At 54.5% G+C, this 55,917-nt stretch carries 56 protein-coding genes and 3 pseudogenes; 33 read left to right on the top strand and 26 right to left on the bottom strand.

The window, feature by feature from the left end; genetic code table 11:
* Nucleotides 1-207 precede the first annotated feature (207 nt).
* A complete protein-coding gene (locus CJD38_RS15125) occupies nucleotides 208-1,443 on the bottom strand; it encodes a lipase family protein (RefSeq protein WP_161554260.1) in 1,236 nt (411 codons plus the stop codon).
* A gap of 157 nt (nucleotides 1,444-1,600) precedes the next feature.
* On the bottom strand, nucleotides 1,601-2,428 hold the full coding sequence (locus CJD38_RS15120; RefSeq protein WP_107941214.1) for an extracellular medium-chain-length polyhydroxyalkanoate depolymerase: 828 nt from the start codon (nucleotides 2,426-2,428) through the stop codon (nucleotides 1,601-1,603).
* A gap of 153 nt (nucleotides 2,429-2,581) precedes the next feature.
* Between CJD38_RS15120 and CJD38_RS15115 the strand changes: the two genes are divergently transcribed.
* Entirely contained in the window at nucleotides 2,582-3,391 is an 810-nt protein-coding gene (locus CJD38_RS15115; RefSeq protein ID WP_107941213.1) for a helix-turn-helix domain-containing protein, read from the top strand.
* A 140-nt stretch (nucleotides 3,392-3,531) separates the two neighbouring features.
* Here CJD38_RS15115 and CJD38_RS15110 read toward each other — a convergent pair whose 3' ends face one another.
* From CJD38_RS15110 to CJD38_RS15100, 3 genes are all read right to left on the bottom strand, one after another.
* The gene (locus tag CJD38_RS15110) at nucleotides 3,532-4,731 is read right to left on the bottom strand and encodes a CehA/McbA family metallohydrolase (protein ID WP_107941212.1); all 1,200 of its coding nucleotides are present in this window, start codon (nucleotides 4,729-4,731) and stop codon (nucleotides 3,532-3,534) included.
* 93 nt (nucleotides 4,732-4,824) lie between these two features.
* On the bottom strand, nucleotides 4,825-6,051 hold the full coding sequence (locus CJD38_RS15105; RefSeq protein WP_107941211.1) for a pyridoxal phosphate-dependent aminotransferase: 1,227 nt from the start codon (nucleotides 6,049-6,051) through the stop codon (nucleotides 4,825-4,827).
* Between the two features lie 159 nt (nucleotides 6,052-6,210).
* Nucleotides 6,211-6,804: a TIGR00645 family protein gene (locus CJD38_RS15100; RefSeq protein ID WP_107941210.1), complete on the bottom strand. Its 594-nt coding sequence runs from the start codon at nucleotides 6,802-6,804 to the stop codon at nucleotides 6,211-6,213.
* A gap of 304 nt (nucleotides 6,805-7,108) precedes the next feature.
* Between CJD38_RS15100 and CJD38_RS15095 the strand changes: the two genes are divergently transcribed.
* Together CJD38_RS15095 and CJD38_RS15090 are read left to right on the top strand one after the other, a co-directional pair.
* Nucleotides 7,109-7,444, top strand: a complete 336-nt coding sequence (locus CJD38_RS15095) for a BON domain-containing protein (RefSeq protein WP_161554259.1) — start codon at nucleotides 7,109-7,111, stop codon at nucleotides 7,442-7,444.
* Between the two features lie 124 nt (nucleotides 7,445-7,568).
* Nucleotides 7,569-8,138 carry an NADPH-dependent FMN reductase gene (locus tag CJD38_RS15090; protein WP_107941345.1) on the top strand — a complete coding sequence of 190 codons (570 nt, stop codon included), beginning with the start codon at nucleotides 7,569-7,571 and terminating at the stop codon, nucleotides 8,136-8,138.
* Here the strand turns inward: CJD38_RS15090 and CJD38_RS15085 are convergent.
* Nucleotides 8,135-9,019: a pseudouridine synthase gene (locus CJD38_RS15085; protein ID WP_107941208.1), complete on the bottom strand. Its 885-nt coding sequence runs from the start codon at nucleotides 9,017-9,019 to the stop codon at nucleotides 8,135-8,137. The genes CJD38_RS15090 and CJD38_RS15085 overlap by 4 nt on opposite strands.
* The gene (locus CJD38_RS15080; protein WP_107941207.1) at nucleotides 9,016-9,780 is read right to left on the bottom strand and encodes a 2OG-Fe dioxygenase family protein; all 765 of its coding nucleotides are present in this window, start codon (nucleotides 9,778-9,780) and stop codon (nucleotides 9,016-9,018) included. Before CJD38_RS15080 ends, CJD38_RS15085 begins: the two co-directional genes overlap by 4 nt.
* Before the next feature lie 182 nt (nucleotides 9,781-9,962).
* On the opposite strand from CJD38_RS15080, the gene CJD38_RS15075 reads away from it, so the two are divergent.
* Entirely contained in the window at nucleotides 9,963-10,406 is a 444-nt protein-coding gene (locus CJD38_RS15075) for a PA2169 family four-helix-bundle protein (RefSeq protein ID WP_161554258.1), read from the top strand.
* Between the two features lie 19 nt (nucleotides 10,407-10,425).
* On the opposite strand, the gene CJD38_RS15070 is transcribed toward CJD38_RS15075, so the two are convergent.
* Nucleotides 10,426-11,499, bottom strand: coding sequence for an oxidoreductase (locus tag CJD38_RS15070; protein ID WP_206363027.1), 1,074 nt, complete (start codon nucleotides 11,497-11,499; stop codon nucleotides 10,426-10,428).
* Between the two features lie 43 nt (nucleotides 11,500-11,542).
* On the opposite strand from CJD38_RS15070, the pseudogene CJD38_RS15065 reads away from it, so the two are divergent.
* Nucleotides 11,543-11,872: pseudogene (locus tag CJD38_RS15065) on the top strand (aldo/keto reductase); the annotation flags it as partial.
* 10 nt (nucleotides 11,873-11,882) lie between these two features.
* Here the strand turns inward: CJD38_RS15065 and CJD38_RS18475 are convergent.
* Nucleotides 11,883-12,050, bottom strand: coding sequence for a hypothetical protein (locus CJD38_RS18475; RefSeq protein WP_161554257.1), 168 nt, complete (start codon nucleotides 12,048-12,050; stop codon nucleotides 11,883-11,885).
* 144 nt (nucleotides 12,051-12,194) lie between these two features.
* On the opposite strand from CJD38_RS18475, the gene CJD38_RS15060 reads away from it, so the two are divergent.
* Entirely contained in the window at nucleotides 12,195-13,652 is a 1,458-nt protein-coding gene (locus CJD38_RS15060; RefSeq protein WP_107941204.1) for an aminotransferase-like domain-containing protein, read from the top strand.
* Nucleotides 13,653-13,747: 95 nt separating this feature from the next.
* Here the strand turns inward: CJD38_RS15060 and CJD38_RS15055 are convergent, their stop codons facing one another.
* From CJD38_RS15055 to CJD38_RS15030, 6 genes are all read right to left on the bottom strand, one after another.
* Nucleotides 13,748-14,140 (bottom strand): MAPEG family protein, encoded by a 393-nt coding sequence (locus CJD38_RS15055; RefSeq protein WP_107941203.1) that lies wholly within the window; start codon nucleotides 14,138-14,140, stop codon nucleotides 13,748-13,750.
* A 71-nt stretch (nucleotides 14,141-14,211) separates the two neighbouring features.
* Complete coding sequence (locus CJD38_RS15050) at nucleotides 14,212-14,640, bottom strand: GFA family protein (protein ID WP_107941202.1); 429 nt, start codon at nucleotides 14,638-14,640, stop codon at nucleotides 14,212-14,214.
* Nucleotides 14,641-14,862: 222 nt separating this feature from the next.
* Nucleotides 14,863-15,909, bottom strand: coding sequence for a 4-hydroxy-2-oxovalerate aldolase (gene dmpG / locus CJD38_RS15045; protein ID WP_107941201.1), 1,047 nt, complete (start codon nucleotides 15,907-15,909; stop codon nucleotides 14,863-14,865).
* On the bottom strand, nucleotides 15,909-16,826 hold the full coding sequence (locus tag CJD38_RS15040; RefSeq protein WP_107941200.1) for an acetaldehyde dehydrogenase (acetylating): 918 nt from the start codon (nucleotides 16,824-16,826) through the stop codon (nucleotides 15,909-15,911). The genes dmpG and CJD38_RS15040 overlap by 1 nt, the downstream gene beginning before the upstream one ends.
* Before the next feature lie 20 nt (nucleotides 16,827-16,846).
* A complete protein-coding gene (locus CJD38_RS15035; RefSeq protein ID WP_107941199.1) occupies nucleotides 16,847-17,644 on the bottom strand; it encodes a fumarylacetoacetate hydrolase family protein in 798 nt (265 codons plus the stop codon).
* Nucleotides 17,645-17,647: 3 nt separating this feature from the next.
* Nucleotides 17,648-18,478 (bottom strand): alpha/beta fold hydrolase, encoded by an 831-nt coding sequence (locus tag CJD38_RS15030; protein ID WP_107941198.1) that lies wholly within the window; start codon nucleotides 18,476-18,478, stop codon nucleotides 17,648-17,650.
* 209 nt (nucleotides 18,479-18,687) lie between these two features.
* Between CJD38_RS15030 and CJD38_RS15025 the strand changes: the two genes are divergently transcribed.
* The 4 genes from CJD38_RS15025 to CJD38_RS15010 all read left to right on the top strand — a co-directional run bounded on the left by CJD38_RS15025 (nucleotide 18,688) and on the right by CJD38_RS15010 (nucleotide 23,439).
* On the top strand, nucleotides 18,688-19,452 hold the full coding sequence (locus tag CJD38_RS15025; RefSeq protein WP_107941197.1) for an SDR family oxidoreductase: 765 nt from the start codon (nucleotides 18,688-18,690) through the stop codon (nucleotides 19,450-19,452).
* A gap of 93 nt (nucleotides 19,453-19,545) precedes the next feature.
* Nucleotides 19,546-21,396, top strand: a complete 1,851-nt coding sequence (locus CJD38_RS15020) for an arylsulfatase (protein ID WP_107941196.1) — start codon at nucleotides 19,546-19,548, stop codon at nucleotides 21,394-21,396.
* On the top strand, nucleotides 21,393-22,406 hold the full coding sequence (locus CJD38_RS15015; protein WP_107941195.1) for a formylglycine-generating enzyme family protein: 1,014 nt from the start codon (nucleotides 21,393-21,395) through the stop codon (nucleotides 22,404-22,406). Before CJD38_RS15020 ends, CJD38_RS15015 begins: the two co-directional genes overlap by 4 nt.
* A gap of 73 nt (nucleotides 22,407-22,479) precedes the next feature.
* Nucleotides 22,480-23,439 (top strand): quinone oxidoreductase family protein, encoded by a 960-nt coding sequence (locus CJD38_RS15010; protein WP_107941194.1) that lies wholly within the window; start codon nucleotides 22,480-22,482, stop codon nucleotides 23,437-23,439.
* A gap of 3 nt (nucleotides 23,440-23,442) precedes the next feature.
* Here CJD38_RS15010 and CJD38_RS15005 read toward each other — a convergent pair whose 3' ends face one another.
* The 3 genes from CJD38_RS15005 to lipP1 all read right to left on the bottom strand — a co-directional run bounded on the left by CJD38_RS15005 (nucleotide 23,443) and on the right by lipP1 (nucleotide 26,513).
* Complete coding sequence (locus CJD38_RS15005) at nucleotides 23,443-24,204, bottom strand: SDR family NAD(P)-dependent oxidoreductase (RefSeq protein ID WP_107941193.1); 762 nt, start codon at nucleotides 24,202-24,204, stop codon at nucleotides 23,443-23,445.
* Between the two features lie 29 nt (nucleotides 24,205-24,233).
* A complete protein-coding gene (locus CJD38_RS15000; RefSeq protein ID WP_107941192.1) occupies nucleotides 24,234-25,448 on the bottom strand; it encodes a helix-turn-helix transcriptional regulator in 1,215 nt (404 codons plus the stop codon).
* Between the two features lie 75 nt (nucleotides 25,449-25,523).
* Nucleotides 25,524-26,513 carry a LipP1 family hormone-sensitive lipase gene (gene lipP1 / locus CJD38_RS14995; RefSeq protein ID WP_107941344.1) on the bottom strand — a complete coding sequence of 330 codons (990 nt, stop codon included), beginning with the start codon at nucleotides 26,511-26,513 and terminating at the stop codon, nucleotides 25,524-25,526.
* 185 nt (nucleotides 26,514-26,698) lie between these two features.
* Between lipP1 and CJD38_RS14990 the strand changes: the two genes are divergently transcribed.
* From CJD38_RS14990 to CJD38_RS14975, 4 genes are read left to right on the top strand one after another with little or no spacing between them, the layout of a single operon-like run.
* On the top strand, nucleotides 26,699-27,850 hold the full coding sequence (locus tag CJD38_RS14990) for an LLM class flavin-dependent oxidoreductase (RefSeq protein ID WP_107941191.1): 1,152 nt from the start codon (nucleotides 26,699-26,701) through the stop codon (nucleotides 27,848-27,850).
* Nucleotides 27,851-27,893: 43 nt separating this feature from the next.
* Nucleotides 27,894-28,928, top strand: coding sequence for a 5'/3'-nucleotidase SurE (locus CJD38_RS14985; RefSeq protein WP_206363026.1), 1,035 nt, complete (start codon nucleotides 27,894-27,896; stop codon nucleotides 28,926-28,928).
* Between the two features lie 10 nt (nucleotides 28,929-28,938).
* Nucleotides 28,939-29,562 (top strand): hypothetical protein, encoded by a 624-nt coding sequence (locus CJD38_RS14980; protein ID WP_107941189.1) that lies wholly within the window; start codon nucleotides 28,939-28,941, stop codon nucleotides 29,560-29,562.
* Complete coding sequence (locus tag CJD38_RS14975; protein WP_107941188.1) at nucleotides 29,546-30,364, top strand: SDR family NAD(P)-dependent oxidoreductase; 819 nt, start codon at nucleotides 29,546-29,548, stop codon at nucleotides 30,362-30,364. The genes CJD38_RS14980 and CJD38_RS14975 overlap by 17 nt, the downstream gene beginning before the upstream one ends.
* An 83-nt stretch (nucleotides 30,365-30,447) precedes the next feature.
* Here the strand turns inward: CJD38_RS14975 and CJD38_RS14970 are convergent.
* Nucleotides 30,448-30,945, bottom strand: a pseudogene (locus CJD38_RS14970) (flavin reductase family protein); the annotation flags it as partial.
* Nucleotides 30,946-30,955: 10 nt separating this feature from the next.
* A complete protein-coding gene (locus CJD38_RS14965; RefSeq protein WP_107941186.1) occupies nucleotides 30,956-31,291 on the bottom strand; it encodes a VOC family protein in 336 nt (111 codons plus the stop codon).
* A 148-nt stretch (nucleotides 31,292-31,439) separates the two neighbouring features.
* Here CJD38_RS14965 and CJD38_RS14960 point away from each other — a divergent pair, with 148 nt between their 5' ends.
* Both CJD38_RS14960 and CJD38_RS14955 read left to right on the top strand, forming a co-directional pair.
* A complete protein-coding gene (locus tag CJD38_RS14960) occupies nucleotides 31,440-33,044 on the top strand; it encodes a DUF1302 domain-containing protein (protein ID WP_161554256.1) in 1,605 nt (534 codons plus the stop codon).
* Between the two features lie 16 nt (nucleotides 33,045-33,060).
* Nucleotides 33,061-34,425: a DUF1329 domain-containing protein gene (locus tag CJD38_RS14955; RefSeq protein WP_107941184.1), complete on the top strand. Its 1,365-nt coding sequence runs from the start codon at nucleotides 33,061-33,063 to the stop codon at nucleotides 34,423-34,425.
* A 276-nt stretch (nucleotides 34,426-34,701) separates the two neighbouring features.
* On the opposite strand, the gene CJD38_RS14950 is transcribed toward CJD38_RS14955, so the two are convergent.
* The 4 genes from CJD38_RS14950 to CJD38_RS14935 form a co-directional block, all read right to left on the bottom strand.
* Nucleotides 34,702-34,950: a DUF1653 domain-containing protein gene (locus tag CJD38_RS14950; protein WP_107941183.1), complete on the bottom strand. Its 249-nt coding sequence runs from the start codon at nucleotides 34,948-34,950 to the stop codon at nucleotides 34,702-34,704.
* Nucleotides 34,947-35,195 carry an RNA-binding S4 domain-containing protein gene (locus tag CJD38_RS14945; protein WP_107941182.1) on the bottom strand — a complete coding sequence of 83 codons (249 nt, stop codon included), beginning with the start codon at nucleotides 35,193-35,195 and terminating at the stop codon, nucleotides 34,947-34,949. Before CJD38_RS14945 ends, CJD38_RS14950 begins: the two co-directional genes overlap by 4 nt.
* A gap of 48 nt (nucleotides 35,196-35,243) precedes the next feature.
* Complete coding sequence (locus tag CJD38_RS14940) at nucleotides 35,244-36,158, bottom strand: bestrophin family protein (RefSeq protein ID WP_107941181.1); 915 nt, start codon at nucleotides 36,156-36,158, stop codon at nucleotides 35,244-35,246.
* Between the two features lie 140 nt (nucleotides 36,159-36,298).
* The gene (locus CJD38_RS14935; protein ID WP_107941180.1) at nucleotides 36,299-37,777 is read right to left on the bottom strand and encodes an FAD-dependent oxidoreductase; all 1,479 of its coding nucleotides are present in this window, start codon (nucleotides 37,775-37,777) and stop codon (nucleotides 36,299-36,301) included.
* A 293-nt stretch (nucleotides 37,778-38,070) separates the two neighbouring features.
* Between CJD38_RS14935 and CJD38_RS14930 the strand changes: the two genes are divergently transcribed.
* Entirely contained in the window at nucleotides 38,071-38,838 is a 768-nt protein-coding gene (locus tag CJD38_RS14930) for an SDR family NAD(P)-dependent oxidoreductase (RefSeq protein WP_107941179.1), read from the top strand.
* Between the two features lie 33 nt (nucleotides 38,839-38,871).
* Complete coding sequence (locus CJD38_RS14925; RefSeq protein ID WP_107941178.1) at nucleotides 38,872-39,366, top strand: nuclear transport factor 2 family protein; 495 nt, start codon at nucleotides 38,872-38,874, stop codon at nucleotides 39,364-39,366.
* Between the two features lie 133 nt (nucleotides 39,367-39,499).
* Here CJD38_RS14925 and CJD38_RS14920 read toward each other — a convergent pair whose 3' ends face one another.
* Entirely contained in the window at nucleotides 39,500-40,579 is a 1,080-nt protein-coding gene (locus CJD38_RS14920; protein WP_107941177.1) for a 3-ketosteroid-9-alpha-monooxygenase, oxygenase component, read from the bottom strand.
* Nucleotides 40,580-40,792: 213 nt separating this feature from the next.
* Complete coding sequence (locus tag CJD38_RS14915; protein ID WP_107941176.1) at nucleotides 40,793-41,173, bottom strand: steroid Delta-isomerase; 381 nt, start codon at nucleotides 41,171-41,173, stop codon at nucleotides 40,793-40,795.
* A gap of 265 nt (nucleotides 41,174-41,438) precedes the next feature.
* Here CJD38_RS14915 and CJD38_RS14910 point away from each other — a divergent pair, with 265 nt between their 5' ends.
* The 15 genes and pseudogenes from CJD38_RS14910 to CJD38_RS14845 form a co-directional block, all read left to right on the top strand.
* Entirely contained in the window at nucleotides 41,439-42,659 is a 1,221-nt protein-coding gene (locus CJD38_RS14910) for a helix-turn-helix transcriptional regulator (protein ID WP_107941175.1), read from the top strand.
* 293 nt (nucleotides 42,660-42,952) lie between these two features.
* Entirely contained in the window at nucleotides 42,953-43,648 is a 696-nt protein-coding gene (locus CJD38_RS14905; protein ID WP_107941174.1) for an SDR family NAD(P)-dependent oxidoreductase, read from the top strand.
* Nucleotides 43,648-44,439 (top strand): 3'(2'),5'-bisphosphate nucleotidase CysQ, encoded by a 792-nt coding sequence (gene cysQ / locus CJD38_RS14900; protein ID WP_107941173.1) that lies wholly within the window; start codon nucleotides 43,648-43,650, stop codon nucleotides 44,437-44,439. Before CJD38_RS14905 ends, cysQ begins: the two co-directional genes overlap by 1 nt.
* Before the next feature lie 246 nt (nucleotides 44,440-44,685).
* Nucleotides 44,686-45,228, top strand: a complete 543-nt coding sequence (locus CJD38_RS14895) for a MarR family winged helix-turn-helix transcriptional regulator (RefSeq protein WP_107941172.1) — start codon at nucleotides 44,686-44,688, stop codon at nucleotides 45,226-45,228.
* Nucleotides 45,225-46,652, top strand: coding sequence for an efflux transporter outer membrane subunit (locus tag CJD38_RS14890; protein ID WP_107941171.1), 1,428 nt, complete (start codon nucleotides 45,225-45,227; stop codon nucleotides 46,650-46,652). The genes CJD38_RS14895 and CJD38_RS14890 overlap by 4 nt, the downstream gene beginning before the upstream one ends.
* Before the next feature lie 19 nt (nucleotides 46,653-46,671).
* Entirely contained in the window at nucleotides 46,672-47,868 is a 1,197-nt protein-coding gene (locus CJD38_RS14885) for an HlyD family secretion protein (protein WP_107941170.1), read from the top strand.
* Nucleotides 47,852-49,423, top strand: a complete 1,572-nt coding sequence (locus tag CJD38_RS14880) for a DHA2 family efflux MFS transporter permease subunit (protein ID WP_436296046.1) — start codon at nucleotides 47,852-47,854, stop codon at nucleotides 49,421-49,423. Before CJD38_RS14885 ends, CJD38_RS14880 begins: the two co-directional genes overlap by 17 nt.
* A 354-nt stretch (nucleotides 49,424-49,777) precedes the next feature.
* Nucleotides 49,778-49,936 (top strand): hypothetical protein, encoded by a 159-nt coding sequence (locus CJD38_RS18510; protein ID WP_170107377.1) that lies wholly within the window; start codon nucleotides 49,778-49,780, stop codon nucleotides 49,934-49,936.
* 63 nt (nucleotides 49,937-49,999) lie between these two features.
* Nucleotides 50,000-50,431, top strand: a complete 432-nt coding sequence (locus CJD38_RS14875) for an SWIB/MDM2 domain-containing protein (RefSeq protein WP_107941168.1) — start codon at nucleotides 50,000-50,002, stop codon at nucleotides 50,429-50,431.
* 1,605 nt (nucleotides 50,432-52,036) lie between these two features.
* Nucleotides 52,037-53,155 carry a beta-propeller fold lactonase family protein gene (locus CJD38_RS14870; RefSeq protein ID WP_107941343.1) on the top strand — a complete coding sequence of 373 codons (1,119 nt, stop codon included), beginning with the start codon at nucleotides 52,037-52,039 and terminating at the stop codon, nucleotides 53,153-53,155.
* Nucleotides 53,156-53,326: 171 nt separating this feature from the next.
* Nucleotides 53,327-53,974: a hypothetical protein gene (locus tag CJD38_RS14865; RefSeq protein WP_107941167.1), complete on the top strand. Its 648-nt coding sequence runs from the start codon at nucleotides 53,327-53,329 to the stop codon at nucleotides 53,972-53,974.
* Between the two features lie 175 nt (nucleotides 53,975-54,149).
* A complete protein-coding gene (locus tag CJD38_RS14860; protein WP_146165996.1) occupies nucleotides 54,150-54,575 on the top strand; it encodes a hypothetical protein in 426 nt (141 codons plus the stop codon).
* 290 nt (nucleotides 54,576-54,865) lie between these two features.
* On the top strand, nucleotides 54,866-55,156 hold the full coding sequence (locus CJD38_RS14855) for a hypothetical protein (RefSeq protein ID WP_107941165.1): 291 nt from the start codon (nucleotides 54,866-54,868) through the stop codon (nucleotides 55,154-55,156).
* A gap of 66 nt (nucleotides 55,157-55,222) precedes the next feature.
* On the top strand, nucleotides 55,223-55,525 hold the full coding sequence (locus CJD38_RS14850) for a hypothetical protein (protein ID WP_107941164.1): 303 nt from the start codon (nucleotides 55,223-55,225) through the stop codon (nucleotides 55,523-55,525).
* Nucleotides 55,526-55,598: 73 nt separating this feature from the next.
* Nucleotides 55,599-55,917 (top strand): annotated as a pseudogene (locus CJD38_RS14845) (transposase); the annotation flags it as partial.

The following is a 55,917-nucleotide window of genomic DNA, read 5'->3' as shown; positions in this document are numbered from 1 at the left end:
ATTCCCGCAAAAAAGCGGGGTTCGAAGCACTACGATTGATGGAATAAACATTGAGTCAGCCCAATGGGCAAGTGCACATCTAGCGAACCACTGGAATAGATCGAAGCAATAAGAAACGGATTGGTGAATGTAGCTTTTAAGGCGCGCTTACTGCCGTTTGCTACTCTAGTAGTCACAATTACTTTCACTCCCGCGCGGGTAATTTTCTTAATTACAGGTTGTCGTTGTCGGCGGTGTAACCGTTGGCGTGCCAGTGAATCTGCTCGTTAAATACGCGATTGCCAATGGTGCTGTCGTAACTTCGAACAGCAGGTGTTCGCCCGTAACGCCTTGGTAATAAGCCACATGACTGCCCGCAGCGCACCACGCTTTTACGAGTGCAACTGCTCCTGCGACAGGAATAAGTTCATCTATTGTTGAGTGATAAACGAATGTATCGGCGATAGGGCTGTTCCCAGCTAATGGCAAAGTAATTAACGGACTCGTGGCCAATACATTCGGCGCATTTAATGGATCAGGCGTGGTCGTGTAATCCGCTAAGTGACCTGATGGAGCACTTGATCCGTCAGATGTATCGCCTACGCATCCGTCCTTTAAAGACTCGAATGCAGCGCGTCCCTTATCGTTAAGAATGGGCGTGACCAGATTCGGGTAACTGCGGTTAATCCCTTCGATGGCGGAAAGAATCAGCGGGAAGAAAAGTGCATTGGTAGCAGGGCTCTCGTCGAGATTTTTTGCAATGCCAAGTACATCTGCTGGTGTGCCGCCACTTGCGACGGCAACGATATTAATTTCGGGCGCATAAGCTTTTTGAAGTGACGCTGCCCACGCAGTTGCGATAGCACCGCCAGAATATCCCCACATGCCAACCTGTGTATTTGAAGATAGCCCGAGTGGTTGAAAGCTCAATGCGGCTCTGATGCTATCTAGCGTAATTTGTCCTGCAAGACGGCCAGCGCCGTAGGCGGAATACGGGCCTTCGTGATCGGGATACACCACGGTCCAACCTGCAGCGAGGCCAAGCAAGGGTTGAGTACTTTCGAGCTGACTGACGGAGTTGGCAGTGCTGCCTGTTAGCGTATGCGAAGGCGCGCAATGACTGCCAAGGCTATCTTCTGCATATTGAAACGCGAGTAGAGGCGACGGACCAGTTCCAGCGACTGTGGGTTTAACTACGGTCGCAATTGCTGCGATCGATTTTCCGTTGACGTCGCGAGATATGAATTGTAGCTGCCATGCGGCATTGCTCATCGGAACGCTACCCACTGGAGCGAACGTGACAGCACGCGATTTTAGAATTGTGCCGAGAGCAAGTTTCGGCATCGGGTTTGGCTGCGCATAAAACTCGTCAGCATCTGGTTTTGGCGCAAACGGAACGGCATTCGTAGCTGTTACTTCTGACGATTCTTCGCCACATGCAGAAAGTACTGCAGTCGAAAGCACACAAGCGCAAATCAGTATTTGAGTAAATGCAGTTCTCTGCAATGCCCTGAAGTCCATAAATCTCTTCTCCCTAGAACGATCTAAATGTCGTTTGCCTGAAACAAAAATGAAGAACCCGCGCGCAGCTGAGTGCTGCGCGCGGGCGATACGCAATCACTTAGTGATGATTAAACCACTCAACAATTTCGGACGGTGCCTGTGGCAGGTACTCGTGCGACAGACCCGGTGCAATCACCTTCTTGGTGTCGATGCCTTGTGATTGAAGCTGGTTGTAGTAGGCCTCCATCGTATTGACCGGCACGGTGTTGTCGTCGCTGCCGTGCAGGAACAGTGTTGCTGGATGATTTGCGGGCAGCGTGGACGGTATCGTGCACATGAAACCGAGGCAGCTTGCGTACGAACCCGATTGAACGGCTAGTGCGCGGAAGCGACCCTGAAAACTCACTGCCATACGTGAGGTGTTGTAGCCGCCGCTAGACATGCCGGTGGCATACAAGCGACTGCCATTGATCGGCCCGTACTGACCCGACACTACGCCATTGAAGACTTTGTTCAAGAAGCCATAGTCATCAGTCGTCGTGTACGGCTGGGCCGTGTCCATGCCTGGCTGGTTGGTATCCCAGTACTGAAAGCCACGCAAATAGTTTGTCGGTGGCTCGACTACTGCGTAACCAGCGTCTAGCAGCGCAGCAATCGTTTCTACCTGATGATAGGCGCCAGCTGGGGTGTAATCCGGAATGCTCCAGAAAATCGGGAACACGCTGGGTTGGAACAACAGCACAGCAGGCCAGCCACCGATCGGCGGAGTGCCAGCCGGAACCTGATAGCGCACCGTGCGCGGGATGCCATAGGACGAAGTAACAACTTTAGATTTATAGGGGCAGCTCAGCGTGTGCGAGGTACCAGTGACGGTATCTGTGCAAACGCCGGCTTGAGCATTGGCGGTGGTTAAAGCCAGCGCAGCTACGAAAAGGAAACGACGCATATGAACTCCTCTTATTTTGTTTTACAAACTCAGCGTTGTTGCTGATGACTGGCGACTCTACGTAGCGCAATCTGTATGCACTTGGACGTAACGGCTATTCCATTTGGATGAAAAGGCTATTCTTCGCATTCCAAGGAGAGGAGAACTAAAGCAGTGAGCGAGGGGCAATCAGTATTTCCAGTAGGGCTCAAGGCCTACTACGGCCGCCGCCGTTTCTTGCTGCTGACCCAGACTTACCTGATGGATCGCGTCGCCAATCCTTATCGGAGGCTTTCGGCGACTCTGCTGATCGCTTGCAACAAGCCGCTCCGTCTCGAAGCCGGTGACGAAGCCCCGATTGAAACGCGCGCAGTTTTGATTGCGCCTAATGTTTTGCGTCGACGCACCATCGCTTTGAATAGCGACCTCGTCATTTTCGATATCCCAGTCGGCTCGCCGGAATACACCGCACTAGAGTCGACGCTTGAATCAAGAAAAATCCTGCCTTTGGATTTCGAGCGCTTCGCTCCGCTGGAATCGCTGATCAAGCGCGCGGCGCAAGACACACTCAATAGCGAAGAAGTGGATCAGCTATTCAAATCAGCCGTGCTCGCAGCCTGCGGACGTGAGCCCGTCGCGCGCGAGTTGGATCCGCGCATCGAGAAAGCGATGGCGCTGATTGAGGATCTGCCGTTCAACGAAGTCACGCTGGAATTATTGAGTGAGCGTTTGCATGTGTCGCCCTCGCGTCTGCGGCATCTTTTCAAAGAGCAGACGGGTTGTAACCTAAGCCACTACGCGCGCTGGGTCGCGGTATGGCGCGCCACTCATTTGTGGAAGCAAGGCAAGCCACTGACCGATATCGCGCATGAAGTGGGCTTTTACGATCTTGCCCATCTCGGGCGTGCCTTCAACGAAGTTTTTGGCTGGAATCCGTCAGCAGTGATCGATCCAGCCGTTATCACGCTTATTCGTTGTTCCTGAAATTTTTCTCAGGCTAATTCGGCGGTTGGGCGTCTCAGGCAGCGCGGTGTTGCGGGAGCGCTGCTCAAGCGCATCAAGCTGGCAAAAAAATGCCCCGACTTTGGTCGGGGCATTGCTTGCGGGGAGAGGGTCAGTTGAGATCAGAACGATGGATCGAAGTTGAAGTAGATCGGCGAACTGAGCCCCACCATGTTGCCACTCAGCAAGGCTGAAGCCGGTACCTGTGGATAGGGCGTGATCGTCCCCGTTACCTCCACGCGATAGTAGCTGCGACTGCCAGCTGCAGGCGTGTCGGTGAACGATGCGACTGGCGGGAAGCCGCTGGCGGTATAGGTGCCTAACTCTGCGCCGTCCTTGATGACTTTCACCTGGTAGGGCAGTGGCAGGTTGGCGTTGCCGAGTAACACGCGGAACCGGACAGGCAGACCGCGACCAGCAAGGTTGTCGCCCATCATGCCGTCCGGAGTGTCATCACCATCGAGATCGGCGGTGAACTCCACGCGCGGGCTGAAAGGGTTGGCGCTGACCGAGCTGCGACCGGCCTTGAGTGCGGCAAACACTGCTTCTGAGTTGTGCGAGCTGCCATATACCCAGGTCGTGGGGGTCCCAACGTTGTTGCCGCCTGCTTGCACGTTGTTGGGATCGAGTTCTGCGTCGGGAGAGTCAGGATAGCCATGGTGGGAATCGCTGCCCCCATTGGCCGCGATGCGGCGACCGGACTTCAGCATGTCGTCCCAGACCGTCAGTGCGGTGGTATTGCTGGACCAGATCGCCGAGCTCCACACTTCCATGGAGTCGACCAGATCATAGGAGAAGCCAAAGTGGTCAGCCGCCATTGGGTGGTTTGCGGCGACGAAGATTCCCAGCGCCTTCTTGGTGGCAATCACCTTGGCATCACGAGCATCGCGCACATCGTAGAAGCGCTTGTGATCGTAAGGCCGCGCCGACATTGCGGTGCCGTGGCCTCGTTGCGTGGTCCACTCGGCGCCATAGAGCAGCAGAACGGAGTCGGAGCGAAACTCAGGGTCGGCCCAAGTGTGTGAGGCAACATCGCCGTCGACATGGTTGTCGTGATCGGAAATCAACAGATAGTCCATTCCCACGGTTTCGGCTAGCGCCACGATTTTGGCCACCGGGTTGTTGGTGGAATCGTTGCTGTGCCGCGAGTGAACGTGCAAGTCGCCCTTCATCCAAATGCCTTTTGTGAGGCTCGCGGGCGGCTCTGACGGAACGGTCCCCGGCGACGGCGTGTGGGTCTCTTCTTGTCTGGACTGTTCGCTTCGGCCACAGGCACAAAGCGTGAGGAAGAACAGAAGCGCAGCGTGGCGAACATTGATCATGAGATGCCGGATGGTGATTATTGATGCGAATTAACAAGCCGAGGCAAGCTTGCGACTATAAAAAAGCCGGCCACGTGGCCGGCTTTTTATACGCTACTTGGCGTGACGATTCCGATAACCTTCCAAGAACTTTGCAATACGTCCGATCGCTTCGCGCAGATCATCTTCGTGTGGCAGAAACACGATTCGGAAATGATCCGGTGCGGTCCAATTGAAACCGGTGCCTTGCACCAGCATCACTTTTGTTTCTTTCAGCACTTCCAAGAAAAACTGGCGATCATCTTTGATCGGATAAATTTCTGGATCAAGCTTGGGGAACATATACAGCGCCGCTTGTGGCTTGACGCAGCTGATGCCGGGAATCGCGGTGATGAGTTCGTAAGCCAGATCACGTTGACGACGCAGGCGGCCGCCTTCGCCGACGAGATCGTTGATGCTTTGATATCCGCCGAGTGCGGTCTGCACAGCCCACTGGCCCGGTACGTTGGGGCAGAGGCGCATGTTCGAGAGCATGTTCAAGCCTTCGATGTAATCGCGTGCGGCGGATTTGTCGCCGGACACAATCATCCAGCCTGCGCGATAGCCGCATGAGCGATAGCTTTTCGACAGCGAGTTGAACGTCAGCGTGAGTACGTCTGTTGAGAGACTCGCAATCGCGGTGTGTTTAACGCCGTCGTACAGAACCTTGTCGTAGACCTCGTCGGCCAACAGCACTAGGCCGTGTTCGCGTGCAATCGCGATGAGGCCCAACAACAATTCATCCGAATACAGTGCGCCTGTCGGATTGTTGGGGTTGATCACCACGATGCCTTTGGTGTTCGGCGTGACCTTGGCGCGGATGTCTGCAAGATCAGGCATCCAGCCATTGTTCTCATCGCAGAGATAATGCACGGGCTTGCCGCCTGCGAGGCTGGCGGATGCGGTCCACAGTGGATAGTCAGGCATCGGCACGAGCAGTTCGTCGCCGTCGTTGAGCAGCGCATTCGCCGCCATCACGATCAACTCGCTGGCGCCGTTGCCCAGATAAATATCGTCTAGCGTGACGCCCGCAATGTTTTGCTTTTGGCTTTCATGCATCACGGCTTTGCGTGCTGCGAAAACGCCTTTGCTATCGGAATAACCTGCCGACGTCGGCAGATTGCGAATCATGTCTTGCTGAATTTCTTCAGGCGCATCGAAACCGAACGCGGCCAAGTTGCCGATGTTCAGCTTGATGATCTTTTGGCCTTCGTCCTCCATTTTCTTGGCGGCGTCCGTGATGGGTCCACGGATGTCGTAGAGAACATTGGCCAGCTTGTTGGACTTCTTGATGGTTTTCACGGGCCCTCCGAAGGGCGCTTTAACAGGGCAAAACCTAAAATGAAGGTGCCCGAATCTGGCTAATTATATGCGGCTCATCGCCGTAGGCATCTAGAGAATGGCACCGAAAAACACGAAAGCCGGCTTGATGGCCGGCTTTCTTTAACGCATGACCGGGAATTAGTGAGCAGGTTTGCCGTGTGCCGCGGTCGCGAGCATCAGGCGATCCGTCCACGCAATGCCGATGGCCGAAGCAATAAAGGCCATGTGAATGATGGTCTGCCACATCACGCCAGCTTCGGTGGTGGTGCTGCAAGCGACTCTGGCGGCAGCGGTGGCGCATGGAGGCAACGCGCCGAGTGAGCCTGCTTCGATGAAGGTCTTGAGCAGATGGATGGAGGAGATGCCGATGATCGCCATCGCCAGTTTTACCTTCAACACGGAGGCATTCACGTGGCTCAACCATTCGGGTTGATCCGGGTGATTCTCCAAGCGTAGGCGCGAAACGAAAGTCTCGTAACCGCCGACGATAACCATCATCAGCAGGTTGGAAATCATCACTACGTCGATCAGCGCGAGAACGATCAGCATCACTTGCTGCTCGTTGAGTTCAAACGCGCCATGAATCAGGTGCGACAGTTCTTTAACGAACAGCACCACATAAACGCCCTGCGCAATGATCAGGCCGAGATACAACGGCAGCTGCAACCAGCGGGATGAAAAGATCAGAGTGGGGAGTGGGGACAGCGCGCGCGTTGGTGCGTCGGACTTCATGGGGATTCCAGAACGATGAGATATGGAGAAACTGTGGGACGTAAAGATTTTATCAAGACGCAGGGTAGACCAGTGTCTAGCTGGAAAGTGCCGCTATAAATAAATCGATGAAAATTGTTTTTATATATTGAATTTAAATTCATAACAATACAAATATAAACGTCGTGTGCGTTCAACTGAATGTATGTGGCATCTGTTGCGGCATCGGCCGCGTAACTACATGAGACGGCAACACTGCTTCGTGTTGTCGCGCGGAGGCGCGCTGTTGAGCGCTCCCGGCTTCATCTCAACAGGAGAACAAATTATGTCGATCAAGTTCATCCATCGCAGTGTCGCCGCCACGCTGGGCGTCACTCTCATGCTCACAGCGTTTGCAGTGCCAGCTGCTCAAGTAGCGGTTGCCAGTGTTTCGGCAGCGCAGCCTGATGATGCAGCAATCAGTCAGCAGATCGCTGCTGTAATTTCCGCGGATCAGCGCATCCGCGGCACTCGTCTTGAAGTGTCGACTTCGCGTGGCATCGTGAGTCTGAGTGGTCGTGTTGAAACCGTTGCCATGATCTATCGAACGATAGAACTGGCACGTCGCGTCAATGGTGTACGAGCCGTCAACGACGATGGCCTTATTCAAGCGAGTTACTAACGCTTGAATCAACGTGGGCACGCAACGGCGCGTTGCCTGCGTTGAGTATTGGCGGTCTGTCGAGCTACTCTGAGGTGAGTGCACGCGATATCAAGCGAGCACGAACCCCCACAGGAGTATGTTCATGAGCACGACTCGCACCGTTGCCGTTATCGTCGGCAGCCTTCGCAAAGAATCCTTCAACCGCAAGATCGCGCATGCGCTGGCCGCAGTTGCGCCATCAACGCTTAAGTTCGAGATCGTCGAAATCGGTGATCTGCCTTTTTACAACCAAGATCTTGAAGGCGGAGAAATCACGCCGCCTGCAGCGTGGACTGCATTTCGCAAGCAGGTGAAAGCTGCGGATGCCGTGTTGTTCGTAACGCCGGAATACAACCGCTCAGTGCCTGCTGCGCTGAAGAATGCAATTGATGTGGGCTCACGCCCCTATGGTCAGAGCGCTTGGAGTGGCAAGCCTTGCGGAGTAATCAGTTCGTCGATTGGCGCGGTCGGTGGCTTTGGTGCCAACCATCACCTGCGTCAGTCGCTGGTGTTTTTGGATATGCCCGTTTTGCAGCAGCCAGAAGCTTATATCGGTGCTGCCGATAAATTGTTTGGCGCTGATGGCAAGCTCAATAACGAAGGCACCGCGAGTTTCTTGAAGAAATACGCGGATGCATTTGCGGCTTGGGTTGAGACGAACGCCAAGGGTTAAAGGCTTCTGCGACTCTCAAAGCGGCGATGCTGGCCCGTAATCGGATCATCAAATTCGATTGCGCGTGCCAGCAGTTTTAATGGACGAGAGAAATCGTCTTCTGCCTCTTCGCGCAGCGTCGGATAAAAATCATCGTTGACGATTGCTGCGCCGAGCGCGGCCAGATGTACGCGGAGTTGATGCTTGCGTCCGGTGATGGGCCGTAAGCCATAAAGGCTTAAAGCACCGCGCGTGGCGATCACGTCGATATGCGTTTCGCTGTTTGCGGCGGCATCCATTTCACACATGCGAAAGAACGGCTCGCCTTCGCCAATGTGACTGTGACGCGTCAGCGGAAATTTCACGTCGGGCAGTGCAGGCGCGAGTGCCTCGTAAAACTTTTCCACTTCGCGTCGCGGAAACAGCGTTTGATACGCGCCGCGCGTTTGTGGATTTTTTGAAAAAACCACAACGCCTGCGGTGCCGCGATCAATGCGATGCAGCGGCACCAAATGGTCCAAACCGAATTCACGCTTGAGTCGCACGAGCAGTGTTTGCTGTAAGAACCGACCCGCAGGCATCACCGGCAAAAAGTGTGGCTTGTCCGCGACGAGCAAGTGCTCATCCTGATAAAGCACTTCGGCTTGAAAAGGGATGGCCGTTTCTTCTGCAAGCTCGCGGTAGTAGTGCACGTTGAGGCCTTCAACGTAGACGCTATTCGTAGCAATCGGTGCGCCATCATCGCCGACAACTAAGCCACGTTCAAAGCGTGACCACCATTCGGCGAGACTGATTTCAGGAAAGCGCGCTTCAAGAAATTCCAGCACGGTTGTCCACGGCCCGCGTGGCAATTGAACGCTGCTGGCACCGACGCCGTCGCGCAGCGGCAGAGACGATTTCACTGGCGACGGAAGGTGACGACGAGGACGTCGCGATGTGCAGGCTGTGCTGCGTCCAGCGGTTCAACTGCCGTCACGCCATGAAACACGCGCGCATCATCAATCAGCGTGGCGTCGAAAGCATGAGTGAGCGTGAAGCTGCCGAGGCTGCTGCCATCGGGTGCGTGAATCGTTGTCGTGCCGCTGGCGATGTTGTGACGGCGCACGAGCAGCACGAGCACGTAGTCAACGCCATCGCGATGCATGCCTTCTGGTGTTGGTAAGCCCTGCATATCGGCGCGTGCCTCAATGCGGAACTGATGTGTCTCGACGTGCCAGCTTTTTACTTGTGGTGCGAGCGCGCCAAAAACTGCGCTGCAAAATCGCAAGATCGCATGAAGACTGCTACTCGCGCCGATGCTTTCTTGTACGGGTTCAAACCAGCGTTCAACGCCGCCATTGAGCGTGTTGTAGTCGCGGCTCTGATAGTGCGGCTGATGCGGCTGACGTTCGATGCGGCCATCCGCGCTAATCGCAAACACGGCGTGTCGACGACGACGATAGCGCCCGCCATCGGCCATGTAAGTGTCGACCGGCATGTCGCCCCAACTGGCGGCAAAGGCATACCAATCGCCAAGACTGCCTTGCGCTTCCAGTAAAGGCTGCAACTGCGTCGCGCGCAAAAAGGTGTGGCCGTCGCGCAGCAGTTCGCCGCGCCAGTCTTGGGCTTTTGAGGTTTTGGTGGTGGCAGGCGTGTCGTTCAAGGGGCGGGATGATCGGGCCATGGGCCGGGCCGGTCAAGGTTGTACCGTTGGTCAGCCCGGCTTTGACTGCCTTGGGGATCGCGCTAGGCTCAAATCAGCCGTCCTGCGCTGTCGCAACGTGATCCGCAGGTTACTCGCGGGTTGTGGCGTTTCGTGGCTTGCGTCAGGTGCGGTCCGGCTTGGCACAAATGAGGAGTAATGCCATGAACAATCTCGACACCATCACGATGCTTAACCGTCTGATTGTTGTTTCTAAGGACGGCGAGAGCAGCTTACGTGCAGCGGCAGAAGAGGCTTATCACCCGGTGCTTAAAAATTCCTTGATGTCTTACTCGCGCTTTTTTGGCGAGGCGGCCACCGAGTTGCAACATGCTGTGAAAGATCTGGGTGGCGCTCCGAAGGCTCTCGGCACATTCGCCAATACTTTGCATCGCACTTGGTTGCATCTGCGTTCAAGCGCGCAAGGGCATAACGAAGACGTGTTGCTCGATGAAATTGCCGAAGACGAGCGCATCGCTGCCGAAAGTTTGGCTCGCGCTGTTCGCGAAGACACGCCGCCGCAGATTCACGAATTGTTAGAGCGTCACTATGAAGGTGTGCTCAAGCACTACGGCGAGATACGCGAGATTCGTCAGCAGTTGCACTAGCGGTTTCGAAAAAAGCCTTTTACCGGGCTTTTTTCTTTTTCAAAACTGCTTTCTTTTTCACCGCAGCCTTCTTTTTCACGGCAGGTTTCTTCTTCGCGACCGCTGCTTTCTTAAAAGCTTTCTTCTTCACTGCAGGCTTCTTCTTTGCCGCGATAGAGACTGGGCCAAGAAACGTCACGCCAGTAAGTTTCTCGGAAAGCGCCCACAGCTTTTCGGTTTGCTTAGGATCGCGCGCCGCAGGGCGCGCAGCGACATTAGTGGGATGTCCACGAAACTGCATGAACCAACCATCGGGGCCAATGTAATCGCCCGGCTGCACGTGCTGAACGGTTGCCGCATACAGCGAAGGCAGCGCGCCCATGTCTGCAGGCTGCGCGAAGAATCGATTGCCCGCATTCATCGCCAGACGTTTCAATCGCGGCGTTTTTTCTTTGGTGCCGAAACCAATATTCGTCGCTGAATAGCCTGGATGCGCGGCAACCGCCATTGCTGAACTGCCGCGCTTTTGCAGGCGACGATCAAGTTCGTAATGGAACATCAGATTGGCCAGCTTGCTCTTACCGTAAGCGTCGGCCTTGTTGTAGCTGCGACGCTCCCAGTTGAGATCACTCAGATCAAGACCCTTGGTGAATTTGTGCGCGATGCTGGCGACGCTGACGATGCGTGAGTTCGGCGTTGCATCGAGCAGATCGAACAACAAGCCGGTTAATGCAAAGTGGCCAAGATGATTGGTGCCCATCTGCATCTCAAAACCATCACGCGTTTTTTGAAACGGCAGATGCATTACGCCTGCGTTATTGCAGAGGATGTCGAGCTTCTTAAACTTGCGTTTGAATGCTGCCGCAAACTTGCGGACCGATGCGAGGTCAGCAAGATCCAAAGCCATCGTGATGACTTTTGCTTTCGGTGCGCGACGCTGCACATCAGTCAACGCATCTTCGGCGCGCTTCGGATCGCGACAAGCCATCACCACCGTTGCACCTGCTGCTGCGAGACCGGCAGAAGTTTCGAGGCCGAGACCGCTATTGGCGCCGGTCACGATGGCGATTTTGCCTTTCAAAGAGGGAATGTCTTTAGGAGACCACTTGGCCATGTTGCGCTCGGTGTTTGGAACCAATTTGTATTGTGCCGCGTGAAGTGCGGCCCTGTCTGCCACCGGCGGCCCGATTGTTGAAGACGAGTATTTGTACAAAGTCATCGACGCGATTGAGCAAGTCGCGCTGGACGTGAACAAGACGGTTCCGCAGGTTGCGCTCAACTGGCTGCTGCAACGTCCGACGGTGAGCAACATCGTGATCGGCGCGCGCAACGAAGAGCAGTTCAGGCAAAATCTTGGCGCGCTCGGTTGGAATCTGACGAAAGAACAGGTCGCCAGACTCGACGCGGCTAGTCAGCAAAGGCCGATCTATCCCTACTGGCATCAGCGCGATTTTGAAGAGCGCAATCCCAAGCCAACGCATTGGTAGCGAACTGACATTAGCCCGCGAGCAACGCGCGGGCGATGTAGTAGAGGCCGACAAAAATGCTGAGCACGACCACCGCGAACTGGCCGTGCTCCAGCATGCTGGGCTTACGGCTTGCGGGCGCTGCAGGCCGGTCGGCGGTTAGCGGGGTGGGCTGGTTCTGGTAGGTCTGCGAGGTCATGGCTTTACTCCATCATTGGAGCGCTTATTTTGCGGATCGCTCTGATAAATAACAGATACACAAAATTGAATTTACACAAGCACAGATAGAGTACAGAATGGCTTTAAATCCCCTTATTCAGGGTATCAGCCATGAGTTTCTGCCATGTTTGAGTCAAATACAGATACAGAATCCGTCGACCCACAGGGCGCGCGCTATGTTGCTTTGGCGCAGGGCCTGCAGACCCGAATCGCGGTTGGCGAGCTGAGGCCGGGTGACCGCGTTCCTTCTGTACGTGAGCTGGGTGCGCAAAGTGGTTACAGCGTCACCACCGTTCTTCGCGCCTATGAACATCTGGAACTGCTGGGTTTGGTTGAATCACGGCCGCGCTCGGGATATTTCGTTCGCGCGGTACCCGCCGCTGTGCGCACCTTGCCGCAAACCATTCACTCTTCGCCGCAATTACAGCCGAGTCTGATCTCTGCCGATTTGGTGTCATCCGTGCTCGACACCGTTTCGCAGCCAGGTCTGTTGCAGCTTAGTCACGCGACGACGGCACCGGAGTTGATGCCGGTCGCGGCGCTGAATCGCATCGCGCGCAATCTGATTAAAGAGCAGCCCGAACAGTCGCTGTCTTACATGATGTCACCCGGGCTTGAACGACTGCGTCAGCAAATCGCAGGACGACTCAGCGCTTGCGGCGTGCCTGCAGTTGCAGACGATGTGGTGATTACCACTGGCGCGCTCGAAGCGATTCATCTTTGTATTCGCATGCTGACGCGACCCGGCGATACCTTGCTGATGGAATCGCCGACCTATTACTGCCTGCTGCAAATCGCTGAAGAATGCGGCCTGCGCGTGGTCGAGCTGCCGAATGATCCCGTGCACGGGATTGATCCCGATGACGTGCGTCGCGCGATCCAACGACATCGCATCAGCGCCGCGCTATTCGTACAGAACTTCAATAATCCAACAGGCAGCGTGATGCCGGACGCAGCCAAGCGTGAAGTGGTGAGTCTGCTCAATGCTGCAGAGATTCCGCTGATTGAAGATGACATCTATGGCGAGATTGGATTCTCTGGCGTTCGCGCGACTCCGTTCAAAGCTTTCGATGAAGATGATCGCGTTCTGCATTGCGGATCTTTCAGCAAAACTTTGTCGCCAGGCCTGCGCGTGGGTTGGGTGCTCAGCCGACGTCATCACCGCGAATTGAGCCGAAGAAAATTCACCACGTCTTGCGCCACCGCATCATTACCGCAGCTTATCGTCAGTCGCTATCTCGAAACGGGCGGCTACGAACGTCATCTGCGAAAGCTGAGATCAGAACTTGCACGTTCGGTAGCGCGTATCTCTGATGCAGTGCTGCGCGAGTTTCCTGTCGGCACCAGCGTGGCGCGACCGCAAGGCGGCTTTGTTCTGTGGATCGAATTGCCCAAGCAGATTGATGCGATGGAGATGTTCCGGCGTGCGGCGCAGCAAGGTATCGCGATCAGTCCGGGGATTTTGTATTCAGCGGATGGCCGTTATCACCATCACATTCGCTTGAACTGCGCGGTGTCGTGGACGCCTGCGTTGGAACAGGCCTTGCGCACACTCGGAAAGTTGGCCGCCGCATTATTGTAGGGTGGGTAGAGCGCAGCGAAACCCACCGTCTTTGATGCGCGAACAACGGTGGGTTTCGCTGCGCTCTACCCACCCTACGAGTGACGGCCCACGGGTTAATTAAATAGCTGCACCAAAATCATCGCGCCACCGACCCAGGCCGTAAACCAAGCAGCACTACGAAGATAAGGAACGCCCGCGGTGTAAATCGCCAGATAAGCCACGCGAGCCCAGAAGAAAATCGTTGCGCCGAGCGCAGTCGTTTCATTGGCTTTACCAGACACGTGCGCCACCAAAACCAAAATCGCAAACGCGGCGATGTTCTCAATCATGTTTCGATGCGCTTGCTCTGCACGTGCAGTCCACGCAGGAATACTCAACGTTTTATCGCGATTGCCTACGGACCATGAATAGCCGCCGGGCACTGAAAAGCGACCAATGGCATACACAACGGGATTTGATAAACACAGCAACGCGGTTGCAACCAGCATCCATAAATCAGTGGTCATCTTTAATCTCCAAAAAATTTGATGCGCAGAGCATCCTACATTGATTGATTGGAGATTAAAGGGACCTGTGATTATTCTGCTATTGCTACTCCGGAGCCACCTAGTTCTTTGGGGAAATCCTTCAACTTCGGCAAGCCGTCTTTGATGTGCAATCGAGTTTCTTGATAGTTCACATGCACGCCAGCTGCATAGGGGAAATCTGGAATCACAGCGGCGTAAACATCCGTAAGACCCATGCCTGGATGTTCGGTAAAGATGTGGCCGCCGCAGGTTTTGCACCATTTGCGATAGCTGTTCTCGGTCTTGTTGTAGCTGCCGATGTTGTCAGCACCCTTGGTAATTTTTACCGCTTCAGGCTTCCAAAGCGTGAAGGCGTTTACCGGGCCTGCGGACCAACTTCTACACGATTCGCAGTGGCAGTAGCCCATGCCTTCGGGCGCGCCAGTGACCGTGAATTGCACAGCGCCGCAAAAGCAGCTGCCTTGATATGTCTTGCTCATGAGTGGTCTCCATAAACAGCGTTCTCAAATGCGATATGCATTTGAGTGGACGGTCGATGTCCCGCTGTAGAAGGGTGCGGGTTTACAGCAAGTGCTGCAGTGAGTTTGTTTTAACGTTCTGCCAGCAGTCTATGCTTAAGTGCTGAGCCGTCAATGTAGATGCACTACGAGAAACGCCGCTCAATGAGCGGCGTTTCCGTAAAACAATAACAACTTAAAGCTTTAGGCTTTCAGCAAGCCACGCTCTTTAGCCATCGTCAGCGCGGTGTCTTCAATCATGTCTTCCTGACCACCGATCATTTTCTTGCGACCGAGTTCGACGAGGATGTCACGCGTAGGCAGGCCGTACTTCTTGCCAGCGCGGTCTGCGTGCAGCAAGAACGTGGAGTAAACACCGGCGAAGCCCAGCGTCAGCGAGGAGCGATCGACGCGCACGATGTGATCCATCATTGGGAAGATGACGTCCTGCGTGAGGTCCATCAGTTTGAACAGATCGCAGTTGGTTTCGATGCCCATGCGATCGCAAACGGCGACGAACACTTCGAGTGGCGTGTTGCCTGCTCCAGCGCCGAGGCCGCCGACTGAAGCATCGATACGGCTTGCGCCTTCTTCAATCGCTGCAATGGAGTTGGCGATGCCCATGCCAAGATTGTGATGGCCGTGGAAGCCGATTTCGGTTTCTGGATTCAGCACTTCACGCAGCGCGCGTACGCGTGCGACGACATCGCTAGGCAACATATAACCAGCGGAGTCGGTGATGTAGATGGTTTGCGCGCCGTAGGATTCCATCAGCTTGCCTTGCGTGGCGAGACCTTTGGGATCGTTGAGGTGGGCCATCATCAGGAAGCCCGTCGTGTCCATGCCGAGCTTGCGTGCGTAGGCGATGTGCTGCGGGCTGGTGTCAGCTTCCGTGCAATGCGTAGCAACATGAACGCTGCGAACGCCATGGTCATACGCGCTCTGCAATTCCTTCATCGTGCCGAGGCCTGGAATCAGCAGCACCGAAACCTTGGCCTGCTTCATCTTGGGAATTACTGCATCCCAATATTCTTCGTTGCTGTGCATGGCAAAGCCGTGCTGCAGCGAGTTGCCGCCAAGACCGCCGCCATGTGCAACTTGAATCAGTGGCACGCCAGCGTCATCGAGTTTGGTCGCAACTTCGATCATCTGCGCGGTGGAAATCTGCTCGCGCTTGGCGTGCATGCCATCGCGCAGCGCCATGTCGTGTACGAGGACCTTGCGGCCCTTCACATTCTTAAGCTCGCTCATTACGCGGCCTCCTTCACTGGCTTGAGCTGATAACGGCCAGCCAGAATTTCTGTTGCAAACATTTCAGCGGTGCGTGCAGCTGCAGCGGTCATGATGTCGAGATTGCCTGCGTAGGTCGGCAGGTAATCGCCGAGGCCTGCAACTTCCATGAACGTCGCGACTTTCTTGCCGTCGAACACGGGGCCGTTGACCAAGCGATAGCCCGGCACATACTTCTGCACTTCTTTCACCATCTCCAGCACCGATGCACGGATGCGTTCCTGATCCGGCTCTTCGTCGGTCAGGCAGTAAATGGTGTTGCGCATGATCATCGGAGGATCAGCAGGGTTGATGATGACCAGCGCCTTGCCGGTGCGTGCGCCGCCGACGGCGCAGACTGCGTTTGAAGTCGTGTAAGTAAATTCGTCGAGATTGGCACGTGTACCGGGGCCAATCGACTTCGAAGACACCGTCGCAATAATTTCGGCGTAACCGACCGACTGAATGCGTGAAACTGCATTGACCATCGGGATCGTTGCCTGACCGGCGCAAGAAATCATGTTGACGTTCATCGCCTGTGCCTTGGCGTGCGTCTCCAAATTCACCGGCGGCACGCAGAGGCCGCCAATGGCAGCAGGCGTGAGATCAACCATCAACACGCCGAGCGCGTTGAGTTTGTCCGAGTTCGACTTGTGAACGTAAGCGCTGGTCGCATCGAAGGCGATCTGCACTTCGTCAGCCAGCACGTGTGGCAGCAAACCATCGACGCCTTCGGACGTGGTCTTGAGGCCCATGTCGCGAGCACGGACGAGACCTTCGGAGGTGGGGTCGATGCCGACCATCCACACTGGCTCCAGCACTGGGCTGCGCTTGAGTTTGTAAATCAGATCGGTGCCGATGTTGCCGGGCCCGATGATGGCGCACTTAATTTTTTTCATGAGATCTCTGAATCAGTGAATCAAGCTTCGAAAGAAATCGAAGCGTTACCAATACCGTGCAAAGTCATTTCAAAGCGGTCGCCCGGCAACGCAGGAAGCAGCGGTGCGAGTGAGCCGGAGAGAATGACTTCGCCAGCGAGAAAAGGAATGCCGTATTTCCCAAGCGTGTTAGCAAGCCACGCAACAGCCGTTGCTGGATGTCCTTGCACTGCAGAGCCGAGACCGCTGGCAACGTGTTCGCCGTTCTTGCGGATGTCCATCTTCACCGCAGCTAAATCGAGATCGTGTGGCTTGACGCGATCACGGCCGAGTACATAAACGCCGCAAGAAGCGTTGTCTGCAACGGTGTCCTGAATCTTGATCTTCCAGTCGCGCACGCGGCTGTCGACGATTTCGAAGCAAGGCACGACGAAGTCGGTTGCATCGAGCACTTGTTCTTCAGTGATGCCGGGGCCACGCAAATCTTTGCGAAGCACGAAAGCGATTTCGCCTTCAGCACGTGGCTGGATCAAGCCCGCTTTCTTCAATGACACGCTGCTGCCATCGGCAACTTCCATCGTGTGCGTGAGAAAGCCAAAGTCCGGCTGATGCACGCCGAGCATGTCTTGCACGGCTTTGCTGGTGACGCCAATTTTTTTACCGACGATACGCTCGCCTTCAGCTTTGCGACGCTCAAGAAAGCGCAGCGAGATGTTGTAAGCGTCTTCAATCGTGATGTCGGCTTCGCGATTGGTCAGCGGTTCAATCACGCTGCGTGCGCGCAGGGCGGCGAACAGTTCGTCGCCGAGGGCGTGGATGCGGGTTTCGGAAAGTGCCATGGCTTAGTTGTTCTTCAAGAAATCAATAACGGTGCGATTGAACAAATCACGATGTTCCATCATCACCCAGTGACCGCAGTTGGGTATCAGCACGACGCGATTATTGGGAATGCCCTTGGCCAATCGCAGAATGCCGTTCTCCGGCATCATGTTTTCGTTGATGCCCCACAGCGTCAGTGTCGGTGCTTTGATCTCGCCGAGACGCGCAGTGATGTTCGGGACCTGCAGGGTCTTCATCACCTGCGGGTTCTGCAGCTTCGCCATTTCCAAGCGCTCGGTAACTAGTTGGTCATCGACGACGGCAGGATCAACCACGAAAGCTTTGATGAAGAATGCCTTCATCGTTTCATGCGTAAACGGCTTGCCCGTGCCCAGATGTGCAAACAGCGCCGCCATGCCTGGCATCGCTTGATAATCCGGCATGTCGCTGACGCCACCCGGCGCCATCAGCACGAGTTTCTCAACGTTCTCTGGATGGGCCAGTGCAAAGCCCAGCGCAACCGCGCCGCCGAGTGAGTTGCCGATCACGGTGTATTTGCTGACGCCAATCGCATCCAGCGCCTGCTTCAGGCACTCGACGAAGAAGGCCAGCGGATATTCGACGTTGTCCGGCTTGTCCGAGTAACCAAAGCCGATCAAGTCCGGCAGGATCACGCGGTAACCGGCCTGCGCCAGTTCCTTGTAGTTGCCTTTGAAATTGCTGTAACCGGAAGCGCCGGTGCCGGAGCCATGCAAAAACACCACGACCGGGCCGGTTCCTTCATCCAGATAATGGATGCGGTAGCCGTTGGGCAGGCTGACGTATTTTCCTTCGGGAACAGGCTTGTTCGACATGGTCGGTGGAATCCGGCTTTAGGAGTCAGTGCGGCAGGGAGAAATCCGCAGTGAATCATGGAGTAAATGGCTGTTTTGGGGCATCGTCCGATTGAATGAGTGATTGAGCTCAGTCAATGACTTAATGTCATCATCAGCAAATAGTTAGCTCCCCTCACCCTAGCCCTCTCCCCGCAAGCGGGGCGAGGGAGAAAATCGAGTCATTTTCCATGTCGAAACAACACGTCATCCTCATCACCGGCGGCGCCAAAGGCGTTGGCCGCGGTATTAGCGAAGCTTTTCTGGCCACTGGCGCCAAAGTTCTGGTTTGTGGTCGTGAACAGCCCGCCGAACTCCCTGCCGTTGGCGACAACAAAGCCGAGTTCATTGCCACCGATGTGCGCGATACCACTGCTGTCGATGCCTTGTTCGCCGGAATTGCCGAGCGCTTTGGTCGTCTCGATGTGTTGGTCAACAACGCCGGCGGTTCGCCATTTGCGATGGCGGATAAAGCCTCGCCACGTTTTCACGAAAAAATCTTCGCACTGAATCTGCTCGCGCCATTTCACTTTGCACAGAAAGCCAATGCGCTGATGCAAGCGCAGGCCGAAGGCGGCAGCATCATTTTTATTGGCAGCGTATCGGCATTGCGTCCTTCGCCCGGCACTGCGGCTTATGGCGCATCTAAAGCGGCAGTGCTGAGCTTGGTGCAATCGCTAGGTGTGGAGTGGGCACCTAAAGTTCGCGTGAGTGCAGTCAGCCCGGGCCCTGTGCTGACCGAACAAGCGGATCTGCACTACGGCGATGCAGCAGGTGTTGCTGCTGTGGCAAAAACGATTCCGATGCAGCGCCTCGCCAATCCAATCGACATCGGCAACGCCTGCGTGTGGCTCAGCTCGCCGGGCGCTGCTTATGTTTCGGGCATCAACATTGTGTTGCACGGCGGTGGTGAGCGCCCTGCGTTTCTGGATGCATCGACGGTTAACAAGCCGTGAGCCACGGCTCAATTCATCTAAGAATAGAACGTCAAAATTAATAACGACTGCTTATAGTGAGCGGTTGTAGAAATAGTGCGAAGGGGATGTGCGATGAAGTCGAAAAACCAATCCGCAACGCTTGCGATTGCTGGACGCTGGGCAATGATCTTGGCTATGTCGGCAAGCGTTGTAGCGGCAGGTTGCAGTCGCTCCAATGGCGTCGATGCGAGTAATGCTGCCAAAGGCAAGCCTAACGTTTTGGTGATTTTGGCTGATGATCTCGGTTACGCAGATCTCAGTGGATTCGGTAGCGAAATTCAGACGCCGAACATCGATGCGTTGATGAGCGAAGGTCGCGTGCTGACCAATTTCCATGCGACGCCACTCTGCGCAACTTCACGTTCGGAATTGCTGACGGGCGTTGATCATCACTTGATCGGCGTCGGCGCGATGTCGGACACCAGTTATTTTTATCCGGGCAACGAACAGTACCAAGGCGTGCTCAACGATGGCGCGCCGACGGTTGCCCAGATTTTGCGCGATGCCGGTTATCACACCTATATGAGTGGCAAGTGGCATCTCGGCGGTGACGGTCCGAACGCAGTTGGTTTCGAGCAATCGTTTGCGATGGATTACAGCGCTGCGTTTGGCAGCAACTTCAAAGCCACCAGCGCCAACCCAGAATCTTCAGCAAAGGCCTATCTCGAAAACGGCAAGGAAGCAGAGATTCCGGATGATTTCTTCTCCAGCGATTATTTCGTCGACAAGCTGCTCAGCTTCTTTGAAAAAGATCGTCGCGACGGCAAGCCGTTCTTCGCTTATCTAGCTTTCCAAGCGGTGCACTTTCCATTGCAGGCGCCGGACAAGTATCTCGATCTTTACAAGGGAAAATACGACGCTGGCTATCAGGTGGTCCGCGATGCGCGTATCACGCGCATGAAATCACTCGGCATCATCCCGCAGGATTTCAATCCGAATCCTGGCAGCGAAACGACAATGATTCGTTTCGGTCAGCCCGGCGTTCTGACCAATCCGTCATGGGATTCACTGTCGGCGTCTGACAAGCAGAGCGAAGCACGCTTGATGGAAGTGTACGCAGGCATGTTGGTCAATCTCGATGACAACGTCGGGCGCGTCATCAAATATCTCAAGAAGACTGGTCAGTACGACAACACGCTGGTGATCTTCACGTCGGATAACGGCGCCGATGGCATGGGTTACGGATTTATTCCGTACACCGATCTGAGCAATCCTGCGAGCGTGTTGAGCATTGATAATTCTCTGGCCAATTACGGCAAGCGCAGCTCATTCCTGTTCCGCAGCACGCGTTGGGCAGAAGTCGGCACTGCGCCGTTCCGTTTGTTCAAGAGCTTTACCGCAGAAGGCGGCACCGCCGTGCCAACGATCATGCGTGTGCCCAAGCAATCGGGTGGCGAGCCGAGGAGCGGAGAGTTTGCAACGCTGCGTGATGTGGTGCCCACCATCCTCGCGTATACCGATGTCGCAGCGCCTGGCGCGCAGTATCAGGGCAAGGCCATCGCGCAGCTTGAAGGCACTTCGCTGAAACCATTGCTGCAAGGAAAAGCTGGTGCGGTTCATGGGCCGGATGAAGTCATCGCTGACGAAGTCAACGACATCCGCGTCGTGCGTAAAGGCTCATGGAAGATGACGCAGATTCGCAACTACATGCTGCCGTCGGCTGCCGAGTTCCTCAATCACAACTGGCAGCTCTACAACATGGATACGGATCGTGGCGAGAATGTTGATGTCGCCGCGCAGCATCCGGAGATTGTTGCTGAGCTAACCGCAGAGTGGGATGCCTACGCACAACGCGTTGCTTATGTCGCGCCTTTATTGCCGCCACAGTTGCCCGCATTGCCGCTGCCAATCGTGCAGCAGCTGGAAGCACAACTGACGTCTTCACAATTGCAACAGTACCTCTTGAAATTTATCCAGCCATGAAGATTCACGGACCTACCGTTCGCGTTGGCTTACTCGCGGTCGTTGTTCTTGGAGTTGCCTTTGCGGCGGTGAATTCGCTGAAGGATGTCTCTGCAATTAAGTCTCAGGTTGCGCTTGGCACGCGTGCTAATTGCGAGGCCTACAAAGGCTTGCCCTTGGCGTGGGGCAAGGCCAAGCACGCGGGCATGGTCAAGATTAACGGTGGCGAGTTTCAACTCGGCAGCGAACGCGGTTATGCCGATGAGCGTCCACTGCAATTCACGCGGATTGATTCGTTCTGGATTGATCGCACGGAAGTAACGAATGCGCAGTTCGCTGCGTTTGTTGCTGCGACCAACTATGTCACCGACGCCGAAAAGTCCGGCGGCTCTGCAATTTTTAAGACGCCAGAAGTTACGGATGGAAAAGTTGCAGAAGGCAGTTGGTGGCATCTGATCAAGGAAGCCAACTGGCGTCATCCCGAAGGCGCGGACAGCGATATCGCGGGCCACGAGCACGAGCCCGTTGTTGACGTGAGTTACGCCGATGCACTGGCTTACGCGCATTGGCTCGGTCGCGAGTTGCCGACAGAAGCGCAGTGGGAATACGCCGCCAAGGGCGGTCGCAGCAATGAGCAGTCTGATCATTCTCTGCGTGATGCAAAGGGAAATCCTTTAGCCAATTTCTGGCAAGGCCTCTTCCCATTTTCGAACAACGACGAAGACGGCTTTCCAGGGCGCGCGCCCGCCGGATGTTTTGCAGCCAATCCTTATGGTCTGCACGACATGGTTGGCAACGTTTGGGAATGGACTTCAGATGTCTACAGCGAACGCCGTGGTGAGACCGCGAATTTGAGTGATCAACTCACCGCGATTCCAGCGCGTGGTACTGCGGCGCTGCGAGTGATTAAAGGCGGTTCGTATCTCTGCTCGGCAGATTACTGCGTGCGTGCACGTGCTTCGTCGCGTCAGCCACAAGAATCCGATTTGCCTGCATCGCATCTGGGCTTTCGCACAATCAGCAAGAACTAAATTTTCCGTAAAGACGGATGCAGGTGCATTGGGGTGGTTTACCATCGGCGTTCTGATTGTTGCGAGAACGTTTATGCAAGCCGCTCTAGTTGATAACTTTGCCCAGCCCCCAAAATTTGGTGAAATCGCAGCGCCAGTAGCGCTCGATGGTGAAGTGCTGGTCTCCACTCGCGCGGCAGCGCTGAGTCAACTGGTGCGCGTGCAGGCTTCCGGCAAGCATTACAGCAGCGGCAAAATCTTACCCATGGTGCCAGGTGTAGATGGCGTTGGTTTGCTCGCCGATGGCCGCCGTGTTTACTTTGCGTTTCCGCGTGGGCCGATTGGCGCAATGGCTGAAACGGTGGCGGTGAAAGCAGCGCAGGTTGCCGAAGTCCCGGCAGAAGTTGATGACGTCACCGCTGCTGCGATTGCCAATCCAGGAATGTCTTCGTGGGCAGCGCTGACACATCGCGCGCATATGAAGCGTGGGGAATCTGTGTTGATCCTCGGTGCGGCGGGTGCATCGGGTCGTCTTGCGATTCAGGTGGCCAAGCATCTTGGCGCAGGCCGTGTTGTTGCCGCGGCGCGAAACCGTGCAGTCGAAGCTGAATTGCGTGCGCTGGGCGCCGATGAATTCATTGGACTCGATCAAACCCCTGAAGCGCTGACTCCAATATTTCGTGAGCAGATCCACGCGCCGGGCGTTGGTGTGGTGCTGGATTACCTGTGGGGCATGCCTGCCGAGAGTTTCATCAACGCAGTCGCCGGACATGGCAGTGGCGAAGCGGCGCGACGAATTCGTTTCGTCAACATCGGCTCCATGGCAGGTCTATCGATTCCAATGGCGGCTGGTGGTTTGCGCAGCTCTGGATTGGAGTTGATGGGCAGTGGCCTTGGCAGTGTGTCGCATGCTGATTTGGTGAAGGTCGTTGGCGAACTCCTGCGCGCCATCGGTCCTGCAAAACTCAAGGTCGATGCCGTAGCGATGCCGATGCGTGAAGTTGAATCCGCTTGGACCAGCAAGACGGCTCAACGCATCGTGCTGACGTTCTGATTTTTACTGAGCCAGATAGCCGCCATCAACGGTAAAGCAGGCGCCGTTGGCATAACTGGATCGCGCTGAGCAGAGCCACAGTGCCATGTCAGCAATTTCTTCCGGGCGCCCCACGCGTCCCGCAGGAATTCCGCCCGTAGTCATATCGTGCGCTTGTTTATTCTGAAGAATGGCCTGCGTCATTGGCGTCTCGATGATGCCGGGTGCAAGCACATTGCAGCGGATACCTTTGCTGCCGTACTCAATCGCCGCAACTTTGCTTAGGCCAAATACACCGTGCTTCGCAGCAACGTAGCCGGGCACGCCAGCGAAACCAATCTGGCTCGCGATCGAGCCTGTGTTCACAATGCTGCCGCCGCCGTGTTTAAGCATCGCTGGAATCTGTGCGCGCATCGCGTAGAACACGCCTGAGAGATTGACTGCGATCAAGCGATCCCACAGTTCCAGCGGATAGTCGATGAAGCCCGGAGGAATGGGGCCATCAGAGATGCCGGCGTTATTGAAGGCAGCGTCGAGTCGACCGTAGTTGATCATCGCCGCTGCAACCAATCTTTCGTGATCGTGAGGTTTCGCGACGTCCGTGCGCACAAAGATCGCATCGGTTCCGAGTTCACGAATTTCTTTGGCGAGTGATTCGCCAGCGTCTTCATTCAAATCTGCCAACACCAACTTGGCGCCTTCTTCAGCAAAGCGAGAAGCCGCTGCACGGCCGATGCCGCCCGTGGCGCCAGTAATGAGGGCGACCTTGTTCGTAAGTTCTTTCATAGGGACCTGAATTAAATTGTTTGCAGAAACTAGCCTAGCGATGCAACGCTGCCGAGCAGCTTTCGCACCAGCATCGTCTGACGCGTGACGCCAGTTTTATTGAAGATGAAGCGCAAATAAGTGCGCGCGGTGTTTTTCTTAAGGCCAAGATTTTCAGCGGTCTCTTCGATCGTGCTGCCGTTGGCGAGTGACAAGGCCATCGCCGCTTCGATGCGCGTGAGGCCGAATAACTGCTGCACAATCTTCTGCGATGTTTCTGCGACGCTGGCTTCGGGATCACGAATAAAAATAACAGCGGCAGCGCGCTGACGATTCACCGTCCAAGGGCTTGGCGGAATTTCTTTCACCAAAATGCCAAGGCTAGAGCGGCCAGAAGGGCGCGTGAGTGCCAGTGCCTCAACCAGGCCCGGACCTTTCTTGCCCGCGCTGCCTGAAAGCGCTTCTTTGATCAGACGTTGCAGTTCATGGCCTTCGCGCCGGTTGTCGGTGCACAGCACGTTATTGCTGATTTGAATGCCATCTTTCTCGGCAAGAATGCGACGCGCTTCTGGATTGAGATCAATCACTGCGCCGTTATGCGCAAGACTGATCGTCCCGAGTTGCATGCTATTGACCGCGCCTGCAAAGAGTTGGCGTTCTGTTTCCAAGCCATCGAGACGTGAGTGCAATTGCAATGCACGACGCATATGCGGCAGCAGCAAGCGACACAGTGCGATGTCATCGGCGGAAAATGGAATATCCCCGCCACGCGAAACGCGGAAGCGACACTCAATGCCATCAGCGGTTTGAATATCTGCGCCAATCAGAAATTTCACATCGAGTGGCTTCAGGTATTCGCGATACAGCGTGCTTTGCTTCCAGACTTTGTCGCCCACCAATTCTTCAGGCGTTACGACTTGGCCTTCTGGCAAACCCACAAAAGGATCGAGCGTGAAGAAATGATTCTGGTAAGCCTCCGTCGCATCGTGAGCAACGGCATCCGTATTGACGAGAATGCCGGTGGACACGGGCGAAGGCGGTTTGAGAATCAGCGTGACGTGTTTGGCGTGCAGTGTTTCGCACAAGAGATTGAGTGCAGAATGCCAAGGTGGATCTTCAGTCGGGCCGTCGTAAATTGCATTGAAGAAACCATTGAGTTTTTCAAAGCTGCCCAAGCCTGCAACAGCGGGTAAATCCGGATTCAAAGACGCCGGGCCCATTCGCGATTTCGCGGAGCTGCTTTGCGTTTTGATGAGATGGACCATGGTGCCTCCTTGCACGCTTTTGACTGGGTAATCTACAAACGACCAGTGCCTGCGTATTCGAGTCTAGTACAAGCTTTAGGCCGGGCTTCGTCCGGACTGATGAATGGTTTGCGCTGTCCGGTTTGCAGGTGACGCGCCTGTTTTGCGAAACGCTGTTCTGAGTACGAGCGCGGCTTCGGTCAATGCATCATCTGCTGCCGTGATTGCGCCCAACATGCTGATGAAGCCGTGAATTTGTCCGGGCCAGCGCTGCAAGTTCACTGCAACACCGGCTTTATTCAGTGCAGCGGCATAAGCCTCGCCTTCATCGCGCAGCGGATCGCACGCAGCAGTAAAGATGGTGGCGGGCGCAATGTCTGTCAGATCAGTCTGACGTAGCGGCGAAGCGCGCGGATCATCGGCCGCCTGTTCATTCGGCAAGTAGTGGCCGATGAACCAGCGCATCATGTCAGCCGTCAACACATAGCCTTCACCGAATTCGCGATAGCTCGTGCTGCTGCAAGCGCAGTCGGTGACGGGATACAGCAAGAGTTGTTGACGTAGTGGAATGTCTTGCTGCTGCGCCCACTGCGCGGTGACGGCGGCAAGATTTCCGCCCGCACTGTCACCAGCAACGGCAAGACGTGTTGCGTCGCCATCGATATCTGCAGCGTGCGTGTGCACCCAACGCAGTGCTGCGCAGGCGTCTTCCACTGCGGCAGGGAATTTCGCTTCTGGCGCGAGACGGTAGTCCACCGACACCACCAAAGTTTCTGCGCGCTGCGCAATGCAGCGACAAATATTGTCGTGCGTATCGAGACTGCAGATCACGAAGCCCCCGCCATGGAAGTACAGCGTCACTGGCAATCGACCCGATGTCTTCGGTCTGTAAATGCGAATACGCAGTGGGCCACCGGGGCCTGCAATTTCACGATCCTCGATTTGCGCCACTTCATCGCCGGGCGCGAACTGCGACGGCGTATTCATCGCCGCACGAAAGATTGCAGCAGGAATCGCGGATAAATCGACTTTAGGCATCGCCGAGTAAGCGTCAACGATGGTCTGAACTTGAGGGTCTAGCGTCATGAAACGGTCCATGGGGCTGCAGGGGCATGGACCCGATTGTCGGCTCGCAATTCGGCCGCGGGATCGTCCGTTTGAAGATATGGCCTTGGACGAGGCTGAGCCCCTCCGGCCTCACCAAACTCTGGTCCATGCCCGGCAAACCATGCCGGTGCCGGATTCCATGAACACAGAGTGAGGGTAAAGACATGAAATTTTCACTGATCTACGAAGCACAGACCACCGATGCTTCACGCGAAGGCGACCGCAGAATCTTCGACGAAATCGTTGAGCAAGCCGTACTGGCTGAGCAGATGGGTTTCGACGTGATCTGGTGCGTCGAGCACACCGCCTTAACCAACTACGCACATATGAGCGCGCCAGAAACAGTGTTGGCGTTCTTGGCTGGCAAGACCAGTCGCATTCATCTGGGCCATGGCGTGGTGTGTTTGCCGCCTGCGATGAATCATCCGGTGAAAGTGGCAGAGCGCATCGCGACGCTGGATTTGTTGTCGCATGGTCGCGTGCACTTCGGCGTGGGCAAAGGCGGCACGCAGCAAGAAGCAGGCACCTTCGGCTACGACCTGAATACTTTGTATCCGCAGATCGATGAAGCGATGTATCTGATCCCCAAGATCATGACGCAGGACGAGATCGAACACGACGGCACTTACATCAAAATTCCACGTCGCCCGATTCATCCGAAGCCTTATCAGGATCCGCATCCGCCGATGTATCTGGCTTGCACCAACACCGACACGCTGACGCGTGCAGGTGAACGCGGCATGGGCGCGTTAGTCCTCGGCTTTGGTGGTCCAGAAGATGTGGCGAAGAAGAATTCGGTTTATCGCCAGGCTTGGGCGACGCGCCGTGCGGAAGATCAAGTCGGCTTCCGCCCTACGCAACATCTCGCCGCGCTGTGCCCAACGATTGTGCTCGAAGATGGTTTGCAGGCACGCAAGATCGGCATCAAAGGTCAGCGTTACTTCATGGAGTCGCTCGGCCATTGGTATGGCGCGGGCCCCAAGCCTGATCCAAGCAAGTGGGATGACAACGTCACTTCGCAAGATGCGGAAGGCAAGGACGTGATCCGGACGAACTTTGCGTCAGAGAAGATCGCTTTCGATTTCAGCGATCCGAACATGATGCTGATGAATCCGAACCACGCTTACGGCACCGTCGAAGATTGCATCGGCTATGTGCAGCGTCTGATTGATTCTGGTGCCGACGAGATTCTGTTCATCTGCCAGATGGGCACGGTGCCGCAGTGGGCGCAGCTGGAAACGCTGAAGAACATCGGCAAGTACGTGATTCCACATTTCCGCAATGAAGCCACGGTGCGCGTTGCGCAGCGGGCCTGATTTACCCAGCGTCAAAAACTAAAACTACAGAGGAGAGCAAGCGATGATTCATATGTCAGGTGTAACCGTTCCCGCCATCCGTCGAATATTAGGGCTTGTAGCTATGAGCCTGATGGTGATGTTGCCGCAGCAAAGCTGGGCGCTGAATATTGTGCTGTCGAACGATGATGGCTTTGAGACCGCGAATATCCATGCGCTGTATCAACGTTTAAAAGCAGCAGGTCATGACGTTGTGTTGTCTGGCCCCACGCAGAACAACAGCGGTAAAGGCGGCGCGATGAATTTTCTGGCGCCAGTAACGCCGCTGACGAAAGACACGCGCTTTGCGACGGTGAAAGCAGGCGCTGCGGGTGCGGGCGTAAGTCCTAGCGATGCGGACGTGTTCTACGTTGATGGCACGCCGGTGATGGCAATGTTGTATGGCTTGGATGTTGTAGCCGCAAAGCGTTGGGGTGGTCAGCCGGATTTGGTGATCTCTGGTCCGAATGAAGGCGCTAACTTGGGTGCGATCAATAACTCATCTGGCACATTCAACAACGCGCTTTATGCAATCAATCGCGGTGTTCCGGCAATTGCTGTCAGCTATAGCGGTACAACAGGACGCTCATACACGGCATTAACTGATGGCGCTGTTGAATATCGCGTTGCCGACATTGTGATGCAGCTCGTCAATCGACTGGATGCGCAGAAAGGAAGTGACGGACGTTTGTTGCCTCTAGGTGTTGGTCTTAACGTCAACATTCCGGTGCTTGTAGATGGCGTCACGCCAGCATTCAAGTTTTCGCGCTTGGGCGTTGCTACGGATTATCAGCCGGTGTTCTACGAAAGCTTGTCAAACAGTCCTGTAGCTGTGGGCTACGGAGCAGGCGTGCCGTTTCCAGGCATCTCATTCGTGAATAACTCGATCACGCCGCCCGCTGGTGTCGTGGTGCCGAACGACACGGCTGCAAGCTCTGAGCGCAATGTGGTTGTGACGGGTGCAATTGCAGTCAGCGTGGTAGAAGGTGTGCCGCAAGCTCGCCGTAGCAACGAAGACACAATCAAGATTCGTCTCAACACACTCTTCAACCAACCTTGAGGAGTGTGCCATGAGATTAATTATCTTCATTACGCTGGCGAGCTTGCTGCTGGCCGCGTGTAGTGGCCATAACGACGCGAAGACATTTGAGCTGCCTGACTTTGGTAGTGGAGCGCGCCACGTTGTGGTTTCTGGCGACACCGCCAGCAATGGTCTGGCGCTGATCGGCGCAGATGGCAAGGCTTATCTGATGCTGGGTAACGATAGCAATGCTGCGTCGACGGTGGTGTATCGCCGCAGCTCAAGCAATGCACGCTGGGGTCGTGTGCCTGAGACAACTGAAAGCCCAATACTTGCAGTGCAGCTCAACGAGGCTGACGCAGCGACCGCACCAACATTGCCGTCGACTGCCACCACGCTACGCACTTCGCTCAACGACGCCGTTGTCACTTTCATCTTGCAGCCCACCGGCAATATTGTTGCGAGTGCTAGCGGATGTCAGGTTAGTGGAAAACTAAATAGTGCTGTTGGTCAGCCAGCAGCCAGAGTGAAACTGCGCTTTGAGCAATGCGGACCGATCACTGGCAATTACAACGGCGTCGCTTTTGTCGATGCAGATGCTGCCAATGCCGACATTCATATCGTTGTTGATAACGGCACAGCGATTCAGGATTTCTATGCCTACGCACAGTAATTTCCATGGACAGGTTGCGGTCATCACCGGTGCGGCTAGCGGTATCGGTTCGGGCCTCGCACGTAAAGCGCATGCATTGGGCATGCGCTTGGTGCTGGCCGATGTCAGTGCTGAATCGTTGCAGGCGCTAGCGCAAGAAGTGAATGCGCTGGCTGTTGTGACGGATGTTTCCAACGCTGAATCCGTTGAGCAATTGGCAATACGTGCTTATGCGGAATATGGCCAAGTCGATTTCTTGTTCAACAACGCCGGCGTGATGGCGGCGGGCAATAGCTGGGAGATTGATCCTCAGCGTTGGCGTCGTGTTATCGATATCAATCTGTTTGGTGTGTTGCACGGCATTCGTAGTTTTGTACCGCGCATGCTGGCGGCGGGAAAACCCGCACGCATCGTCAACACCTCTTCTGTCGGAGGTTTTCTTGCGAGCCCCTTGATGGCGCCTTACTCGGCGGCAAAGTTTGCAGTGGTCGCGTTAACGGAATCTCTGCGTGCGGAAATGGAATTTATTGGCGCGCCAATCAGTGTGTCCTTACTCGCGCCAGGTCCTGTGAAGACCGGCATCTTCCGTGATCCTTGTGGGCCGGAAGCCGGTGATGCAACCCGTGGGTTTGTGACGCAACTGGTGCAGATGACGGAGCAGTACGGCATCTCGCCAGAAGAGTTGGCTGAGCGAGCGTTCGCAGGTATTGCGGACAATCGTTTCTGGCTGATTCCTCAGCCGGAGGCGCTCGACGATGCATTGCGTGCGCGTACGGAAGGAATTTTGTCGCGTAGTACGCCGCTGTTGCCTTGGGCGATTTAGCGATTTGAAGATACGGGTTTGAAAATGCGGCGCGGATTATCCGCGCCGTATTTGTTTTAAGCAGCGCGTGCGATTTGTTGTGCAGCGCAGGCCTTACGCGTAACGACGGCGTAACCGCCTGCATGAAAGGCCAGAGGTGGAAGATCGTTACGATCAAAGTCCAACACCTGACCGACAAAGATCCAGTGATCGCCGCCTTCGTAAACTGCGGTGGTCATGCACTGAAGGCGTGTCGCGCAATCGGGTAGCAGCGGCAATCTTGCGATGCCTTCGCTGCTGTCGACGCCTGCAAACTTGTCCGCGCCGCGACGTGCAAAGCGATTCGAGAGCTCTTCTTGCTCTTCAGAGAGGATGTGAACGGCCCAGTGTTTCGCAGTCTCAAATGCCGAAAGACTTTGCGAGGTTTTGGCCAGGCTCCATAGGACCATCGGCGGATCCAACGACACTGAGTTGAAGCTATTGGCTGTAATGCCAATCGGCGTGCCGTCTTCAGCGCGTGTGGTGATGATGGTGACACCAGTGGCAAAAGCGCCTAGCGCGTTGCGGAATTCGCGGGGATCAATATTTGAGATCGCGTTCATATCACGGCCCTCAGAGTTTGGATGAAAGAATTAGGTGGTGCCCGGCTGGGCTGGCAACAACGGCGCGCCACTCGTGTGGCCCGCGTTCAAGAGGTCTTAACAAGGTCGCACCTGCGGCCATCAGCAATGCAAGTGATTGCTCAATGTCTGCGACGCGAAATACCGCAGCGGCTTGCGTGCAGATCCGTTCATCCTCCGCAGCTATACCGATCGTCAGGCCGCCCGCATCAAGTGCGGCGTAGCGCTGTCCGTCACGGAAGCGTGCGGCAAGGCCTAGTCCTTGCTGAAAGAACTGCAGCTCCGTCTCAAGCGACTGTGCTGGGTAAAACAGTGAATGAAGGGCCATAACAGGGACTCCACGGATGATTACGCCGTGAATGCTGAGCGTTTGCCCCGCAAGTTTCCTCATCGCTTTATGCATCTCAATTCGGACGAGGTTTGTTGCAGTGCGCGACTCCTACCATCAATCCGCACTGTTCAGAGGAGGAGACCTCATGCACTACCTACAACATACCAATCCCGCTACGCGACGAGTCGCTGTAGCACTGCTTTGTGCTAGTGCCGGATTTAGCGGCGCAGCTTTGGCAGGTTCTTTTGATTTGGGCACTAGCGGAATCAATGCTCAGTACACGATGACGCTGGGCTATGCCTTGGCGATGCGTACAGAGAGTCCATCCGACAGCCTCGCGAATGGGCCGATAGATCCGGCGACGGGTTTGCCCACGACTGTGAATGGCGATGATGGTGATCGCAATTTTAAATCTGGCAGCTTGGTCAACAATCGCATCAGCGCGCTCGGAGAGTTTTCACTGAGCGCTAAAAACTATGGCGCGGTTCTGCGTGGTGATGCGTTTTACGACAACGTTTACCGCGGTCGCAATGACAATGACTCCGCAGCAACGGTCAACAAGAGCGGCGACAACGACGAGTTCACTAGCTTGACGCGCAAGTACAACGGACAGCGTATGCGTTTGTTGGATGCTTACGCATATACAGATTTCAATCTTGGCAAAGCGGCACATCTGAATGTGCGCGTAGGCCGCCAAGTTGTTGCTTGGGGCGAGAGTTTGTTCTTCTCTGGCATCGCCAGCGCACAAGGTCCTGCAGACGCCACGAAATCTAGCGTGCCCGGTGCAGAACTTAAAACGATTCTGTTACCCGTTGAGCAGATTGCGATGCAACTTGGATTCAACAATGGCTTGAGTCTGATGGCACATTACAAACTGCGGTATGAAGCAACAGAGCTGCAACCTGTTGGCAGCTTTCTGTCGACGAGTGATGTTGTAGGCCCGGGCGCAGAAATGATTCATGCAGCAGTCGGATTTGATATTCCACGCGGCGCGGACAATCAGCCGACCGATCATGGTCAGTACGGCGTCGGTCTTAAGTATCAAGCGACGGACGCGACAAGCGTTGGTCTTTACTGGCTGCGTTATCACAGCACCAATCCTGCGGGTGTCAGTTTTGATATTGCAGAAGTTGCACCTGGCGTGTTTGTGCCAACGGCTTATCACGTTGATTACTTCGAAGGCATTCACATGGCCGGTGCAAGTTTCTCGACCGGACTTGGCGGAGCCAATGTCGCAGGTGAAGTCAGCTATCGCAGTGGCGTAGATATGTTGGTGAGCAGTGTTGGCGGCCCAGTGGCAACGCGTGGCCGTATGACTCAGGCCCTGATGTCTGCAATCTACACCGTGAGCCCGAATGCTTTGTCGCAAGAAATTAATCTCGTTGGCGAAGCAGGTTATGTACACGTTAACGGCGTTGATGGCGGCAAGGCAGCGTTAGTGAGTGACGTTAACTCATGGGCTGTGTCGACCAGCGCAACGTTGAACTATCGCAATGTATTTCCACGTTGGGATTTAGCCGTGCCGGTGACGTATGCCGTGATTGCTAAAGGCACGCCAGCGATGTCGGGTTCATTCGGCAGTCTGTATGGCGAGCACGATCAACGTGCCAGTCTGTTTGCCAATTTCACCTATCTGCAGAATTTCCAGCTAGGTGTGGGTTACAGCGCATTCCTCGGATCTGGCGATCTCGCCAAGCGTCCTTACGCGGATCGTGACTATGCCGCGATCAATCTCAAGTACAGCTTCTAAACGTCAGGAGAACACCATGACGATGAAACACATCCTATTGTCTTGTGCAGTGATTAGCAGCTTGCTCACGCAATCTGCTTTTGCAAAAACAACCGCTGAAGAAGCCGCGCAACTCGGTAGCGACAAGCTCACGTGTATCGGCGCTGAGCGTGCGGGTAATGCCGACGGCTCAATCCCCGCTTTCTCAGGAAAGTGGCAGGGCGCTTGGTCTGATGCATCCAAGGGCGGTGGTTATGATCCGGGCCCTTACGCTGCGGAGAAACCACTGTTCACAATCACCGAACAGAATGTTGAGCAGTACGCAGCGCGTTTAACCGAAGGACAGAAAGCGCTGCTGAAACGTTATCCAAAAACTTATCGCATTCCGGTTTATCAGAGTCATCGCGATTTCCGTTATCCGGATTGGGTCTGTGATGCAGCAAAGAAAAATGCCACCACTGCTGAAGTGGTGAGCAATGGTCTGGGCATCACCGGCACCACGGGCGCTACGCCGTTTCCATTTCCTAAAGCGGGCATCGAAGCGCAGTGGAATATGCAGTATCCACATCGCGCATGGACTGAAGAAGCCACGCAAGATCAGGCTGTGATCTACGCCAATGGCAGCAAAACATTTGGCCGCGTTTACTACCGCATTCTGTCGCCGTGGAATGATCCCAATCATCGCGGCAGCAATCAGGACAAGATCAACAGCTACTTCAACGTGCTGACGCTGTTGCCTGAACGCGACAAGGGTTCGATCTACACCGGCTGGACGCCGAACGACAATTCATTGGATCGTCAGACTTGGTTCTATAGCCCAGGCACGCGTCGTGTACGTCAGGCACCTGAATTTGGTTTTGATACGCCACAAGGTGCGGGTGGTTTCCGTACGGTAGATGACGATCGTTTGTTCAACGGCTCGCCTGAACGTTACGACTGGAAGCTGGTCGGCAAGCAGGAAATTTATATTCCGTACAACACATTCAAGATGAATGATCCTGCGCTCAAGTACAACGAGTTGCTGACGGTCAATTCACTCAATCCGGAATACATGCGCTATGAGTTGCATCGCGTGTGGGTGTTGGAAGCAACGGTGAAAAAAGGTTTCCGTCACGCTTACGCCAAGCGCCGCTTCTATCTTGATGAAGATAGCTGGCACGCAATCTGGGTCGATAACTACGACGCACGCGGTCAGCTATGGCGCGCCAGCATGGTGAATCATTTCTGGTCGCCAGCGATTCAGGGATATCAAGCCGGTATCGCGCTGTATCACGATCTCAACGCAGATGTTTATTTGGCAGACCGTATGGTCAATCAATCTAAAGCAGGTTGGCGTTTGAACGTTGGCGATATCACTGCTGATATGTTTGCACCCGATGCGGCACAGCGCAGCGGGCATTAAATTTAATTGAACTTTTTTAAGAAGATCATTCTGCTATTTGTTCAGTTAACAGTCAGCTTGAAAGAGTAGATTGGGTTTCACGAGATTCTCTCCCCCTGATCTCTAGGAGGTTCCCCTACCTCCGCTCCCTTTGAGCCCGCAGCTTCCCTTGGCTGCGGGTTCTTTTTATGTACAGGATGTACTGTATCCCGTGGGCGCATGGATGCGCAGGAACGGGATTCTCTCCCCAAGTACAGAAATCAATAATTGGCCGCGCAAGAGCGAAAATAAAACGCTCTAAATATTCGGCGTCTCATGCCCGACATAATCAAAGCGCGCCATCAACGCGCCGTCAGGCTCTACGCGCACCGTTTCATTCCATACGCTGAGCTTGCGCGTACTCATCGGCAAACCTTCACGCGGATACAGGCGTGTATAAACGACAACGGTCTCGTTGGTTTCGTCTTCGCGTGCTAAGCCCAGCGCGAGGTAGTAGTTGCCTTTGTAGTGGCGATAGACGCCAGGCTTGAATTCAGCGATGTTCATCTGACTCGGCCGTCGACACCGCCTTTGGGATCGGCAACCACAAGAATTTCGGTATCGCCGCAAGTGACTTTCTGGCCGGCGCGAATTTTTGCGGTCTTGCGAGTTTCGGCAACACCATCAACAGAAACTTCGCCATTAGCGACCAGCATCTTGCCCGCGCCGCCGCTATCGCAGACGCCAACGAGTTTGAGCAAGAGATTGACTTCGATGTATTCGCCGTCGAGTGTGAATTTTTCGGTGGACATATTAGTACGCAGGTAAGTGGCGGATGCGCGCAGTCTACTCCAGCGGCTTTAGCTGAGGATGTAGTTCTTTGCTGCAACGGCTTCCGGCAGATCAGTTTCACCGAGCATTTCGCGCACGGTGCTTTCGATCATGACGGACATGGCTTTGAGTGCCAGATCGTTGGGTTCGGTGCCGAAAGGTTCTTGTATTTCTTCTGCCAGCGCTTCCAGCGCAAAGAAGGTGTAAGAGATAAAGGCGACGATCAGCGGTGTCAGCAGGCCAATGGAATGCACCAGTCCAAACGGCAGTAGGAAGCTGTATAGATACGCTGTGCGATGAAGGATGACGGAGTAGGCAAAGGGAATCGGCGTGCCAGCGATCCGCTCGCAGCCGCCAAGTGCTTCGTTGAGTTGGCTGAGGTGGCGATCAATCGCTGGCACCAACATCGGTGACAGTTGCCCATTCTGGCGTAGCTCGCGAACAACATCAGCCAGCAGAACTAAAATCACTGCAGGTTTGAATTGTGCAGATTGAACTCGTGCCTGCCATTCCGGCGGCAGGCAGCGCGCAAGATCGGCCTCGGCGGAGGTATTACGCAGTTGGTGTTTCAGTGCGTGAACAAAAGCGATTGCGCCGTAGGCAAAGCGCCGCTGAACGGTGGCGTCGACATCAGCGAGACTCATGATCTGTCGCGTTAGCGAGCGCGAGTCGTTCAGCAGTGCGCCCCAAAGTTTTCGTGCTTCCCAGTAGCGGTCGTAGCTGACGCTGTTGCTAAAGCCTAGAAAGATCGCGAGGGCGATGCCGAGCAGCGTAAAGGGTGCAATCGTCAGATCGATCTTGAAGCCGAGCACTGTGCCTTGCGCCAAGGCGACGGCTATTGACCACAGGATCACCACTGCGAGTTGCGGCAAGATGCGTCCCAGCACCGAGCCACGCCACACGAACAGCATGCGTAGCCAATGCTGGAGTGGACGAACAATCATCGATGAGTCTCCTGAGGATGCGAGCGAAGTGCGCAGAGGTTTTGTCTCCGCGCATGTCGCATCTTAAGGAAACTCTACGCAGACCGTCGTGCCCGCCTGCGCGGGCATGACATTGCGCTCTTGAATCGGTGCAAGGCTATTTAAGCAACAGACACGACTCTTGAGCCCAGTTGTCGACCAAAGAAGGTGGCATCCGCCAGCGACATGCCAGAGCTATAGCCTTCGCCCCAACGTGGCAAGCCACAGGCGGTACGGCCCGCAGCGTAGAGACCTGCGATCGGTTTGCGATCTGCGTTGAGTACTTCGCCGGTTGGCAAGGTGTCGAGGCCGCCGAGTGTGAAGGTTGGGTAGAAGCAAACGTCGATGCGGCAATCCAGTGCAACGAACGGTGGCTTGTTCAAAGGCTTGAGCCACTTCTTGGCTTTGTGGAATAGCAGATCGCTGCCTTCTGCGGCGAAGCGGTTGTAGAGCTCGACCGTCGTCGTGAGGCTACCTGCGGGCAGCTCCAATTCTTTCTCGACTTCTTCCCATGTGTCGCCGGTGCCTGCAATGCCGATCTTTGCGAACTGACCAAATAAGGGTTCGCCGTAGGTCTCGCTGTCTTGTAGTGAAAACAAACGTGTGGAGCGTTGCTGCATTCCGTGATGGGCGGTGCGGCCGTGATAGCAGTCTTCGTTGATGTAACGCTGGCCACGTTCGTTGATGAAGATACCTTTGATCAGCGACTCTGGTGGATACCAAGGCAGCGTTACAAAGCCTTCGCTCATGTTGATCGCAGCGCCGCCAACGCTTTGTCCCATGGTGATGCCGGAGCCGTCATCGACGGTGCCAATCGGATGATTCGATTGCAGCATCCACGGCGCGTTTTTCTTCACCATCTCGCGATTCATCACGAAGCCGCCTGCGCACAGCGCAACGCCTTTGCGTGCACGTACGTAGGAATCCTTGCCTGCATTGCGAATGACGATGCCAATGACGCGGCTCGATTCGTCGGTGATGAGCGCAACTGCGCGCGAGTCGTAACGCACGTCTACGCCGAGCGCAGTGACGCGTGCGGCGAGTTTGTCCATCAGGTAACGACCAGCACCCATGCCCATGAACTTCGGCGTGTGGCCGCGCGGGCAGGGCTTGGCTTGTTCTGAGAACGGCCATGCTTCTTCACTGCCGCTCCAGATCAAACAATCATCGGTATCGGGTTCAACGATGCGTTGTGGAATAAATGAATTCTTGTATTCGACGCCTTGTGCGAGCAGCCACTCGTAATGCTTTAGGCTGTTGTCGGCGTAGAGTCGCACTTTCGCGGCGTCTGCATTGGGGCCGCCGGCCATCAACAGGTATTGATAGAGCGCTTCGGTGTCGTCGCTAAAGCCTGCAGCGTTTTGAATCGGCGTGCCGCCGTTGCCGCCGAGATAAATTTCGCCGCCAGACAATGCGGATGTACCGCCGTTGCCAGAAGTTGCTTCGAACAGCGTCACCTTCGCGCCAGCACTCGCCGCTTCAATCGCAGCGGATGCGCCTGAAGCGCCAAAGCCGATGATGGCGATATCGGTTTCGATATCCCATTGCGGCACTTTGCGGCAGGGGCGGGAGAGTGAGTATTCGGCGGTTTCGTTGGTCATAGTATTGTGATTATTTATTTACTTATAGGTTTATAGGCATTAATAACACTCACTTTGTCATTCCGAACGCAGTGAGGAATCCTGCTGTTAATTCTCACGGCGAGATCCCTCACTGCGTTCGGGATGACAAAGCTCTTATTCCTTGCCTCAGCCTGATCTAGCTGTCGCAGCTAAACCACCGTCATACGGAGTAGTCGCGCCGCAACATTGAACTGTCGTCTCATCGGATGAGGCCGCAAACGCGCCAGCTACAAATAATCGCCGCTCACAATAAATAGACGGTGGAGCGCGTAATGGAGCTGAACAAATTTCCGAAAGGCGCGGTGCTGGTGTTTGGCGGCAGCGGCGGTATCGGGCAAGGCGTAGCGAAGTTCTTTGGTCAGTCTGGCACGGATGTCGCCATCGTTTATCGCAAGAAAAAAGAAGTTGCAGATCGCGTTGCTGGTGAGATCAGTGCGCTCGGTCGCAAAGCAACGGTGCACGCTGCAGACGTGACTGATCCTGCGCAGCTCAAGGCGGCTATTGCAGAAGCGGTTGCGGCACACGGCCGCATTCACACGGTGGTGTGGGCTGCTGGCCCTGTGGTTGAGCAGGTACTGCTCGGCGATGCAACGCCTGCGCTGTGGAAGCAGTCGATCGATATCGAAGTGCATGGCTTCTTCAATGCTGTTCAATCAACGCTGCCGCATCTGCGTGAGCAGGGTGGCGGTTCGTATGTGCACCTCGGTTCTGCAGGCCACGCATGGTTCCCACCGAAAGATGGTTTGTCGGTAGTACCTAAGGCCGCTAACGAAGCGCTGTGCAAAGGCATCGCAAAAGAAGAAGGTCGCAACAACATTCGCGCTAACAGCATTCTGGTTGGCGTGATCGAAGCAGGCATGTTCCTCGAACTCTTGCAGCGCGGTGTGTTCGACGCTAAGTGGATTGAAGAAACGCAGAAGCTGCTGCCGCTCAAGCGTTGGGGCAAGCCAGAAGAAATCGGTAGCGCTGCAGTGTTCCTCGCAACCAATGGTTATGTCACCGGTCAGCAGATCAATGTTTCGGGCGGCTTCGGCATTTAAGCCGTCCGCATATCAATACTTAAGGAGAGAGTGATGTCATTGTCATTGCAGCAGTTAGAAGATCTGGAACTGATCCGTCGTCTCAAGTACGCCTATTGCCGTTGCATCGATACGGCCAATATCGATGGCCTGAAAGAACTGTTTACCGAAGACGCCAGCGTTTGCTACGTCGGCGGCAGCTACCGTTTTGAAACCGAAGGCCGCGACAAAATTCTGGACGCGCTACGTTATGCCTTCCACGCTGAAGCCATCGCGATGCATCACGTCAATCATCCGGAAATTGATTTGCTGTCGGCTACCGAAGCGACCGGCGTTTGGTATCTGAAGGATTGGTTCCTTGATCTCAAGCACAAGATCATCACCGACGGCACCGCGCTGTATCGCGATACTTACGTGAAGCAGAACGGCAAGTGGCTGATCAAGCGTGCGACGTATGAGCGCATTTACGAGATCGTGACGCCAGTCACCGAAACGCCGAACATCACGGCGCACATGCTGGCTAAGGTTGGTACGAAACAGCCTGGTTAAAGTTTTCTGCTGCAATAAAAAAGCCCGCATAGCGGGCTTTTTTATTGTTAGCTTTTTATTGTCATTCCGAACGTAGTGAGGAATCTTGCAGTTGAAGAACTAAGGCAAGATCCCTCGCGATGACAAGTACTCGTTAGGCAGCCTGAGCAGGCTTGCCTTCAAATCCACGAGCGAGATGAATGCCATCAACGCTCTTCAAAATTTCATCACGCTGCGAACGCGGGTTGTAGAACTGGCGATACCAAGCGCGCTGCTTGATGAATGGGCCATCGCCCTGAACAAACAGACCCTTGAAGCAAGGCTTCTTGTGCTTCCACACTTCAAAATCCTGCGCGAATGCGGCGAGTGCCATCGACTGGTACTGACGCGCAATCTCAACGTCCTGTTCATTGTATTTGGCTTGGCCGGTTGGTGATTTCACCATCAGTCCGTGCCAAACATACGCGCTGCCATCTTCAACGGGCGTGTGCGCGATGAAGATGTAGGAATCGTGTGTGCCGGTCATCTTGGTGATCAGGATGCTTGGGCCGGTGTAGACCGCTTCGGTTTCCAGCATCGGGCCGTCAGCGGTCGTCAGCGTGCGATGTCCGCCGCCCATGCGCTGCGTTGCAACGTGGCCTTTGAACTCGTTCTCGAAGTACTTGGTGATCGAACCATGCACTGGGCCGAAGTGAGCGACGTCGGTGATGTTGTCGACGATTTCTTGCGTGTGGCAATTGACGATGCCCAGATCATCAAATGCGATAGGCACCCACGAAGGGTCGCTCATTTCCGCAATCACCGGCACTGCGTAGTCGGGCTCGCCGCCTTCTGGGTCGTGCCAAACAAACACGGCGCCCATGTGTTCTTCCACTTTCCATGCACGCACTTTTGCGGCGGGTGGAATCGGGCCGGTTGAATAAGGAATGTGATTGCAACGGCCATCTGGGCCAAAGCGCCAAGCGTGGTAGGGGCAGCGAATTGAATCGCCTTCAACCGAGCCATCCTGCGCGACGTAAGAGGTGCTGTTGCGAGCGAGGTGCGTGCCCATGTGTGGGCAGTAGGCGTCGAGCAAGATGACTTTGCCGCTCTGCTTGCCGCGATAGAGCGCCAACTCTTGGCCGAAGAATTTCACGCCCTGCGGTTTGTCCGAGATCTTGGCGGATTCGCCGATCATGAACCAGCCGCGCGGGAAGGTGAATTCGCCGAGTCCGTATTCCTTCGCTGTTGCCATGGTACTGCTCCAAATACGCTTTTTAAGAGGTGGACGGCGCGCCAGACGCGCGCGTCACACGATGGCGTCAGTTTGAGAATTCGCCAGAAGCCTTACATCACCCGTTTGAATGAACTGCCGCTATCCCCCGCCATTAGGAGGGGGTAGCGGGAAAACCTGTTTTCCCTGCGGCAGATGAACAAGTAGGGCGCATTGCGCGCCCCACAGGTGAATTTACGACAGCACCACCATGTCTTCCTTGCCCCAATAAGCGCGCATGGAGGTGAACTTGCCGGCGTCATTGAACGTCATCACGTCGATCACGCGAATCACCGCGCGGCCTTCGGGCATGTTCAGCTCAACTTCAAACGCCATCGCAGCAGAATTGCCGTGCGAAGCGCGGATCGGTGCGGCCAGTTTCAGCTTGGCGCCGGTGGCAACCGCCATTTTGTAGAAGGCAGCAATTGCGGGCTTGCCCGCTTTCAGCTCGGTGCCGACCGGGTCTTCGACGGTGGCGTCTTCGGCATACAGCTCAGCGATGCCAGCGGAGTCGCTCACATTAAAGAGGTCGATATAGGCCTGCATGGCCTGACGCATGGTTTGTTCGGTGGGCATGATTTGGGTCCGGTTCGGGGTAATAAAGGCCGCATTTGCCGTGAAAACAGCGGCTTTCAGGCCATTGGGCCCGAATCATGGCGAGCCCGCCTCATTGAATGATCATCCGTTTGGATGAGACGCCAAGGGCTGGAGTCGATTTTACTGTCGCCCCGATCGTGGCTGCATAAGCTTATTCGACTATGATCGGCGAAGTGAGTCGGATTCATTAGCTGCAAGGACTGCAGTAAATAAGCGGCTTGTAATGTGCTCGAGGACATAGCGAATGTTGACACTAGCGAAATCTGAAAAAGGCCGTACCGCAGCAGTGACGGAAGAAACTGCCGACGATATTTTGTCGATGCAAGATGCGGGCAAGCACGTTGGTTACGAAAAGCTCGACCGTTTGCTCGGCGCGATTTACGAAGGCCCGATGGAATCGCCACCGTGGTCCACCGCGCTTCAGCAGATGCGTGATGTGCTCGAAGCGTCGCATGTCACTTTGATGCTGCGTCCGCCTTCCTCCGAATCACAGGGCGTGATGATTAACACCGGCAAGGTGAATCAGCAGGCCACAGAGTCTTACGAAACTCATTTCTTCGCGCTCGATCCTTTCGTGCGCTTGCCAGAAGGCGAAGTCATCACTGCCGAAGAACTGATCGGCAAACAACAGTGGTTGAAGAGTCCGATGTATCAGGACTATCTGCGCCCACTGAACATCCGCCATCTGATGGGTGCGGACATTTACACCAAGGAAGGCATTGAGTGCCGCCTGCGTTTGACGCGTCCTAATGACGCTGCAACGTTCTCACCAGAAGACAAAGCGCTGTGTCGTTTCTTGTTGCCGCATCTGAAACGCTCACTGCGTTTGCATGCACGACTCGATTATCTGGAATGCGATCGTCAGCTGTTTGCTGGTGCAATCAATCGCATGCTGCTCGGCATGATCAGCTTTGGCCAGGACGGTTCGATTCTGGAACTCAACCAGGAAGCACAACGCATTCTCGGTGAGAAAGACGGCATCAGCCGCAGCGGCAGTGGCATTGCACTGTCGAGCAATCAAGAAAATCGCGAACTGCAACGCATGCTGCGTCAGGCACTGACGGGCGGCGCGACGGGCACGGGTCCAGCAGTTGTTGAAGCGATGTCGGTGACGCGTCCTTCTGGCCGCGCCAAGATCGGTATCGTGGTTCGCGCAGTTCCAATCGGTAAATGGTCAGAGAGCAAGCAGCGTCCTGCTGCGGCAATCTTCCTGCGTGATGCAGAATCCAGCGGTGCTCAGCCTTCGCAAGAAGTCGTGCGTCGTCTGTTCGGCCTCACGCGTATGGAAGCTGCACTCGCGCTGTTGCTGGCCGATGGCCTCACGCTCGATGAAGCAGCAGAACAGCTCAACGTGATGCGCAACACTGCACGTACGCATCTGCGCTCGATCTTCTGCAAGACCGGCGTGACGCGTCAGACGATGCTGGTTCGCATGTTGCTGAATAGCGTGGTCTCGCTCGGTTAATATGTACAGGATGTACGGTACCTCGGCGGGCGCAGGATGCGCAGGAGCCGAGGCTTTCGTGCCGAAGTAAAGTTGTTGAGTGGCGCGCGGTGAAATCTATAACCCTCGGATGGCGACATCCGGGGGTTTTGTTTTGGGGCTGCCGTCTATAGCCCGCTCAATCTATCGGCAATCAAATGTACGATGGGGCTTATTCAATGTATGTCTTGTAGGAGCGCCTCTTAGGCGCGATTGGCGATTGACCCATCGCGCCTAAGAGGCGCTCCTACGGAAGTAATAAAGGGCAAGGATCAATGAAACTCAAAAGCAAAGTAGTCGTGATCACCGGTGGCTTCGGCAATCTCGGTCTCGCCGTAGCTCAAGTCGCAATTGCACATGGTGCAAAAGTTGCGCTGATTGATCGCGCGCCAGCGCCCGCAAGTGGAACGCCAGAAGGTGCGCTATTGCTTGGCGGTGTGAACCTCGCATCGTTTGAGGAGGCGCAAGGTGCTGTTGCCAAAATTGTGAGCGCGTTCGGCGGGCTAAACGCGCTAGTAAATATCGCAGGCACTTTTCGTTGGGAGACGCTGGAGCAAGGCAGTCTCGATACTTGGGATTTTCTGCACACGATCAATCTCAAGACCGCGGCCGCGACATCGAAAGCTGCATTGCCACATTTGCTCAGTGCAGTTGGCGGCGGCCGCATCGTCAACATCGGCGCTGCAGCATCGGCTAAAGCAGGCGCAGGTATGGGGCCTTATGCGGCGTCAAAGGCTGGCGTCGCGCGTTTGACTGAAGCGTTGTCGGAAGAAGTGAAAGACCGCGGCATCACCGTGAATGCGGTATTGCCCAGCGTCATCGACACACCGCAAAACCGCGCGGATATGCCTGACGCAGATTTCAGTCGTTGGGTTGCGCCAGAAGCGCTCGCCGATGTGATTGTGTTTCTGCTTTCAGATGAAGCGCGCGCAATCACCGGCGCGTTGATTCCGGTGACGGGTCGCGTTTAATGAATTTGGACCTCGCCAAGAAAATTGTCGCCATCTCGCAAGAGGCGGGTGAGATCATCATGGGTTTCTACCGCACTAGTTTCACGGTGACGCAGAAGAGTGATGATTCACCGCTGACACAAGCTGACCTCGCTGCGCATAAGTACATCAGCGCCGCGTTGGAAAAACTCACGCCAGATATTCCAGTGCTATCTGAAGAAGCGGCGAACATTCCTTATGAAGTTCGCAAAAGCTGGAAGCGCTATTGGTTGGTCGATCCACTCGACGGCACGCGCGAGTTTGTGAAGCGCAACGACGACTTCACCGTCAACATTGCATTAGTTGAAGATGGTGAAGCGATCATCGGTGTGGTGCATGTGCCGGTGTTCAACATTAGTTACTACGCTGCGCGCGGTGCGGGTGCGTTTGAATTAAATGCAGGTGTTGAGCGTCGTATCCATATTCGTTCGCCAGTTCCAGCGGTGCCGTACTTTGTGATTACGCGCAACAATCGAGATGCGGCGTTAGACGCTTTGCTCGAGAAATTGCCCGCGCATGAAGCAGTGAGTCGCGGTAGCGCGTTGAAGATTTGTTTGGTTGCAGCAGGCGATGCCGATTTGTATCCGCGCACAGGCCCGACGTCTGAGTGGGACACAGCTGCCGGTCACTGTGTGGTCGACGAAGCTGGCGGAAAGATTTTGCGTCTGCCGGAATTAACGCCGCTGCGTTACAACCAGAAAGACAGCCTGCTCAATCCCGGGTTCGTTGTGATTGGTGATCCGCAGTACGGCTGGGAAACTTACCTAAAATAAACCGTAGAGCGGGTTAGCCGAAGGCGTAACCGGCTTTCCGAGTGCTGCCCGCATAGTGTTTTATTTAATTAATAAATATAATAAATAGAAAATATTAAAAAACAAAACTTCCGGAGCCCGGAGGTCATCTTTATACGGTCTTTATAAGTCCAGTTTCCCTAGGCATTTACACTTTTTTTATCGTTGATTGGGTGCATGTCAGTTGTTAAGCTAATAGTTCATTAGTGAATTATTAGTTTGTAAACCATGTCCAAACCCGATTCCCCATCTACGACCTGCGCGGTTGTTGAGCAGATCGACTCCGCAGTGAGGCGCGTCAGCGCCATCATTCCCGGTGCGCCGAAGGACGATATTCGTCTCGTGCGATTGATTCATAACGTCGCCGCGGATATGTCTGCGCGCTTTGACGGCATGTTGCGGCCGCATGGTCTCAACGAGACCGACTTCCGCACGCTGATGCAGTTGTTCTGCAGTCCGGAAGGCCAGGCGCATCCGAGTGACTTGAGTCAGTTCGCGACGCAGAGCCGTACCAATATGACGCGCATTGTCGACTCTTTAGTTGAGCGCGGTTGGGTCACGCGTTATGCGAGTGATGTCGATCGTCGGCGCATCGTGCTCGCTATCACTCAGGACGGTGAGGCGCTGGTGAAGCGCTTGTTGCCGCAGTTTCATCCCAAGCTCTCGTCGTTTCTCTCGATCTTGTCTGTCGATGAGAAGGAGACGATGACTGAAGGGCTTAAGAAAATCGCGGCCTCGCTGGAAGCGAGCGCACGCGGAGGAAAATCATGATCAACAAAAAGCTGCTGGTGGCTACAGCCGCTAGCGCGATGCTCGCTGCTTGCGCGGGCCTGCCGGGCAAACCGCAGCCGCCGAAGCTTAATAAGGAAGTGCCTATGGCGGGCGTCAACACGCCTGCGAACGGCAAGTGGCCCGATGCGCAGTGGTGGAAGCGTTACAACGATCCGCAATTGGATGCACTGATTGATCTGGCTTTGAAAGGTTCGCCAACACTCGCTGCGGCACAAACGCGTTTTGACAGTGCTGTGCAAACCGTGCGTGCTGCGAGTGCAGCAGCAGGCGTGCGTGCAGATGCCAATGCAACGTGGACGCGTCAGCGCATCAGCGACAGTGGTTTGATCCCGCCGCAGTTCCTTGGGTTCAATTGGTACTCGCAGGCCGACCTCGGTTTGAAATTCAGCTACACCTTTGATTGGTGGGGCAAGCAGCATGCGCAGATTGAATCGGTCGTCGATCAAATGCACGCGGCAGAAGCAGAGAACGCAGCAGCTGGGCTAGCACTGACGACGGCCGTTGCAGACGCTTATTTCGGTTTGCAGTCCGATCAAGCGCGCCTTGAAGTGGCGCAGGTCGTAACACGCGGCGCGGTGAAGATTCGTGAATTGAGCGAACTGCGCGTTAAGAGTGGCATCGATCCGCAGGATCATTTGTCTCAAGCGGATTCTGATGTTGCATTGGCACGTGAGCAGATCGTGCAGTTGGAAGGCTCTGCCAAGTTGCGTCGTGTAGCACTCGCAGCACTCGTCGGCGTCTCGCCTGAGCAGTTGCCGGCATTGCAGTCAAAACCGCTGCCGATTGTTGATGCGCAACTGCCCGCCAATGTCAGCATCGATCTGATCGCACGTCGTCCCGACATCATCGCCAGCCGTTGGCAAGTGGAGTCCGCCGCACGCAGTGTTGATCAAGCGCGCGCGGAGTTCTTTCCAGATATCACGATTAATGCTTTGGCCGGTCTTTCTGCGATCGACATGAGCAAGCTGATGCGTGCATCAAGCAGCGTGTTCAATTTTGGTCCAGCGCTGCATCTTCCGATTTTTGATGGCGGATTGATCCGTGCGCGTTATGGCATCAGCCAGGCGCAGCTCGACTCAGCGGTGGCCTCGTACAACACAACCTTGCTGGATGCCGCACGCGATCTCGCGACGCAAGCGCTCACCGCGCAGCAGATCAATGCGCTGCGCCAAGAGCGCAACACGCAGTTGGTCGCAGCCAAGGCGCAGTTCGACAGCGCGCTGGCGCGCGAGAAACAAGGGCTCACGGATTTGCGTGTGCCGCTGCAAGTTGATGTGACGTATCAGCAGCAGCTCGACGCGATGTTGGTCCTCAACACACAAGCGATCTCTGCAGACATCGCAATGGCTAAAGCGCTAGGCGGCGGTTACGTCCCTTCGACAAAGCCTGAACAAACAAACTGAATTAGTCCGGAATATTCCCATGCGTAACAACATTCATACCGCCAACGAATCTGCCGCCAATGCTGCTGAACCAAGCAATGGCAAGCGCCAACGCGTACTGCTGATCATTGGCACGATCTTTCTCACGATTGGCATCATCTGGTTGCTGCTTTGGTTGTTTGTGTTCTCCAAGCGCGAGACCACCGACGATGCTTACGTCGCAGGCAATCAGGTTTCGATTTCTACGCAGGTGCCGGGTACGGTGATTGCGGTTTTTGCTGATGACACGCAGATGGTGAAAGCCGGGCAGGTGTTGGTGAAGCTCGATCCTACCGATGCACAGGTGTCATTTGCGAAAGCCAAGAGTGCATTGGGGCAAGCTGTGCGTCAGGCGCGTCAGTTGGTGGAGGTAGCCGGGCAGAACGATGCCGCGCTGACGAGTCGTCAGCTTGATCTGGATCGCGCGCAAGCAGATTTGGCGCGTCGCGAGCCCTTGCTCGCTGCACGTGCGATCTCACCTGAAGAAGTCGCACACGCGCGGGAGGCTGTAAAAAATGCCAATGCCGCGCTCGATATGGTTAAGCGCCAAAGCGCTGGTGCACACGCTTTGGTTGATGGCACCTCGTTAGCCGAAAATCCATCCGTGTTGCAGGCCAAAGCTGTCTTCCGCGATGCATGGATCGGCGCACAGCGCGCTGCGATTGTGTCGCCGGTGACGGGCTATGTGGCTCAGCGTGCGGTGCAAGTTGGCCAGCATGTGCAGCCAGGCCAGGCTTTGATGAGTGTGATCCCGCTACATAATTTGTGGATCGATGCGAACTTTAAAGAAGTGCAGCTGAAACATCTGCGTATTGGGCAGCCCGTTGAGGTTGATGCGGATGCTTATGGCAGCAGCGTTAAATTCCAAGGCAAGGTTGCAGGGCTTGGCGCAGGTACGGGCAGCGCGTTTGCGTTGCTGCCACCACAGAACGCTTCAGGTAACTGGATCAAAGTCGTTCAGCGTGTGCCTGTGCGCATCACATTAGATGAGCAGCAATTGCAGAAATATCCGCTACGCATTGGTTTGTCGACGACAGTGAAAGTCGATACCAGTGATCGTTCTGGTTCTGTGCTTGCGGTTGCATCGGCAGCGCAGGCAGTAGCGAGCACGGAAGTCTATGTGCAGGATCTGGAAAAAGCAGAAGCAGAAGCCGACGCTGTGATTCGCGCCAACATGCCTTCTGGCAACAAGCGCTGAGATTGTAGTGAGCACCGCTGCACAAACTGCTCCTGTTCCGCTGAAAGGCGCGCCGTTGGTTTTACTGACGGTGGGTATCGCGCTGTCCGTGTTCATGGAAGTGCTCGACACCACCATCGTCAATGTGTCGGTGCCCAATATCGCAGGTAGCTTGGGCGTAAGCCCAACAGAAGGAACTTGGGCGATCAGTTCTTACTCGCTGGCAGCAGCGGTGATGCAGCCACTGACGGGCTGGATCGCTAAACGCTATGGCGAAGTCCGTACGTTTACGGTTTCAGTGCTGATGTTTGTCATCTTCTCGATGCTTTGCGGTTTAGCCACATCGATGCACATGTTGGTGTTCTTCCGACTGATGCAGGGCTTGGTATCGGGGCCAATGGTGCCGCTGTCGCAGTCTTTAATAATGTCCAACTATCCGCCGGAAAAGCGCGGGATGGGTTTAGCCATCTGGGGCGTTACGGTCATCGTTGCGCCGGTATTCGGGCCGATCATGGGCGGTTGGCTCACCGATAATTTTTCGTGGCCGTGGATTTTCTATATCAACGTGCCGATTGGCATCTTCGCTGCGGTCGTCACTTGGTCGTTCATGCGCAAACGCGAATCGACCATCGTTAAGATGCCGATTGATGCTGTGGGACTGTGTCTGCTGTTTCTAGGCGTCGGCAGCCTGCAGTTCATGTTGGACAACGGTAATGATCTCGACTGGTTCAGCTCACCAGTCATCGTGGCCTTGGGCGTGACAGCTGTGATTGCGCTGACCTTCCTGATCGCATGGGAGCTCACTGAGAAGCACCCGGTGGTGGATCTAAGTTTGTTCAAGCACCGCAATTTCCGATTTGGTCTCATTGGAATGGGCTTGGGCATCTTTGGCTTCTTCGGCATCAGCGTGATTTTCCCGCTTTGGTTGCAAACCACGATTGGGTACACGTCTTCAAATGCAGGTTTGGCGACGGCGGTCGTCGGTATTCTTCCAGTGATACTTGCGCCGATTGTTGGCAAGAACATCAATCGCGTGGATTTGCGTTACGCCCTCACGTTCTCCTTTTCAATATTCGCAATCTCATCGTTCTGGGCGGCAACGCGCACAGATCAGGCGAGCTTCGTGCAGTACGCGATGCCGCGATTCTTCCAGGGAGTGGGTATCGCGTTCTTCTTCGTGCCGATTAGCCAAGTCATCATGTCGGACCTCAGGCCGCACGAGATTGCAGCTGCATCAGGTCTATCGGGTTTCGTACGCACGATTGGCGGCAGCATTTCCACTGCAGTCAGTACTTGGATGTGGGAAGACCGCGGCAGGTATCACCACACTGTATTAGCTGAGCATGTGAATACGCAGTCTGCTGGGTGGGAGCAATATCAATCGCATTTGCAGTCGATGGGCATCACTGCGGGCAACATGATGAGCTATGTCGAAAGCGTCACGATGAAGCAAGCGATGACGATGGCAGCTAACGATATGTTCAGATTTTATGGCGTGCTTTTCATCGTCATCATTCCAATTTTATGGCTGACAAAACCACCATTTGGAAGCAAGGGTGCGGAGGGTGCGCATTAAAAATGGGGCGAAGTCTGCGCAAAATTTCCAAAACCAAGAAAATTTTGCGCATCGAATTTCAGCCGATTTTTAGCCCAAAAAGCGACAAAAATTAACGCCGCGCTAGCACATAACGCGGCGTTTTTGTTTGTTTCAATTTGTGTAATTGCGAGCTTAAAAACACGTATTTCCCTAGGGAAAATAATTTTTCGCATTCTGAACAAGCTGTGGATACGTGGGTTTTTTATGAGCTACATCAAGGGCAATTTTCAGATGAAGTTTTAAAGCCTCGTAAAACAGGCTTAAAGCGTCATGTTTGAAATTCCTTATTAATGTCGGGTAAATTCTAGCCTCCATCACAAGCGGAGATTCACAATGGTTGCTAAGAAAAAAGCTGCAAAGAAAGCCCCGGCTAAGAAAGTTGCTAAGAAAGCCGTAAAGAAAGTCGCAAAGAAGGCCGTCAAGAAAGTTGCTAAGAAGGCCGTCAAAAAAGTTGCTAAGAAAGCCGTCAAAAAAGCAGCAAAGAAGAAGTAAATGACGCTTGATTAACCGCCCGGGGATACCACCCGGGCGTTTTCTTTAAACGGAGTACGTAACATGGCAAAAGCAAAGAAGAAGCCTGCGGCCAAAAAGCCTGCAGCTAAGAAGGCAGTAGCAAAGAAGGTTGTAGCAAAGAAGAAGCCTGCGGCTAAGAAGCCAGCAGCAAAGAAGGCAGCTCCTAAGAAAGCCGCCCCTAAGAAAGTTGCAGCTAAGAAGCCAGCAGCGAAGAAAGCTAAGCGTAAGCCTAGCGCAGCGTTGATGAAGCCAGTGACCCCCAGCGCGACCTTGGCTGAAGTTGTAGGCAACAAGGCGATTCCGCGTGGCCAGATCACCAAGAATCTTTGGGCCTACATCAAGAAGTTCGGCCTGCAAGATCAAAAGAACAAGCGTCAGATCAATGCTGACGAAAAGCTGAAGAAAATCTTTGGCGGCAAGGCCAGCGTTAACATGTTTGAAATGACCAAATTGGTCAGCAAGCACATTAGCTAAAGCTAAAAAGAGATAGTGGTACACCTGACGGGCGCTTAATGCGCCCGTTTTTTTATGCCCGTTGGTTTTGCAGCGCTTAGGTCCTGCCGCTGTTAAAAGGTCCGAAAAGGACAAGCGCGCTCCTCAGAGCAGCAAAGCATCCCTTCTAAATTCCCTCAAATTTGCGCATTCGTACTTGCGAGGAGTTTGGCTGCTCGCCAGTTGAGTTCGAGACTGGTTTTTGGGATCGCTGGAAGTGTGACCCACCGCATATTCCTTGTGGATAAATTTGTCTTCCCTTGTTGCAGGTGGTGAGCAGCGTTTTGTGTATCGCGTGCGCGTGCAGGAGTTGCCGCGCTGATTTTTTTGGCTCCGGGGACAAACCGGATTTTTGGCCCGCTCGGGGCATCTTTAAATAGGGTGAAATTTTTATGAATAGCTACAGAAATAGTGCACCGCCTTCGCGCGGCGCGTTGGGGCAGTTTACTGCTCGAATCTGGCTCTGGTTAGCACTGCTAACAATGGCCGGGTTTGCGTACGCGGCTGCGCCGCCTGCAGGGACGACGATTGGCAACCAAGCCAGCGCCACCTATCAGGACGACGCTGGTATTACTCGTTCAACCACTTCAAACCTGGTTGAAACCACCGTTGCTCAGGTTGCTGGTATTAGCCTGACGGCACCTCAGACTGTGAACTCGGCACCGGGTACTACGGTTTACTTCCCGCACACGGTTACCAACACGGGTAACGNTCACCATCGGCTGTCGTGTGGTCGTAAATGCCGACGTTGAACGAGAACAGCCCATGCAGCTCATTCATAACAAGCGGCACCAGTTGTGGGCCACTGATGTCTAGCGTTGCTAATTGTTTCAACCGTGCAGAGGCACGGGCAGTTGCTCTGAAATTTGACATCGGTGGTCCGTAAAGCCGGTGGCGGAGTGGTCAGTTGGAGAGGCTGGACGTGTGGCTCAGCTCATTGGTGAGTAGCCTTGTCTGCCAACAGCTGTTCGTCATTGCGCTCCCCTGAAACCGGGGGTGTTGCTGGACCCGTTATCCCTCGATTTTTCAGTGGCCCGGTTTTATGCGGGCATTACTATATTAGTAGCCTTTTCAAGGGCTTTACGCAATCCCTATCAGGGCTGATGGGGCGCCGCGAACGACTCGAGGATATAAAAATTGATCACATTAGGAGCGTGCTAAATGAATTTCAGAAAAAGTTACAAGTTTAGATACATCCTCATCCCTGTTTAGTGTGGACTGACCACGGTGACATTTGCTGCAACGACCTGACGCGTTCTCGAATCGCATTTCAAATTGAGCGACTGAAAAACAGTCATTAACCGCGCCAATCGCGGCTTTATCTCAGATTACAGCCGCATTGGTACGCAATGAATTTTATGGAAAGGTCGCGTAAGTAAACTGTTTAAATGCTTTGTGACTCGTTGAGGCAATGGCATCCCATTGCGAAATTGATTGCGACAAAAGTGGCCGAGGGCGAGGGTAAGCACAGTGCATCGGTTGGGTCTAAAAAGGATATCTCTGTAAAGATTTATAGCAGAGTAAAAATTCTATAAACGTGTTTGTATTGCAGTTGAATGTAATCCATCAAATAGGGGGTTGGGATTCATGAATAAATGGCTATATAGGACTAAACTTAGTTGCCTAGTGCTTTCTATTTTCTGTGCACCGGTCTGGGCCAACAACGCCTATGTCGTCAACCAATATGACAACACTGTTTCAGTGATCGACACGGCGACCAATGCGATCAAGGTCGGTACGACACCCATCGTGGTGGGAACGCTCCCCGTCGCCATTGCAATCACGCCCGACGACAGGACCGCTTATGTCGCCAACGACACAGACGGTACTGTTTCAGTGATCGACACGGCGACCAATGCGATCAAGGTCGGTACGACACCCATCGTGGTGGGAACGCGCCCCAGCGCCATTGCAATCACGCCCGACGGCAGCACCGCTTATGTCGCCAACGGCACAGACCATACTGTCTCGGTGATCGACACGGCGACCAATGCGATCAAGGTCGGTACGACACCCATCGTGGTGGGAGGGCGCCCCATTGCCATTGCGATCACGCCAAACGGCACCACTGCCTTTGTTACCGACTTCAACGGCGGCACTGTTTCGGTGATCGACACGGCGACCAATGCGATCAAGGTAGGCACGACACCCATTGGGGTGGGAGCGAATCCCGACGGCATTGCAATCACGCCAAACGGCACCACTGTTTATGTCGCCAACTTTATTGGCAACACTGTCTCGGTGATCGACACGGCGACCAATGCGATCAAGGCTGGCACGTCAGCCATCGGAGTGGGAGACGGTCCCGGCCGCATTGCAATCACGCCTGACGGCAGCACCGCATATGTTGTCAACCACTTCGACAAGAATGTTTCGGTGATCGACACGGCGACCAATGCGATCAAGGCTGGCACGTCAGCCATCGGAGTGGGAGACGGTCCCAGCGGCATTGCAATCACGCCAAACGGCACTACCGTTTATGTCACCAACTTCCTCGGCAACACTGTCTCGGTGATCGACACGGCGACCAATGCGATCAAGGCTGGCACGTCAGCCATCGGGGTGGGAGGCGGTCCCGCCGGCATTGCAATCACGCGCACTGCTCTTGCTAGTCCAAGTAGTCGCAGCGGTGGTGGTGCCTTGGAGCTATGGACGCTGTTGCCGTTGATGCTGTTGGGATTGTGGCGCAAGCGTCGATACGCGTGAGCGATTGAAGTTTTAGGAGAAGCCCGCCTACATGGCGGGTTTTCTTCGCATACGATTTGCTTGCGCGCCTAATGGGCAGCAAACAGAGCTTAGCTGTGAACCAAATAGCAGCCAGCCATCAATGACCGCTTGTGGCACATTGCTGCCGGCGATCAAAAATGGAGACGTCAAATGAGAAGCCACTTAAGCAAGTGCCTTGCGATTACATTATTGCTGATTCTTTCGGGATGTTATTTACATGAAGATTCAATCAGCGGAATTCTTATCGATGATGAAACTGGCGCACCGATTACAGACGCATATATAACCGTTCAATGGAGTGGCAATATTGCAAGTTTGGTAGATTCAAGTCCCAATTGCCTACACGTCGCGGTAAGCAAGACACGCGAAGATGGTTCGTTCTACATTCCGTCTTGGACCGGCTTCTTTTTGAGCCTGAACGGAAGCTCGGCAAAACGTGAATGGCAGGCATATAAACCGGGCTATGACCTCGCGTTTGCTGCACCTATAGGGGAACAGTTTCGTGTTCGAAAATTTTCTGGAACTCCTCAAGATCGATTGTCTGAACTCTATTCGCGTAGCGGCTTCATGTGTCTTGAAGGTGGTTCCAGCTCAAAATCAGAACTTCCTGTCCTGGATGAGATTCTGAAAGAAGTCTATGCACTTCCTGGTGGAGCAAAGCCGATAACGTTCAACAATCAGGCCGCAAATGTCCCCGAAAAGATTCAATATGAGATATGCACCTTAAGAAGCATTACGTTCATGAGCAATATCGATAAAAAAAGCTATGAACAATGTCGAGCCTCATACAGGAAATGAAACATCTCGCCTATTCGGATCTGACTCTGATGGTGGTGAACGTAATTTGATAAATCACAAACGTTGAATGTCTGTTTCTGGCACGAACTCGCCGGGTAGACTCAGCCCAAAGCAGCCATTTGCGATGTAGTCGTGCGTCTGCAAAACTGAAATACCGAAAAATGAAAGAACTGCAGTGAAAAAAACCTTTGCCGCTATTACTGTTTGCATGCTAGCCGTGGCGTGTGCAGCCAACAATCGTTCGGCTTGGACAGATAGTAACGGCTACTCGTACTGGACGGATAAAAACGGTGTCGTTCATGACGATAGAAGCGCTTGCAGGCGCAATAAAGAGATTAACGAAGGCTTCGAGACTGCAAGATCAATGCTTACGGATGCAACAGATCGCGAGTCAAACGAAGCAAGCATCAAATTAGTGATGATAAGTCTCGTCATAAAAGGCTCGGGAGACTTTGAAGACGTGAAAGTTTTATCTTCTTCACTCAAAAGTGATGAAGCGCTAGCGAAAGTTGTAAATATTGTTTCAAAGGTAAAAATGAAACCAGTGGACTGTGGCGATTTCACTGTCCCGCGATATCCACTTAGGTTCGTATACAAATAAAAATACTTTCGATGTCCACTAGTGGCACATATCAGCCCATACCCGCCGGTCAGGCTTCGTGATTCACCTCCTCGGAAGCGGACATGCCCGCTCATAGCCAAATGGGTAATTGTATTTGCGGGCTAATCCGGCAACAGTACAAAACAGCCTGAAGAAATTAGTGCCTTGCGAATGATTCATCCTAGGAAAACCGCCGAAATGCAGCAATTAATTACCGCTATTAAGCGGTCCAATTTTAGTTAGCTGCCATGCTCACTTGTCCTTACTGCAAAGCCACAGAGCATCCGCTCATGAAACTCATATCGATCACCCGACTGTTACCTGATGAGTTCCGGTGTGGGCATTGCTCAAAGGTTTCTTACTTCACTTCCAAGTCGGGCTCTGTCGCGTTCGTGGTCATGGGCTTAGTTTTTGCCGTGTTTGCGGTGCTCCTAAAGTTTGCGGCTGGCGCTCCGATCGCCAGCAAGGTTACGTTTAGTGGGCTATTGGGGGTGGCTGTCTTTGTAACGTTGATCGGTTTAGTGCTGTTCTCTTCAGCGTTGTACCTGAAGCTGTTTGGCACCGTGGAGGCGGTAGATTGAATGGCAGCTAACAAGGCATTCAAGCGGACGGGCTTCGCCCTCCGCTTAACTTAGGCGTCGGGCAGCATGAAAAACTCTGATTCATTGCTTAAGTGGCTGGCCATCGCACTGGCCATTCTGGCTGGCCTCTTCGTTATCTTAGGCACGACGCTTTCCATTTCTGCTACTAGAATCGGCATCGTCCTTTTTGGCTTGTCCATGACGGCTAACGGAGTGCTCGCAATTAAAACTCGCCGCGTGTCATTTGCACGCCGCGCCAGAAAAGAACATTACGAGGGTTCAGACGCTTTTATTGTGGGAGCCGCATCAACGGCATTCGGCTTGGTGCTAGCTTGCTGGGCCGTTTTTGGACTTCCCCCGCTTTCATAGACACCTGATANTGGACTTCCCCCGCTTTCATAGACACCTGATAGGGTAAATATGAAATTGGAGAGGAGAGTCCATGTCTGGAAAGAGATACACAGCCGAGTTCAAGGCCGAAGCAATTAAGCAGGTCACAGAGCGTGGTTACAGCATCACCGAGGTTGCAGGGCGGTTGGGCGTTACTAAGAAAACCTTCTACACCTGGCTCCAGAAAAAAGGGGTAACGCGAGGCCAGCCGCAGGTTCAAGCTGGCGCGGATCTGGAACGCGAGAACCTGCGACTGAAAGCGGAGTTGAAGCGAGTCGAAGAAGAGCGCGACATCCTAAAAAAAGCCGCCGCGTACTTTGCCAAGATGTCCGGGTGAAGTACGCCTTCATGTTTGAGCATCGTCAGGAATT

It is taken from the genome of Stenotrophobium rhamnosiphilum, assembly GCF_003052265.1.
GTDB classification, from domain to species: Bacteria; Pseudomonadota; Gammaproteobacteria; order Nevskiales; family Nevskiaceae; genus Stenotrophobium; species Stenotrophobium rhamnosiphilum.
Note: the sequence above shows the minus strand (reverse complement) of the source record. Positions and strands in the feature narration are given on the sequence as shown.

Bases quoted from the DNA above. Each gene is read 5' to 3' on its own strand.
- CJD38_RS14850 (WP_107941164.1), top strand. From the start codon at position 55,223: ATGAAAAACTCTGATTCATTGCTTAAGTGGCTGGCCATCGCACTGGCC.
- CJD38_RS14985 (WP_206363026.1), top strand. From the start codon at position 27,894: ATGATTCATATGTCAGGTGTAACCGTTCCCGCCATCCGTCGAATATTA.
- CJD38_RS14915 (WP_107941176.1), bottom strand. From the start codon at position 41,173: ATGCCCACCGAACAAACCATGCGTCAGGCCATGCAGGCCTATATCGAC.
- CJD38_RS14890 (WP_107941171.1), top strand. From the start codon at position 45,225: ATGATCAACAAAAAGCTGCTGGTGGCTACAGCCGCTAGCGCGATGCTC.
- CJD38_RS14925 (WP_107941178.1), top strand. From the start codon at position 38,872: ATGTCATTGTCATTGCAGCAGTTAGAAGATCTGGAACTGATCCGTCGT.
- CJD38_RS14990 (WP_107941191.1), top strand. From the start codon at position 26,699: ATGAAATTTTCACTGATCTACGAAGCACAGACCACCGATGCTTCACGC.
- CJD38_RS15100 (WP_107941210.1), bottom strand. From the start codon at position 6,804: ATGAAGTCCGACGCACCAACGCGCGCGCTGTCCCCACTCCCCACTCTG.
- CJD38_RS14910 (WP_107941175.1), top strand. From the start codon at position 41,439: ATGTTGACACTAGCGAAATCTGAAAAAGGCCGTACCGCAGCAGTGACG.
- cysQ (WP_107941173.1), top strand. From the start codon at position 43,648: ATGAATTTGGACCTCGCCAAGAAAATTGTCGCCATCTCGCAAGAGGCG.
- CJD38_RS14875 (WP_107941168.1), top strand. From the start codon at position 50,000: ATGGCAAAAGCAAAGAAGAAGCCTGCGGCCAAAAAGCCTGCAGCTAAG.
- CJD38_RS15120 (WP_107941214.1), bottom strand. From the start codon at position 2,428: ATGCGTCGTTTCCTTTTCGTAGCTGCGCTGGCTTTAACCACCGCCAAT.
- CJD38_RS15050 (WP_107941202.1), bottom strand. From the start codon at position 14,640: ATGAGCAAGACATATCAAGGCAGCTGCTTTTGCGGCGCTGTGCAATTC.
- CJD38_RS15060 (WP_107941204.1), top strand. From the start codon at position 12,195: ATGTTTGAGTCAAATACAGATACAGAATCCGTCGACCCACAGGGCGCG.
- CJD38_RS15080 (WP_107941207.1), bottom strand. From the start codon at position 9,780: ATGGCCCGATCATCCCGCCCCTTGAACGACACGCCTGCCACCACCAAA.
- CJD38_RS15020 (WP_107941196.1), top strand. From the start codon at position 19,546: ATGAAGTCGAAAAACCAATCCGCAACGCTTGCGATTGCTGGACGCTGG.
- CJD38_RS14945 (WP_107941182.1), bottom strand. From the start codon at position 35,195: ATGTCCACCGAAAAATTCACACTCGACGGCGAATACATCGAAGTCAAT.
- CJD38_RS14965 (WP_107941186.1), bottom strand. From the start codon at position 31,291: ATGGCCCTTCATTCACTGTTTTACCCAGCACAGTCGCTTGAGACGGAG.
- CJD38_RS15110 (WP_107941212.1), bottom strand. From the start codon at position 4,731: ATGATCAATGTTCGCCACGCTGCGCTTCTGTTCTTCCTCACGCTTTGT.
- CJD38_RS14960 (WP_161554256.1), top strand. From the start codon at position 31,440: ATGCACTACCTACAACATACCAATCCCGCTACGCGACGAGTCGCTGTA.
- CJD38_RS14940 (WP_107941181.1), bottom strand. From the start codon at position 36,158: ATGATTGTTCGTCCACTCCAGCATTGGCTACGCATGCTGTTCGTGTGG.
- CJD38_RS14920 (WP_107941177.1), bottom strand. From the start codon at position 40,579: ATGGCAACAGCGAAGGAATACGGACTCGGCGAATTCACCTTCCCGCGC.
- CJD38_RS15000 (WP_107941192.1), bottom strand. From the start codon at position 25,448: ATGGTCCATCTCATCAAAACGCAAAGCAGCTCCGCGAAATCGCGAATG.
- CJD38_RS14870 (WP_107941343.1), top strand. From the start codon at position 52,037: ATGAATAAATGGCTATATAGGACTAAACTTAGTTGCCTAGTGCTTTCT.
- CJD38_RS15090 (WP_107941345.1), top strand. From the start codon at position 7,569: ATGAGCACGACTCGCACCGTTGCCGTTATCGTCGGCAGCCTTCGCAAA.
- CJD38_RS14955 (WP_107941184.1), top strand. From the start codon at position 33,061: ATGACGATGAAACACATCCTATTGTCTTGTGCAGTGATTAGCAGCTTG.
- CJD38_RS15055 (WP_107941203.1), bottom strand. From the start codon at position 14,140: ATGACCACTGATTTATGGATGCTGGTTGCAACCGCGTTGCTGTGTTTA.
- CJD38_RS14975 (WP_107941188.1), top strand. From the start codon at position 29,546: ATGCCTACGCACAGTAATTTCCATGGACAGGTTGCGGTCATCACCGGT.
- CJD38_RS14885 (WP_107941170.1), top strand. From the start codon at position 46,672: ATGCGTAACAACATTCATACCGCCAACGAATCTGCCGCCAATGCTGCT.
- CJD38_RS15010 (WP_107941194.1), top strand. From the start codon at position 22,480: ATGCAAGCCGCTCTAGTTGATAACTTTGCCCAGCCCCCAAAATTTGGT.
- CJD38_RS14950 (WP_107941183.1), bottom strand. From the start codon at position 34,950: ATGAACATCGCTGAATTCAAGCCTGGCGTCTATCGCCACTACAAAGGC.
- CJD38_RS15015 (WP_107941195.1), top strand. From the start codon at position 21,393: ATGAAGATTCACGGACCTACCGTTCGCGTTGGCTTACTCGCGGTCGTT.
- CJD38_RS14855 (WP_107941165.1), top strand. From the start codon at position 54,866: ATGAAACTCATATCGATCACCCGACTGTTACCTGATGAGTTCCGGTGT.
- CJD38_RS15075 (WP_161554258.1), top strand. From the start codon at position 9,963: ATGAACAATCTCGACACCATCACGATGCTTAACCGTCTGATTGTTGTT.
- CJD38_RS15070 (WP_206363027.1), bottom strand. From the start codon at position 11,499: ATGGCCAAGTGGTCTCCTAAAGACATTCCCTCTTTGAAAGGCAAAATC.
- CJD38_RS15095 (WP_161554259.1), top strand. From the start codon at position 7,109: ATGTCGATCAAGTTCATCCATCGCAGTGTCGCCGCCACGCTGGGCGTC.
- CJD38_RS15040 (WP_107941200.1), bottom strand. From the start codon at position 16,826: ATGAAAAAAATTAAGTGCGCCATCATCGGGCCCGGCAACATCGGCACC.
- CJD38_RS14935 (WP_107941180.1), bottom strand. From the start codon at position 37,777: ATGACCAACGAAACCGCCGAATACTCACTCTCCCGCCCCTGCCGCAAA.
- CJD38_RS14865 (WP_107941167.1), top strand. From the start codon at position 53,327: ATGAGAAGCCACTTAAGCAAGTGCCTTGCGATTACATTATTGCTGATT.
- dmpG (WP_107941201.1), bottom strand. From the start codon at position 15,909: ATGAGCGAGCTTAAGAATGTGAAGGGCCGCAAGGTCCTCGTACACGAC.
- CJD38_RS18475 (WP_161554257.1), bottom strand. From the start codon at position 12,050: ATGACCTCGCAGACCTACCAGAACCAGCCCACCCCGCTAACCGCCGAC.
- CJD38_RS15005 (WP_107941193.1), bottom strand. From the start codon at position 24,204: ATGAAAGAACTTACGAACAAGGTCGCCCTCATTACTGGCGCCACGGGC.
- lipP1 (WP_107941344.1), bottom strand. From the start codon at position 26,513: ATGACGCTAGACCCTCAAGTTCAGACCATCGTTGACGCTTACTCGGCG.
- CJD38_RS15035 (WP_107941199.1), bottom strand. From the start codon at position 17,644: ATGGCACTTTCCGAAACCCGCATCCACGCCCTCGGCGACGAACTGTTC.
- CJD38_RS15030 (WP_107941198.1), bottom strand. From the start codon at position 18,478: ATGTCGAACAAGCCTGTTCCCGAAGGAAAATACGTCAGCCTGCCCAAC.
- CJD38_RS14895 (WP_107941172.1), top strand. From the start codon at position 44,686: ATGTCCAAACCCGATTCCCCATCTACGACCTGCGCGGTTGTTGAGCAG.
- CJD38_RS14905 (WP_107941174.1), top strand. From the start codon at position 42,953: ATGAAACTCAAAAGCAAAGTAGTCGTGATCACCGGTGGCTTCGGCAAT.
- CJD38_RS18510 (WP_170107377.1), top strand. From the start codon at position 49,778: ATGGTTGCTAAGAAAAAAGCTGCAAAGAAAGCCCCGGCTAAGAAAGTT.
- CJD38_RS14980 (WP_107941189.1), top strand. From the start codon at position 28,939: ATGAGATTAATTATCTTCATTACGCTGGCGAGCTTGCTGCTGGCCGCG.
- CJD38_RS14930 (WP_107941179.1), top strand. From the start codon at position 38,071: ATGGAGCTGAACAAATTTCCGAAAGGCGCGGTGCTGGTGTTTGGCGGC.
- CJD38_RS15025 (WP_107941197.1), top strand. From the start codon at position 18,688: ATGTCGAAACAACACGTCATCCTCATCACCGGCGGCGCCAAAGGCGTT.